The sequence below is a fragment of the Serratia sp. OS31 genome, from assembly GCF_014164835.1.
GTDB lineage: Bacteria > Pseudomonadota > Gammaproteobacteria > Enterobacterales > Enterobacteriaceae > Serratia > Serratia liquefaciens_A.
Genome location: NZ_JACJFQ010000023.1, coordinates 1 through 56,495, shown reverse-complemented (window position 1 = coordinate 56,495; position 56,495 = coordinate 1). Strand labels below are relative to the sequence as shown.

The window sequence follows — 56,495 nt, the reverse complement described above, 5'->3', positions numbered from 1 at the left end:
CAGATCGATATCCGCGGCATGGGCCCGGAAAATACCCTGATCCTGATCGACGGCAAACCGGCCAGCAGCCGCAACTCGGTGCGTCAGGGCTGGCGCGGCGAGCGTGATACCCGTGGCGATACCGCCTGGGTACCGCCGGAAATGATTGAACGTATCGAAGTGCTGCGCGGCCCAGCGGCGGCACGTTACGGTAACGGCGCCGCCGGCGGCGTGGTCAACATCATTACCAAGAAGAACACCAAAGAATTGCACGGCTCGCTGAATACCTATTTCAACGTGCCGGAGCACAAGCAGGAAGGCTCGACCAAGCGTACCGACTTCAGCCTGTCCGGTCCGCTGACCGATCAGTTGAGCTTCCGCCTGTTCGGGGGTTACAGCAAAACTCAGGCCGATGCCTGGGACATTAACGAATCGCATAAGTCCGAGCGTGTAGGGGCCTATGCCAGCAGCATTCCTTCCGGCCGTGAAGGGGTGGTAGATAAAAATATCGACGCCTTGCTGCACTGGGACTTCGCTCACCTGCAGTCGCTGGAGTTTGAATACTCCTATGGCCGTCAGGGCAACCTGTACGCCGGTGACACTCAGAACACCAACACCAATGCGCTGGTCCAGAGCAACTACGGTAAAGAAACCAACCGTATCTATCGCGAGACCTTCGGCCTTAACCACCGTGGTGCCTGGGATAACGGGGTCAGCACCAACAACTACGTTCAGTTCGAGCGCACCCGCAATACGCGCCTGAACGAAGGGTTGGCCGGCGGTACTGAAGGTATCTTCGACGCCAAAAACGAAGGCTTCGGCACCACCAAGCTGGACGATTTCCTGGCGCACAGCGAAGTCAGCGTGCCCTTCGAGCTGGGCGTGACGCAAACTGCCACCCTGGGTACCGAATGGAACCAGCAACGCATGAAGGACGGTTCCTCCACCAGCCAAACGATGATGGGCGGCACCATACCGGGTCAAGGTAGCGGTACTCGTAGCCCTTACGCATCCGCCCATATCTTCTCGCTGTTCGCCGAAGACAACATGGAGCTGACCGACAGCACCATGCTGACGCCGGGCCTGCGTTACGATCTGCACTCCGAAGCCGGCAACAACTGGAGCCCGTCGCTGAACCTGTCACAGGAACTCGGCGACAACTTCACCCTGAAAATGGGTATCGCACGTGCCTACAAAGCGCCTAACCTGTACCAGACTAACCAGAACTATTTGCTGTACAGCAAAGGTCAGGGTTGTTCGTCCAGCGATGTCAAAAATGGCTGCTACCTGTTGGGTAACGACGATCTGAAAGCGGAAACCAGCGTCAACAAAGAAGTCGGACTGGAATTCCATAATGAAGGCTGGCTGGCCGGCGTGACTTATTTCCGCAACGATTACCACAATAAAATCGAAGCGGGCAATAGCCGTATCGGTACCAGCAGCACCGGCACAGCGGTTTACCAGTGGGAAAACGTGCCGAAAGCGGTAGTTCAGGGTCTGGAAGGTACGTTGAACGTGCCGGTCAGCGAGACCGTCTCCTGGAGCAACAACGCCACTTACATGATTGAGAACAAGAACAAGAGCACCGGCGACTACCTGTCGGTGATCCCTAAGTTCACCATCAACTCGACGCTGAGCTGGCAAGCGACCCAGGACCTGTCGATGCAATCGACACTGACCTGGTATGGCCGTCAAAAACCGAAGAAGTACAACTACCAGGGTAAACCGGTCAGCGGTACGGAAACCAAGGAAGTCAGCCCTTACGCCGTGGTAGGTGCCAGCGCGACTTATGATGTGACTAAAAACATCAGCCTGACGGCGGGTATCGACAACCTGTTCGACAAACGTCAGTTCCGCGAAGGTAACTCGCAGAACGTGGGTGACCCAACCACCGGTGCCATTAACATTGCCGGCGCAGGCGCCGCCACCTACAACGAACCGGGCCGTACTTATTACATGAGCGTGAATACCCATTTCTAAACAACCAGCTTAATCAAGACTGCTAACCCCCACCAGGGGGCTAAACCGGTAGGGGTCGAACATGTTCGACCCGATTTAACCCAGTGTTTATGCAACTGGGCGCAGCATGCAGCGCCCCTACCATTAAAAAGCAGAGCCGATTGCCAACCACCTAAGGGGCTGCCATGCAGCCCCTTTTTTATTATTTCTCCAGCGAAACCTGTTTGAAGATGTGTTTGCCGAAGGGATCGATCTCGTAGCCTTTCACCTCTTTGCGCACCGGTTCAAAAATGGTCGAATGGGCAATCATCAACGCCGGCATCTGGTCATGCATCATCACCTGTGCCTGTTCATACATTGCCACCCGCTTGGCATGATCGTTTTCCTCACGCGCTTGCGAAATCAACTTGTCGAACGGCGGATAGCACCACTTGGCCGAGTTCGAACCGCCGTTGGCCGACACGCAGGTAAACAACGGGCCAAAGAAGTTATCCGGATCGCCATTGGCCGTAGTCCAGCCCATCAATGCCGTTTGATGCTCGCCATTTTTTATCCGCTGCAGGTATTCGCCCCACTCGAAGGTGACAATCTTGGCCTTCACGCCAATCTTCGCCCAGTCGGACTGGATCATCTCCGCCATGCGTTTGGCATTCGGGTTGTAGGGCCGCTGTACCGGCATCGCCCACAGATCTATCGCAAAGCCCTGCCCCAGCCCTGCCTCTTGCAGTAACTTTTTGGCTTTCTCCGGGGAATACGGGTAATCCTCAATCTTGTCATTGCTACCCCACTGGGTCGGCGGCAACAGGTTTTTCGCCGGCTGGCCCGCGCCGTGGAACACCGCTTCGAGGATCGCCGGTTTGTTCACCGCCAGCGCCAGCGCCTGCCGCACCTTGACGTTATCCAGCGGCTTTTTCTGGGTATTGAACGCCAGAAAACCGATATTCAGACCGGATTTCTCCATCACCTGGAGATTGGGATCCTGACGCATGCGTGTCAGATCCGCCGGGTTAGGGAACGGCATGACCTGGCACTCATTTTTTTGCAGCTTGGCATAACGCACCGCCGCATCCGGGGTAATTGAGAACACCAGGCGGTCAACCTTGGGTTTGCCTTCCCAATAGTGGTCGAACGCCTTGTAGAGGATCTTCGCATCCTTCTGGTACTGCACCAACTGGAAGGGACCGGTGCCGATCGGGTCGTTATCCACCCGCTGCGGGGTACCGGCCTTTAGCATCGCGTCGGCATATTCGGCGGAGAGAATGGTGGCGAAATACATGCCGAGATCGGCCACAAACGGGGCTTCAGCGCGTGAAAGCTCGAAGCGCACGGTGTTATCGTCCACTTTGACAATGTTGTTGATCAAGGTGCCAAACTCCATCGACTCAAAGTTGGTGTAAGCGCCGTTGGAAACCTTGTGATAAGGGTTATTGGCATCTTTTTGCCGCATGAAGGAGAAGATAACGTCGTCGGCGTTGAAATCACGGGTGGGGGTAAAGTATTTATTGCTCTGGAATTTCACCCCCTTGCGCAGGTGAAAAGTGTAATTTTTTCCGTCTTCGCTAACCTGCCAGCTTTCGGCCAGGCTGGGCTGCAGCTCAACGGTGCCGGTTTTGAAGTCCACCAATCGGTTGTAGATCGTCGCCGAGCTGGCGTCCACCGTCGGTCCAGAGGTAAACAACTGCGGGTTAAACCCTTCCGGTGAGCTTTCGGAACAATAAACCAGCGTACTGGCGCGCGCACCGCCCATCACCGTCAAAGCCAATAATCCCAGCGTCATTGTGAGTGTTTTTGTTTTCATCCTGCCATCCCCGGTATAGAAAATAGACTCGATGGATACCAATAAATCATGAAGTTAGGGATGTAAAGAACAAATTTTAGGCATAAAAAACGGGGAGCGCCGCGTACGGCATTCCCCGTGGTTTTTACGCCTGTTGAAATTAAATCATCTGGCTGAAGTTCATCTGCGCCATCAGCTTGTAGTTGTCGGCATAATCGACCGGAATGGCCACCACGACCGGCCCCTGAATTTCCATCGCCTTGCGCAGCATGGGCCGCAGGTCATCCACCGACTGCACCGCAAATCCGACCGCCCCGCACGCTTCGGCATAGGCTTTAAAATCGATAGGGCCGAATTCCACCCCGGATTTGCGCCGGTATTTGTTCACCTCCTGCATTTCCACCATGTTGTAGGCGTTATCCACCCAAATCACGTGCACGATGTTATTTTTCAGCCGCACGGCGGTTTCCAGTTCCATGCTCGACTGCATAAAACCGCCGTCGCCGGAAATTGACACCACTTTGTCGCCCGGCCGCACCAGCGCCGCGCCGATGGCCCACGGCAGCGCCACCCCCATGGTCTGCTGGCCGTTGGAAATCAGCAGTTGGCGCGCCCGGAAGCTGTAAAGGTAACGCGCAATCCAGATGTGGAAACTGCCCATGTCCACGCACAGCGTCACGTCGTCGCTGACGATATCCTGCAACTCTTTGACGATGCGCAGCGGGTGGATTGGCATACCGCCGCGCCGTGCGGCACGTTCCGCCAGTTCGGTACGCTGACGACCAAGATCGCTGAGGATCGACTCCACTTCGGCCGGCACGCTCACCACGCTGTTAAAGGCTTCGGTCATCATGTCGAGCGTGGCGCTGATATTGCCCACCAGCTCAACGTCCGGGCGATAGCAGGTATCGATGTCCGCCGGCAGCACGTCGATATGCACCAGTTTCAATCGCCCCTGGCTGTTCCACATGCAGGGATCGTACTCGATCGGGCCATAGCCGACGCTGACCACCAAATCGGCCTTCTGTAACAACTGGTCGGCGGGTTGGTTATTGAACAACCCGACGCGGCCGGCAAAGCGCGCAAAATGATTAACGTCGATCACCCCTGCCGCCTGGTAGGTCCCCACCACCGGCATATGGGTACGATGCAGCAGTTGGCGCACCCCCTCGCTGTTTTCCGGGCGGCTGGCCTGCAGCCCCAGCAACAGCACCGGGCATTTCGCCTGTTGGATCAGCTTAACCGCAGCGCGAATATCCTCGGCAGCGGCGGCCCCCATTCGCGGCAGCCGGCACCCCGCCAGCACCGGCGCACTGACCGGCTCATTGACGATATCCATCGGCAAACTGACGAAAGACGCCCCCGGACGGCCGAACTCGGCATGGCGGAAAGCGTTGGCGATCACTTCGGAAATCGCCGAACCGGCATGCACTTCGGCACAATACTTGGTCACCGGTCGAAACATACTCACGGTGTCCATACTCTGGTGAGTTTGTTTGAGGTTGTCGGCACGCTTCACCGCCCCGCCGAACGCCACGACCGCATCCCCTTCCGAGGTGGCGGTCGCCAGCCCGGTGATCAGGTTGGAGCTGCCCGGCCCGGAGGTCACTAACGCCACCCCGGCCTTACCGGTCAAACGCCCCACCGCCGCCGCCATAAACGCCGCGTTGGCCTCGTGGCGCACCACCACCGTTTCTATCGACGGCGCGTCTTCCAGCGAATCGAATACCCGGTCAATCTTGGCGCCCGGAATACCGAATACGTGTTTAACCCCCTGCGCCTCCAGATTTTTCACCACCAAATCTGCGCCACATGCCCAGTTATTGTCTGTTTTTGCCTTGTTCATGGAATACCTCCTGAAAATACACCCAGGACTGTCGCGGAATTAACCCTCGGCAGAACGAATTGCGCTATCCAAATCCTCGGGACAGAGGTTGGCGCGCAGAAAATCCGCATCATGCGGCAGTTGAAGATTGAGGCGGGTGATCACGCCAAATTGCAGGCGACCATGATCAAGTTGGTAATCCAGCACGTGACCGCCACCGCTGCGATCGTCGGTGACAAAGTGCTCGTGATAACCGGCCACGCCAACGCCCTGCATATAATCAGGCGAACGGAAGCCCACCAGGGTGCCCTGACGTCGTTGGAAGGCAAAGGTCGGCTGCTCTTCTATCGCCTCCAGCATCGGACGATAAGGCCGCTCTTGACGTGGCACGGTGCGGGTTTCCACATGGCTGAATTCGCCGTCGACCCGCAGCGCGCAGAACAGGTTAGGCGAAGCCACCTGCTCATCGATGCACTGGTGCAACTGCGCCTTGGTGATCGGACGGTCGAAGTGTTGGGTGACGCTAGGTTGGAAAAAGGTGACAACGGCAAACGGGGTTTTCTGCTGCAAGCTGGCCGGTCGTGCGCTACCGTCGGCGCGCAACTGGTGAATTTCCTGGTCGAAGGCGATCAGCTCGCCGTCGAGGTGATTGAACGTTCCCAGGCCAAAGTTGCCGTGCTTGAGCAATTCGGCAATGGTGACCTCCCCTTCGTAAACGCCGCTGATTAATGCGCTCATCAGCGAGATTTGATAGATCTCGCCCTCCCCAACGCTCAGCGACTGCCTGGCAAACCCTTGCGCCAAATGCTGCGCGCAGGAACACCCTTGGTCTTCGTTCATAACTTCTCCTCCACCAGCGCGGAGTGAAATGCCCCGCGCGTTCAAAAATGCCCACCCGAAGGTGAACAAAGATGTCGCCGGCAACGCGTTCAGGTTGAACGATTCAGCCAACGGCGACAAAAAAACCGGCACGGCAGGCCGGCGATGCCCAATGTCAACAACGGTTTAGATTCACTAATCATTGTTGGGAAACAGGGCATCAATTTGAACGGTTAATCTGGTGTTGAAGTCATCATCAATACCGCAGGCGCACAGCGGTGCCTGAGGGAAATACTGTATTTAAAGTTCTAAAAACCGCGAGTTTTATGCGTTTTTTCTCTGTGCAGCAGGGGGAACGGCACGCCATCGCTTTCCGTAAGCCCGAAAAAAGAGTAGCCGCATTGCGACGGACGGAGAACCTGGTATTCATAAGAAACGCTTTTGCATATAATGCAAAGATGAATGACGCCCGCTATGTTGAACATCTGCCGATATTTCTCGAGGTTGCCCTGTTGGGCAGCTTCTCTGCCGCCGCTCGCAAGCTGGGAATGGTGCCTTCTTCGCTGGTGCGCCACATTGATGCGCTGGAAAACGCCCTGGACACTACGCTGTTTATCCGTTCCACGCGGGGTCTGATGCTGACGGATGCGGGTGAAAGGCTGCAGGCGCGAGCAAGCACGCTGCTGACGGATATCACCGACATCCGCGCCGAACTGGCTTCGTGGAACGATATGCCGCAAGGCACGCTGCGTATCAGCTGCCTGCCTACCTTCGGCAAAACCTATATCCTGCCGCTGTTGCCGACGCTGGCTGAACGCTACCCGCAATTGTTTGTCGACCTGGATTTGACCGAACGCCAAACCGATCCGACCCAGGAACTGTTGGATGCCGCTATCCGCATCGGCGAACAGAAAGACAGCGGGCTGTATGCCAGCCGCATAGCGACCCAGCGCTGGGTGATGTGCGCCAGCCCTGATTATATTGCCCGTTACGGACAGCCGGCCGACCTCAATGCGTTGCCGCAACATCGGCTGATTGCCCGCTACCATAAGCAACAACCGGCCTGTTGGGCGCAAATCCTCAGCGTTCCGCTGATGAGCCGCTGCAGCATGGTGCTGCGCTGTGACGACTTTACGGCTCAGCGCCAGGCGGCGCTGCTGGGGCTGGGGCTCACCTTTTTGCCCAACTGGGTGGTTGGGCCGGATATTCAGGCCGGCCGCTTGCTGCAGGTGTTGGAAGACCCTCGCCAGGAGCAACAGGGCATTTACCTGTTACGGCCGGTGGCGAAGGTGTCCGCGCGGCTGAACCTGTTTATTACTCTGTTAAAACAAAGCATCGGTCAGCCGCCGAGCTGGGAGTAACGCGGGGAAACCCGCCCCTGCAGCGCCGGGTTGTCACTTTCGTCTTTCAGTTCCACCCCGGTCAGTCGACGCTGGAAAGCCTGCTCCAGCAGCCAGGCCAGTTTGAACGCCGCCAGTGGGTGATCGAGGCCTTCCGGACGCACGTTGGAGATACAGTTGCGCTCCGACTCGCGCCGCCGGGTGTTCGGCCCCCAGGTGAGGTAAATACCGAGGCTGTCCGGCGACGATAAGCCCGGCCGCTCGCCGATCAACATCGCCACCGCTCTGGCCTGCAAACACTCGCCGATATCATCCCCCAGCGCGACCCGGGATTGGTGTGCCAATACCACAGGGGCAACCGAAAGCCCCAGCCCATCGAGATAAGGTCGCAGCGCCTGCAACAAAGGTAGCGCCTGACGGTGCACTGCCTTGGAGGACAAGCCGTCCGCCACCACCAGCAGCAGATCGGCCGGTTTTTCCGGCAGGCCCAGCAGCAGGCTGCGGCTGTCGGGAGCCAAACGCCGCCCGAGATCCGGCCGCCGGAGATAGGCGGTGCGATCGGCGGCCTGACTGTGCACCGTCAAGGTTTGCCAACCTTGCTCCTGCAAGGTCCCGGCCAGCGTATCGCTATCAAACGGCTGATGTACCGCATCACGCGCTTGCGCATGGGCCAAGCCGAATTTAAGCAACTCCTCCGTTGGCAGGCTGGAGCCGGTACGCCCCAATGCAATGCGCGCATCGGTAAAGGCGCGCAATGCGTCCCAACGGTTAACGTGCACCGGTTTGCTCATCGATTCTCTCCCTGCAACGCCAGTAACAAGGGGTGATTGGCGGCGGTATCACGCAGTTGGCCTCGTTCGTCGGTAATCTGCATTTTGGTCAGCCAGTCGGCAAACTCCGGCGCGTGTTTCAGCCCCAACAATTCGCGGATATACAACGCGTCGTGGAATGAAGTGCTTTGATAATTGAGCATGATGTCATCCGCGCCTGGCACGCCAATCAGGAAAGTCAGCCCGGCGGTGGCCAACAGCGTCAGCAGCGTGTCCATGTCGTCCTGATCCGCCTCCGCGTGGTTGGTGTAACACACGTCGCACCCCAGCGGCAGGCCGAGTAGCTTGCCACAGAAATGATCCTCCAATCCGGCCCGGATAATCTGTTTACCATCGTACAGATATTCCGGGCCGATAAACCCGACCACGGTGTTGATCAACAGCGGGGAGAAATGACGTGCCACCGCATAGGCCCGCGCTTCGCAGGTTTGCTGATCGACACCGTGGTGCGCATTGGACGACAAACAGCTGCCCTGCCCGGTTTCGAAATACATGACGTTATTGCCTAACGTGCCGCGGTTGAGGCTCAGTGCCGCCTGCTGCGCTTCCGCCAGCAGCGCCAGATTGATGCCGAACCCCTGATTGGCCGCTTCGGTACCCGCGATCGACTGGAACACCAAATCCACCGGCGTACCACGCTCCATCAGCCGCAGCGTATTCGTCACATGGGTCAGCACGCAGGATTGCGTCGGAATAGCAAAGCGCTGGATCACATCGTCCAGCATGTAATTGAGCTTTTCCAACAGCGGCAGGCTGTCGCTGGCCGGATTGATCCCCACCACCGCGTCGCCGCTGCCATACAGCAGGCCGTCAAGCATACTGGCGGCAATGCCCTGCAGGCTGTCGGTAGGATGATTCGGTTGCAACCGCACGCTAAGCCGCCCCGGCAGGCCGAGGGTATTGCGAAAACGCGTGATGACCCGGCACTTCTTCGCCACCAGGATAAGATCCTGATTGCGCATCAATTTACTCACTGCCGCCGCCATTTCCGGTGTAATACCGGCAGCCACCCGTGCCAGCATCGCGCTGTCCGCCTGCTCGCTCAAGAGCCAATCGCGGAAATCCCCCACCGTCAGGTGCGATATCGGCGCAAAGGCCAGCGCATCGTGGCTATCGACAATCAGCCGTGTGACCTCATCTTGTTCATAGGGCACCAGCAGCTGCTGGAGAAAGGTTTTCAGCGGTACATCCGCCAATGCGATGCGCGCCGCCATGCGTTCTTCTGCGCTATCCGCCGCCAGCTCCGCCAGATAATCGCCGGAACGTGCCGGTGACGCCTTGGCCAACAACTGGCGTAAATCTCTGAAACGGTAGCTGCGCCGGCTAAGCGTGGCCTGATACATAGCGCCCCCTGTTCTGCCCTGAATGGTCGGTGGAAGTTGCAAACCCTGTACCAAGTGTAGCCAGTCGGGGCGCGAAATTATTTTTTGTCGAAAATCAGCCGCTTAACGCTCCCGCCGGGCGGTCCGCACCTGAGCAAGGCGCACTAAAATCATGCACGGCATTTCGCCTGCGGGCACTTCGGGTTACAGTAGCCGCAACAAAGGAGAGGTAATGACCCGGCAGCAGAAAATTATCCAATGGTTACAGCAAGATGATGAAAGAATGATGGCTTTGCGCACCGCGCGACGCCTAGGGCTGAATGACTGGTGCCTGGGGGCCGGTTTTGTGCGCAATCTGGTCTGGGACCAACGCCACGGTTACGCTACGTCTACGCCGCTCAACGACATCGACGTGATCCATTTCGACCCACAGCGCCCGGAGGCGGAACGTGACCACATGCTGGAAACGCGGCTGCAAGAGTGGCTGCCACAGCCCTGGTCTGTGAAAAACCAGGCGCGTATGCATTTGCGTAGCGGTCGAGCCCCTTATCGCAATAGCGAAGACGCCATCAGTTTTTGGACCGAGGTGGAAACGGCAGTGGGTGCCCGCCTGAATGCGGACGACAGCATCACGCTGGTAGCGCCGTTAGGTCTCGAGGGGCTTTTTGCCGACACTATTACCTTCAATGCCAAAAACGGCGACCTCGATGCCTATGAACAGCGGGTTGTCGGCAAGGGCTGGTTACAACGCTGGCCGCGCCTGCGGCAAATTCGCGGGTAAAGTTTTTCCCCAGGCTGCCGATACCCTGAGTAGCCATATCAAGACTCAGGGAGAGCATTATGTCGACCAGCATCACCATGATTGTTCCGGTGAAAAATACCGTACCCGGCGTCAGCAACGTTTTTAGCGCTCCCGGTAATACAGGCCAGGTGCTGATGGCCAAGCCGGTGCATCAGCAGCCTGAAGGCGACAAATCCAAAGAAACCCAACAGGCTGGCGCTGGCGATCGGGTTAATATTTCCGACAGCAGCGCTTCAGCACGCATCAAAGTGCTGAACAAACAGATTCAGGCTCTGCAGCAAAAACTGGTGGATCTGAAAGATTCAGACAGCGATCCCAAAGAGATAGAAAAGCAGAAACAGCTGATTCAGGCGCAGATCAAAATGCTGCAGGCCGAGATCGCGCGCATTCAAAAAGAAGAGATGGAAAAACAGCAGGCGGAGCAGATGGCTAAAGCCAACGAGAACATTGCCTCCGCCAAGGGCGACGGCATCAACCGCCCGACGGCCGCCAATGCCGTAGATGTGTATATCTGACTCAGTAGTCCGCTTGCTGTCGGCGCTGTTGCTGCAGTAACGCCGCCTGCTGCGCCACCACCTGCCAGATGGCTTCCGCCGCGGGTGTCAGCGAACGGTTTTTACGCCGCACTAGCATCAGTGCGCGGTTGATTTCCGGCTGCAGCCGACGCACCTTTAATTGCCCCCCTTCCGGCAGCGGTAACGCCAGCGCAGGAAAAATACTGATGCCGATACCTGCCGCCACCATCGGGAACAGCGTCGCCGGGTGGCCAATCTCCTGCACCACCTTCGCCTCCACCCCTTGCTGACGCAGCGCGCTGTCAATCAGCGGCCGACTGCCGGAGGCATAATCCTGCAGCACCAGACGACTGCCGTTCAGCGCCGACCAGTGCACCTCGGTCAGCCCGGCGAAGGGGTGATCGTTACGACACAGCAGCAGGAAGGGTTCATGCAGGATAGGCTCGCAGTCCAGATCCACGACCTGTACCGGATCCACCACGATGCCAAAATCCACCTCGGCGTTGCGAATGCTGTGCAGAACCTGCTGTTGTGCCTGGTCGCGAAGCATAATGCGAATATCCGGGTACTGTTTTTCCCCTGCCGCAATACACTGCGGCATCAGGTGAGCGGAGATGGTTTGGCTGGAGGCCACCCGCACCGTACCGCTCCGCTGCACGCCGAAGCTGCGTGCATCCAGCAATGACGCCTGCAGCTCATCCAGCAAGCGCTCGACGCGGTTGGCCAGACGCTGCCCGGCGTCGGTCAGCACCACTTCTCGGGTGGTGCGATCGAGCAGGCGAACGCCGACCTCCGCCTCCAGCTCTTTCACGCTGTGGCTGACCGCCGACTGAGTCAGGCCAATGGCCTCACCGGCGCGGCTGAAACTGCGATGGCGGGCGATGGCGACAAAAACCCTGAGCTGCTTAATCGAGTAATTCATGTTTTTTATTCATAAATGAATTAAATAAATCAATTTAATTATTATATCCCGCCGCGCGACAATGGGCGCATTGATTTTTCATCCGAGTACGCCGCCATGAGATTCTTGCCCGATCGCTTTACCCTGACGTTGATCGCCACCGTGCTGCTGGCTTCGTTCCTGCCGGCGCGCGGCGAGTTTGTCGGCTGGCTGAACGCGTTGACCATCGCCGCCATCGCCCTGCTGTTCTTTATGCACGGCGCCAAGCTGTCGCGCGAAGCCATTCTGGCCGGCAGCAACAACTGGCGGCTGCACCTGTGGGTGATGTTCAGCACCTTCATTATTTTCCCGGCGCTGGGCGTACTGTTTAAATGGTGGTCGCCGGTCAACGTCAGTCCGGAGCTGTATTCCGGTTTTATTTATCTGTGCATTCTGCCCGCCACCGTGCAATCGGCCATCGCCTTTACTTCATTGGCGGGCGGCAACGTGGCGGCGGCGGTGTGCAGCGCTTCGGCCTCAAGCCTGCTGGGGATTTTCGTTTCGCCCCTACTGGTCGGGCTGCTGATGAACGTTCACGGAGAGACCGGCAGCCTGCAGCAGGTGGGTTCCATCGTCCTGCAGCTGTTAGTGCCCTTTGTGGCCGGTCACCTGTCGCGCCCGCTGATTGGCAAATGGATTGAACGCAACCGCAAGCTGATTGGCAAGACCGATCAGACCTCGATCCTGTTGGTGGTTTACGCGGCCTTCAGCGAAGCCGTTACGCACGGTATCTGGCATCAGGTCGGTCTGGGATCGCTGGTGTTTATCGTGGTGGGCAGCCTGGTGCTGCTGACGATCGTGCTGGTGGTGAACACTTACATGGCGCGCTGGCTGGGCTTTAGTAAAGCCGATGAGATCACCATCGTGTTCTGCGGTTCGAAGAAAAGCCTGGCGAACGGTATCCCAATGGCCAATATCCTGTTCCCGGCCGCTACCGTGGGGATTATGGTGTTGCCGCTGATGGTGTTCCACCAGGTCCAGCTGATGACCTGCGCCGTGCTGGCACGCCGCTATCAAAAGAAACAGCAGGAAAAACAGGCAGTGCCAAACGCCGAAACGGCGCGGGGATAATCAAACGGGCGCGACGATTGCCGCGCCCGGCCACTCAGCTTTTCTTCAGCGGCTTGACCAGGTGGTCGAGCCCTTCGATTTTAATCGCCAGCGTCATTTCCATCAGCATGCCGAGCTTGCCGTTCGGGAACTCCCCCTTGCGGGCAAACCACAGCAGGTACTCCTCGGGCAGGTCAATCAGCACCCGCCCTTGGTATTTGCCGAACGGCATCACGGTGTTGGCGATTTCCAGCAGGTTCTCTTTTTCCATCAGGCACCCAACAGGCGGATCATTTCCGCTTCGTCGATCACCGCAATGCCCAGTTCCTGCGCCTTCACCAGCTTGGAACCGGCCGCTTCCCCGGCAATCACCAGGTCGGTTTTCTTCGAGACGCTGCCGCTGACCTTGGCACCCAACGCCGTCAGGCGATCTTTGGCTTCATCACGTGAAAGCTGGCTCAGCGAGCCCGTCAGCACCACGGTTTTACCGGCAAACGGGCTGTCGATCTCGTCCGCCACTATCACCACCGGTGCCGGCCAGGTGATGCCGATTTCGTCGCTGACCAGTTCATTGATGACCTTCTGGTTAAGCTCTTCGTCAAGGAAATGACGCGTGTGCTTCGCCACGATTTCCCCCACGTCCGGCACTTCTTTCAGCGCTTCGATATCCGCCGCGAACAGCTTCTCCAGCGTGCCGAAGTGCGCCGCCAGATTGGCGGCCGTTGCTTCGCCGACCTCACGAATGCCCAACGCATACAGGAAACGGGCGAAGGTGGTTTGCTTGGACTTCTCCAGCGCGTTGACCAGATTCTGTGCCGATTTCGGCCCCATGCGATCCAACCCGGTCAGAATACCGGCGGACAGGCGGAACAGATCCGCCGGATCCTTGACGTACTCTTTTTCCACCAGTTGTTCGATGATTTTGTCGCCCATGCCGTCAACGTCCAACGCTCTGCGGGAAACGAAATGCTTCAGTGCCTCTTTGCGCTGCGCTGCACAAATCAGCCCGCCGGTGCAGCGAGCCACCGCTTCGCCTTCCACCCGTTCGACGTCGGAACCGCATACCGGACAGTGTTGCGGGAATACGATCTCACGCGCATCCGCAGGGCGACGATCGGCAATTACCCCCACCACCTGTGGGATCACGTCACCGGCGCGGCGCACGATCACCGTATCACCAATGCGCAGGCCCAGACGTTCAATTTCGTCGGCGTTATGCAGCGTGGCGTTGCTGACTATCACCCCGGCAACCAGCACCGGCTCCAGACGCGCCACTGGGGTAATCGCCCCGGTACGGCCCACCTGGAACTCCACCTCGCGCACCTGGGTTATCTGTTCCTGTGCCGGGAATTTGAACGCCGTCGCCCAGCGTGGCGCACGCGCCACAAAGCCAAGCGTTTCTTGCAGGTCAATATCGTCGATCTTCACTACCACACCGTCGATATCAAAACCAAGCTGCGCGCGGTCCTGCTCGACCTGGCGATAAAACGCCAGGACTTCGTCGCTGCCGGTGCAACATTTGGCGCGATCGCTGACCGGCAGGCCCCACTCTTTGAACTGCATCAGACGCTGCCAGTGGCTGCGCGGCAAGTCGCCCCCTTCCAACAGGCCAACGCCATAGCAGAAGAAGGTCAGAGGCCGCTTGGCGGTGATACGCGGATCAAGCTGACGGATCGACCCGGCGGCGGCGTTACGCGGATTGGCAAAGATTTTGCCGTCTTTGCGACGCGCCTCTTCGTTCATCTGCTCGAAACCGGCCTGCGGCATAAAGACTTCGCCACGCACTTCCAGCCGACGCGGGATGTTGTCACCGGTCAACCGCAGCGGAATGGCGCGGATGGTACGCACGTTGGAGGTAATGTTTTCACCGGTGGTACCGTCACCGCGCGTGGCCGCGCGCACCAGCTCGCCCTCTTCGTACAGCAAACTGACCGCCAGGCCGTCCAGTTTCAGTTCACAGCAGAAGGTCAGCGGCTCGCTGCTCTTCAGGCGATCCTGCACCCGCTTGTAGAACGCCAGGAAGCTCTCTTCGTCAAAAACGTTGTCCAGCGACAGCATCGGCACTTCATGGCGTACCTGATCGAACGCCGCCAAAGGGGCCGCGCCCACGCGCTGGGTGGGAGAGTCGGCGGTGATCAACTCAGGATGTGCGCTTTCCAGCTCGCGCAGTTCACGCATCAGGCGATCGTATTCCGCATCCGGCACTTCCGGCGCGTCCAGTACATGATATTGATATTCATGATGGCGCAGTGAGGTTCGTAGTTGATTGATTTGTTGGATTATCGATTCCATGGCTCACCATCAAAGATAAAAAACCCCCGGCAGGCGGGGGCTTTGTTGTTACGGATGTTCAGTGCGCGTAGCAGCCGTTTAGTCGTTGTTATCCAACACTTCACGAATGCGCGCTTTGTAGGTTTCCAGCTTCTGCGGGGTCATCATGCGGCGCTCGTCGTCCAGCACCACACCACCCACGTCGTCGGCGATCCGCTGTGCCGATTGCAGCATCAGCTTGAAGTTCTGATTAGCGTCGCCATACGACGGCACCATCATGAACATCGAGACGCCCGGCGTTGAGAAATCGGACATCATCTCAGGATCAAAGGACCCTGGTTTGACCATATTCGCCAGGCTAAACAGCACAGGACCGCTGCCCGCAGGACTGATATGGCGATGGAAAATGCCCATTTCGCCAAACTGGAAGCCCGCTTGCAGCACGCTCTGCAGCAGAACTTCGCCGCCGATCACGCCACCCTGATGTGCGGTAACGTGCAGCACCAGTACGGTTTCTTTCAGTTTTGCCGGTTTGACGGCAGCAGGTGCAGGCTGAGGCTCGTGCACCACCGCTGGCTTCTCTTCCGGCTGTGGCTGATGAGCAGGTTCGGCGTGGAACGCCGGCTCCGCTGCATGCGCCACTGGCGGCAGATCGTCAACGCGCGGTTCACGGCGCGGCGCAGGCTGCTGCGGCTCGTCGTCTTCATCCTGCGCGTAGTTGTCCAGCAGGATGTCATCATAATCCGGTCGCTGAGAAAGCGGTGGCGGAGACTGATGAGCAGCCGGTTGAACGGCACGCGGTGCTGGCTCAGCCGCCGGAGCGGGCTTGTGCGCAACCACGGGTTCTTCGCGAGCGGCATCAAAATGACCAAAGGACGGCTCATCTTGCGAGTGAGCGGAGCGTAAACGCACCTCTCCCACGCCTTCATCGAGATCGTCGATCGGGGATTGTTCACGTTCCTTTTTGGAACGTTTGGCTGGGCGATCGCGAAAAAGCGATGAGCGTTCCTTACGACTGGTCCAAAGACCGTGCAATAACAACGCTATTATGGCGATCGCGCCAACAACGATTAATATCAGACGCAAATCCTGCATCATTGCTATCTCTGTTGTTCCAATACATTGCCACCGCGGCAAACATTCACTCTTTAACTCTATTTGCCCAAGCACACAAGTGCAAGTCCGTGCTGAACTTTATGCCAATAAAGATGATTATTCTGCCTTTTTTTGCTGTTTTTTCAGCCAATGTCACCCTAGCCAGTAGAAAATCATCCCGATATGATAGCGATGCCTGTTCAGACAAAGAGATAACTTAAGATATGTCCTATTCGCAGTCACCTTCTCACTCCACCAGCGGCTTTCATTATTTCGCCGAAGGCTGGCGCCTGATTTCGCGCCCGGGGATTAAACGCTATGTCGTCTTGCCGTTACTGGTCAACGTGCTGTTGATGGGATCCGCCTTCTGGTGGCTGTTCAGTCAGCTTGGCGACTGGATCCCCAGCATGATGAGCCATGTGCCGACCTGGCTGCAGTGGCTCAGCTATGTCCTGTGGCCGCTGGCGGTGATTTCCGTCCTGTTGGTGTTCAGCTATCTGTTCAGCACCATCACCAACCTGATTGCCGCCCCGTTCTGTGGCTTGCTGGCCGAACAGCTGGAAGGCAGCCTGACCGGCAAACCGCTGCCGGATACCGGCATTTTTGGCATTGTGAAAGATCTGCCGCGCATTATGGCGCGCGAATGGCGCAAGCTGGCCTACTACCTGCCGCGCGCGCTGGTGCTGTTGATACTCTATTTCATCCCGGGCATCGGCCAAACGGTAGCACCGGTGCTGTGGTTCCTGTTCAGCGCCTGGATGCTGGCCATCCAGTATTGCGACTACCCGTTCGATAACCACAAGGTCAGCTTCGCCGATATGCGCCGCGCGCTGCGCCAGCATAAAACCGACAACCTGCAGTTTGGCGCCATGGTCAGCCTGTTCACCATGATCCCCATCCTTAACCTGGTGATCCTGCCGGTCGCGGTTTGCGGTGCCACCGCCATGTGGGTCGATCGTTATCGCCCACAATTCGTCCGTGCCTGAGCCGTTTTATTGGCCGCATTACGATTAATTCTTCGACAGGGCGCGCAATTTGCGCCCTTATCCTTGTGCTTAAAACTTATTTCCTAATAACATATAGATATACCAATTCTTTACTTCCCTGCCGGTACTGTTAGCGTATGCTTTCGACGTTCCCCACATTTTTCATAGAGTTAAAGGACGGGCTATGAGCAAGATATATGAAGACAACTCATTAACAATCGGCCATACGCCGCTGGTTCGTCTGAACCGTATCGGCAACGGACGCATTCTGGCCAAGGTTGAATCACGCAACCCCAGCTTTAGCGTTAAATGCCGCATCGGTGCCAATATGATTTGGGACGCAGAAAAGCGTGGCATTTTGGTCGCCGGTAAAGAATTGGTGGAGCCGACCAGCGGCAACACCGGCATCGCTCTGGCGTTCGTCGCCGCGGCGCGTGGCTACAAGCTGACGCTGACCATGCCGGAAACCATGAGCATCGAACGCCGCAAGCTGCTTAAGGCGCTGGGCGCCAACCTGGTGCTGACCGAAGGCGCAAAAGGCATGAAGGGCGCGATCGCCAAGGCGGAAGAAATCGTCGCCACCGATCCGAACCGTTACATCATCCTGCAGCAGTTCAGCAACCCGGCTAACCCGGCGATCCACGAACAAACTACCGGCCCGGAAATCTGGGACGACACCGATGGCGAAGTTGACGTCTTCATTTCCGGCGTCGGTACCGGCGGCACGCTGACCGGTGTCAGCCGCTACATCAAAAACACCAAAGGCAAGGCGATCACCACCGTGGCGGTGGAGCCTACCGACTCGCCGGTTATCACCCAGGCGCTGGCCGGTGAAGAAATCAAACCGGGCCCGCACAAAATTCAGGGCATCGGCGCAGGCTTTATTCCCGGCAACCTGGATCTCGATCTGGTGGACCGCGTGGAACAAATCACCAACGACGAGGCCATCAGCATGGCGCGCCGTCTGATGGACGAAGAAGGCATTCTGGCGGGCATTTCCTCCGGTGCCGCGGTGGCCGCAGCGGTGAAATTGGCCGAAGAACCGGCGTTCGCCGACAAAACCATCGTGGTGATTTTGCCGTCTTCCGGCGAACGTTATTTGAGCACCGCCCTGTTCGCCGATTTGTTCACCGAGCAAGAACTGCAACAGTAGTGCCAGCCGTGCATAAATCGCTAAAAAAGCACCTTTCGGGGTGCTTTTTTGTGGGCTGGATCAAAGTTTATAGCAGTCAAAGATTGATTTTACCCGTCAGCTTTAGTATTTAACGGTGCATTATTTCGATGCGCAAAATTAATCGCCCTTCATTTCTTGTTTAGGCTGAATCGATTTACTCATTTGTCGCTGATGCGTTAAACACGGCATAATGAAGCGCGGATTGAAACGACGGCGGAAGCCAAATTTTTTGATCTGAAGTGCCAAACTCGTCGTTTTCTGTTGCATCAATGCTCGCCCCTGTACCATAGTCAGGCGCTAACCAGACAAGCTAAAGTCATACCCTTGGGCTAAACTTTAGCTCCACGACACACCAATAAGTTGGGGAAACATCAATGTTCCAGCAAGAAGTTACTATTACCGCTCCGAATGGTCTGCACACTCGCCCTGCCGCTCAGTTCGTTAAAGAAGCCAAAGGCTTCACTTCTGACATCACCGTGACCTCTAACGGGAAAAGCGCCAGCGCCAAAAGCCTGTTCAAACTGCAAACTCTGGGGCTGACTCAAGGGACCGTAGTGACCATCTCCGCTGAAGGTGAAGACGAGCAGAAAGCCGTTGAGCACTTGGTAAAACTGATGGCAGAGCTTGAGTAATCGGCCCGTCTTCTTAGTTAACACCAGTCAAGAGTAAGGTAGGGTTATGATTTCAGGCATTTTAGTATCACCGGGTATCGCTTTTGGTAAGGCTCTCCTACTGAAAGAAGATGAAATTGTCATCAACCGGAAGAAAATCTCTGCAGATGATGTAGAGCAGGAAGTCTCACGTTTCCTTGCCGGCCGCGCCAAAGCGTCCGAGCAGTTGGAAGCGATCAAGACCAAAGCTGGCGAAACCTTCGGCGAAGAGAAAGAAGCTATCTTCGAAGGCCACATCATGCTGTTGGAAGACGAAGAGCTTGAGCAGGAAATCATAGCCCTAATCAAAGATGAGTTGGCTTCTGCAGACGCTGCGGCCTACACCATCATCGAAGGCCAGGCGAAAGCACTGGAAGAACTCGACGATGAATACCTGAAAGAGCGTGCGGCCGACGTACGCGACATCGGTAAACGCCTGCTGCAGAACATTCTGGGCCTGGCTATCGTCGATCTGAGCGCCATCCAGGACGAAGTTATCCTGGTCGCTACCGATTTGACCCCGTCTGAGACCGCACAGTTGAACCTGGACAAAGTGCTGGGCTTCATCACCGATCTCGGCGGCCGGACTTCCCACACCTCCATCATGGCTCGCTCCCTGGAATTGCCGGCAATCGTAGGCACCAGCGACGTGACCAAGCAGGTGAAGAACGACGACTATCTGATTCTGGATGCGGTTAACAATAAAATTTACGTTAACCCGACCGCTGACGTTATCGATCAGCTGAAAGCCGAACAGAACCAGTACGTCACCGAGAAAAACGATCTGGCCAAGCTGAAAGATCTGCCGGCGATTACGCTGGACGGTCATCAGGTTGAAGTCTGTGCCAACATCGGTACCGTGCGCGACGTCGCCGGTGCAGAGCGCAACGGCGCTGAAGGTGTCGGCCTGTATCGTACCGAATTCCTGTTCATGGACCGCGATTCACTGCCGACCGAAGACGAGCAGTTCCAGGCTTATAAAGCCGTTGCGGAAGCCATGGGCTCACAGGCCGTGATCGTCCGCACCATGGACATCGGCGGCGACAAAGACCTGCCGTACATGAACCTGCCGAAAGAAGAGAACCCATTCCTCGGCTGGCGCGCGATTCGTATCGCCATGGACCGCAGAGAAATCCTGCACGCGCAACTGCGCGCCATCCTGCGCGCTTCCGCCTTCGGCAAACTGCGCATCATGTTCCCGATGATCATTTCCGTGGAAGAAGTCCGCGATCTGAAAGGCGAGATCGAGACGCTGAAGGCGCAACTGCGTGAAGAATCCAAGGCCTTTGACGAGACCATTGAAGTGGGCGTAATGGTGGAAACACCGGCCGCGGCAGTGATTGCTCATCACCTGGCGAAAGAAGTCGACTTCTTTAGTATTGGGACAAACGATCTAACCCAGTATACTCTGGCGGTAGATCGCGGCAATGAGCTGATTTCTCATCTCTATAACCCGATGTCCCCATCAGTGCTTGGCCTGATCAAACAGGTTATTGATGCATCTCATGCAGAAGGCAAGTGGACCGGTATGTGCGGTGAACTGGCTGGCGATGAGCGTGCTACACTGTTGTTATTGGGCATGGGGCTGGATGAGTTCAGCATGAGTGCGATTTCAATCCCGCGCATCAAGAAAATTATTCGTAATACTAATTTCGAAGATGTGAAGGCGTTGGCAGCGCAAGCCTTGGCACAGCCAACGGCGCAAGATCTGATGAATTGCGTGAATAAATTCATCGAAGAAAAGACGCTCTGCTAAACTTCCACGACACTGGAACGCCGCCCAATTTAATGCTTAGGAGAAGATCATGGGTTTGTTCGATAAACTGAAATCTCTGGTTTCTGATGACAAGAAAGACACGGGCACTATCGAGATCGTAGCTCCACTTTCTGGCGAAATCGTTAATATCGAAGATGTGCCTGACGTAGTATTTGCTGAAAAAATCGTTGGCGACGGTATTGCCATCAAACCTACCGGCAATAAAATGGTTGCCCCGGTTGACGGTACTATCGGTAAAATTTTCGAAACCAACCATGCTTTCTCTATCGAATCAGACAGCGGCATCGAGCTGTTTGTCCACTTCGGTATCGACACCGTTGAACTGAAAGGCGAAGGCTTCAAACGCATCGCTGAAGAAGGCCAGCGCGTCAAGAAAGGTGACGTCGTTATCGAGTTCAACCTGGCCCTGCTGGAAGAGAAAGCCAAGTCTATCCTGACGCCGGTGGTTATCTCCAACATGGACGAGATCAAAGAGCTGATCAAACTGTCCGGTAACGTGACCGTTGGTGAGACCCCAATCATCCGCATCAAGAAGTAATTGCGAATGAGATAAGAACGGCGCCCCTGGCGCCGTTTTTTTATGTCTGTCGTGCAAGCATGCAGCGCCCCTGGGAGCCGTTACTCAATTCCAACGTGGAATGCGCAGGGTAATCACCAGACCTTCCTGTTCGCCGTTGCGTGCCTCAACCTGCCCGCCGTGTGCCAGCACCACCTTGCGGGTGATCGCCAGTCCCAGCCCGTAACCCTTGCCCGACATCGACGATTTTACCCTGACGAACGGATCAAAGATGCTGGAGAGCTTCGACTCTTCCACCCCAGGCCCCTGATCGCTGACCTCTATTTGGAACAGTTGGTCGATTCGCGTCAACACCACCGTCACCCGCTGACCATGGCTGGAGAAACGTAACGCGTTACGCACGATATTATCCACCGCGCGCCGCATCAGCTCGGCATTGCCCTTGACGGTATACTCCACGTCCGAACTGGCCTGCAGCACGATCTCGACACCAGGGATCTGCGCTTCGTAACGCGCGTCGCTCACCACCGCATCCACCAGCCCGTACAGATCGAAGTACTCTTCATCCGGCAGACTGTTGCTCTCGGCACGTGACAGCGCCAGCAGTTCGCCAATCATTTTGTCCAGCCGCCCCGCTTCATGCTCAATGCGTTGCAGCGAGTTCTCGACGTTGCCTTCATTTTGCCGCGCCAGGCCAATGGCCAACTGCAACCGGGCCAGCGGCGAGCGAAGTTCGTGCGAGACATCGTGCAGCAGCTGCTCGCGGGCGCTGACCAACAGCTCCAGCCGCTCGGCCATGCTGTCAAAATCACGCGCCACTTCAGACAGTTCATCATGCCGCCGGCGCATCGCCGGGAACAAACGTACCGATAAGTCGCCCTGGGCTACGCGGTCAAAACCGTCGCGCAGCTTGCGCATCGGCCGGGTCAGGTTCCAGGCCAGCACCGTGCTGAACAGCAACCCCGCCAGCCCGCCGACCCAAAGCATCGGCATAGGGATATTGAATACGTGCGGACGCCGGTTCGGGCTGTATTCTTCCCGCAGGGCACGCATGTCGTAACTCAGCAGGTAGCCAGCCCCCCCTTCGCCCGCTACCCATGCAGTGACTTCTTTTAGCCTGCGACGGCCTTCAAATACCGGCTCCTCCGGTGCCGGCGGCTGAGCCATTGGCGTGACGGACAGCAAGCGCCGATCGCCATCCGGCCAGTCTTTCAGCATGGCGTTCAATGCCGGCATTCCGCCATTGCGCAACTGCGTGGCGGCCGATGTCAGTTGAAGCGTGACCGCCCGGCGGGCCATCGCATTTTCCGGCGGCTCATAGCGATCGCCATACAAAGAAAAAGCGACCCACAGCGCCTGCGTCATGATGATAAACGTCAGCCAGAAGCCGAGCAGGATTTTCCAGAAGAGTCTTCCGCGCATGGCCATTATCGGATGCGATAGCCGATGCTGCGCACCGTTTCAATACTGAGCGCATTATCCGTCAACGCTCCCAACTTCTGGCGAATGTTGCTGATATGAACGTCAACGCTGCGGTCATAGGCTTCGCGCGGGCGCCCTAACCCTTTTTCCGACAGCTCGTCTTTCGATACCACCCGCTCGGGTGCGCGCAGCAACAGCTCCAGCAAGTTGAATTCGGAAGCGGTCAGATCGAAAGGTTTACCGCGCCATTCGCTGCTGCGGGTCGATGGATTGAGGGTCAGCTCACCGAAGTTAATGGCAATTTCGTCGTCCACTTCTTCCGGGCGCTCGTCGAAACGACGCAGCACCGCACGCAGGCGCGCCACCAGCTCACGGGGGTAGCATGGCTTGGGCATATAGTCATCGGCGCCCATTTCCAACCCGATAACCCGATCGATATTGTCGCCTTTTGCCGTCAGCATAATGATTGGCATGCGGCTCTTTTTACGCACGTCGCGCAGTACGTCGATGCCGCTCATGTCCGGCAGCATGATGTCGAGGATCATCGCGGTGTAGTCACCTGATAACGCACCTTCCACGCCCGCCTTGCCGGTCAGCACCAGCGTGGCGTTGAACCCTTCGCCAGTCAGGTATTCACTCAGCATGGTGCCGAGTTCGAGGTCATCATCGACCAATAAAATTTTCATGCCTTACTCCTTCGCGGATTTTCGCCATTTTCACGCCTATTTGCCTGCTTCGCAGCCGGTTTTACTCAATCCTTACATATTCCTGAAGGCCACTTAACCGCAGCCCGGTCGACGGCGCGCTAAATTAGTGCAACAGAATTTCGTCACGCTTTTATGTCAGGAAAGCTTATCGTCATGCCATCGTTTCAACGCGTTAAACGCTATCGGGTGCCCACTGCTATTGTGGCTGCTATCGCCCTATTTCTCTACTTCCGATCCCACGACGCTACAGAAACGCCGCGGTATATCACTGCGGTAGCGCAAACCCGTGACCTGGAACAAACGGTGCTGGCGGACGGTACGATAGAAGCGCAAAAGCAGGTTAGCGTGGGCGCTCAGGTGTCGGGCCAGATAAAGGCCCTGTACGTGACGCTGGGCGACAAAGTGCATAAAGGCCAGCGAGTGGCTGAGATTGATGACTTAACCCAGCAGAACGCCCTGAGGGATGCAGAAGCGGCCTTAAAAAACGTTCAGGCTCAGCGCGCGTCCAAAATGGCGGCGCTGCGCAACAATCAGCTGGTTTATCAGCGTCAGCAGGCCATAGTGGCGCGCGGCGTCGGTGTGCAAGCTGATTTGGACAGTGCCCAGGCCGCGCTGGTTGCCACCCGCGCCGACATCAACGCGCTGGATGCGCAGATCATTCAGGCGCAAATCGCGGTCAATACCGCGCAGGTTAACCTCGGTTACACCAAAATCACCTCGCCGATCGACGGCACCATCGTCGCGTTGCCGGTAGAAGAAGGCCAAACGGTGAACGCAGTACAGAGTGCGCCGACCATCGTTAAAGTCGCCCAGTTGGCTACCATGACTGTCGAAGCGCAAATATCCGAAGCCGACGTGGTCAAGGTGAAAGCCGGCATGCCGGTCTATTTCACCATCCTCGGCGAACCGGGCAAGCGATACAGCACCCAACTGCGGGCCATAGAGCCGGCACCTGACTCGATCAACGACGAAACCACCTCGACCAGCACCAGCAGTTCCAGCAGCACTTCCAGTTCCAGCACCGCGATTTACTACAACGGCCTGTTCGATGTGGCAAACCCAGATGGGGCACTCCGCATCTCAATGACCGCGCAGGTGTATATCGTGCTGGCCAAGGCGGAAAATGCCGTGGTGATCCCCGCTACCGCCTTGCAGGGAGACTGGGTGCAAGTGGTCGATAGTCAGGGCAATATCGCCCGCCGTCCGGTCAAGGTCGGCATCAATAATAACGTCGACGCACAGATCATCAGCGGCGTGTTGGCCGGCGAGAAAGTGATTGTCAGCCAGGTCAATGCCGCGACCCAAAGCACCCCACGGCGCATGGGTCCACCGCCGATGGGGATGTGATGATGAACCTACCGCCTCTGCTGCAGCTGCGCGGCATCAGCCGCCGTTTTCAGGCCGGTGAACAAAACGTCACCGTGCTGAACAATATCCATCTCACCATTGCCCAAGGTGAAATGGTGGCGATCGTGGGCGCCTCCGGCTCCGGCAAATCAACCTTGATGAACCTTCTCGGCTGTCTCGATCGCCCAAGCGAGGGGGATTATCAGGTGGCCGGCCGCAGTACCTCTCAGCTGGATCGCGACAGCCTGGCCGAACTGCGCCGCGAACATTTCGGTTTTATCTTTCAGCGCTATCATCTGCTGGGAGATCTTAGCGCCCAAGGCAACGTGGAGGTCCCGGCGGTGTATGCCGGCCATGCGCGCGGCGCACGTCGACAACGTGCCGCCGATCTGCTGCAAAGGCTCGGCCTGGCGCAACGGTTGAATTATCTTCCCAGTCAGCTCTCCGGTGGCCAGCAGCAACGCGTCAGTATCGCTCGCGCCTTGATGAACGGCGGCGAGGTGATTCTGGCGGACGAACCCACCGGCGCACTGGACAGCCACAGCGGGCAAGAAGTGATGAGCATCCTGAAAGACCTGCACGCTCGCGGCCATACGGTGGTGATTGTCACTCACGATATGCAGATCGCCGAACATGCTCAGCGCATCATTGAACTTAGCGACGGCGAGATTATCGCCGACCGGCAGAAAACCACCCAAACCGTCGCACGCCTGCCGAAAACGCCGGATAGCGCCGTCAACCGCTGGCGATCCCAACGAGATCGCCTGTACGAAGCATTCAAAATGGCACTGCTGGCGATGGCCTCCCAACGCTTGCGCACCCTGCTGACCATGCTCGGCATCATCATCGGCATCGCCTCGGTGGTGTCAGTGGTGGCGCTGGGCAAGGGTTCTCAACAGCAGGTGCTGGCCAACATCAACGCCATGGGCACCAGCACGCTGGAGGTCTATCCGGGCAAAGATTTCGGCGATATGCGTTCTGCTGCAGTACAGACGCTGCGGGCCACCGACGCCGATGCGCTGGCGCAGCAGGGCTACGTGCACAGCGTCACGCCGACCGTTTCAAGCAGCACCACCTTCCGCTATGGCAATCAGTCGGTCAGCGGCACGGTCAATGGCGTCGGTGAGCAGTATTTCCTGGTGCGCGGTTACAGCATCGACAGCGGCATGGCGTTTAACCGCCATAGCGTCGACCAGTTGATGCAGGAGGCGGTGATTGACGAAAACACCCGCAACAAACTGTTTCCTCAGGGGGCCAACCCGCTTGGCGAAGTGATCCTGCTCGGCTCGCTGCCGTGCCGCATTATCGGCGTCGCCGCCAAAAAACAGAGCGGCTTCGGCAGCGACGAAACCCTTAACGTCTGGATCCCCTACACCACCGCCATGAAACGCATGCTGGGCCAGAGCTACCTGAAAAGCATCACCGTGCGGGTTAACGACGATATCGATCTCACCAGCGCCGAAGACGGCGTGACCCGTCTGCTGAGCCAGCGCCATGGTGGCAAGGACTTCTTTGTGATGAATACCGACAGCATTCGCCAGACCATTGAGAAAACCACCGCCACCCTGACGCTGCTGGTGTCGATGATCGCATTGATTTCTCTGGTGGTTGGCGGGATTGGGGTGATGAATATCATGTTGGTGTCGGTCACCGAACGCACCCGCGAAATCGGCGTGCGTATGGCGGTCGGTGCCCGCGCCAGCGACATCATGCAACAATTTTTGATTGAGGCAGTGCTGGTGTGCCTGCTGGGCGGCACTTTGGGGGTTCTGCTGTCGCTGGGGATCGGCGTGGTGTTCGGCCAATTCAGCGACAATTTCACGATGGTGTATTCCACCGAGTCCATCGTCGCCGCGTTTATCTGTTCGACGCTGATCGGGGTTATTTTTGGCTTCTTCCCGGCAAGACGAGCTGCCGGGATGGATCCGATACATGCGTTGGAAAGGGAGTAACCCTCAGCCGAAAACGCCGGTGGAGAGGTAACGATCGCCGCGATCGCAGATGATCGCCACAATAACGCTGCCCGGATTCGACGCCGCGATCCGCAGCGCACCGGCCACGGCACCGCCGGAGCTGACGCCGCAGAAAATGCCTTCGCGCTGCGCCAGCTGACGCATGGTCTGCTCGGCGTCGGTTTGCTCGATGTCCAGCACCTGATCCACCAGCTCCGGGCGGAAGATACCCGGCAGATAGGCCGGTGCCCAGCGACGAATACCGGGAATATTGCTGCCTTCCGCCGGTTGCAGGCCAATGATCTGCACCTGCGGATTTTGGCTCTTCAGGTAACCACCCACGCCGGTAATGGTGCCGGTGGTGCCCATGCTGGAGACAAAATGGGTGACCCGCTGCTGGCTCTGCTGCCAGATTTCCGGGCCGGTGGTGGTGAAGTGGGCGTAAGGATTGTCCAGATTGTTAAACTGATCCAGCACCTTGCCTTGCCCCTGATTCTGCATGTCCAACGCCAGGTCACGCGCGCCTTCCATACCCACTTCCCGGCTGACCAGGATCAGCTCGGCCCCGTAGGCGCGCATCGCCGCCTGACGTTCCAGGCTCATGTTTTCCGGCATCAGCAGCGTCAAAGCATAGCCTTTCAACGCCGCGATCATCGCCAATGCAATGCCGGTGTTACCGCTGGTGGCCTCAATCAGCCGGTCACCGGGTTTTATCTCGCCGCGCAATTCCGCCTGCTGGATCATCGCCAGCGCGGCTCGATCCTTCACCGAGCCCGCCGGATTATTGCCTTCCAGTTTGACCCAAACCTCGCCGCCCAGCCCTGTGGCCAGACGTTGTAATTTTACCAGCGGGGTATTGCCGATGCATTGTTCGAGCGTTGTCACGTTCTTTGCCTGTGTGTTGAAGTGCGTAATGTAAAAAGGCAACCCCGGGGTTGCCTTTAAAATGATGTTGGGAGGTAAAAACTATCAGGCGCTTTTAGCTAACGCAACAGGTTGTAGCAACCGATCGCCGGCGTACAGGCGCGCATTCAGGCTGCCGACGTAATAACGGCCACCGCGAACCGGCGGCTCGTTGCCGTCGGGCAACACTACGCTGATAGGTTCCTGGTGCCAACCGATCGGCTGAACGGTCATCTGCCAGAAGTGGCCACGCGGGCTGATCTCCAGCACCTGCACCGGCAACGGGCAGCGTTCGCTGCTCTCGGTGCCCACTTCCATTTCCCAAGGCCGCAGGAACAGATCCACCTTGCCCTGATGCATCGGCTGGAACGACAGCGGCCACTGGTGCGCGCCGACGAACAGCTGCGAGCCACGGATTTCTCCGCTCAGGCGGTTCACTTCGCCCATGAATTCCAGCACAAAGCGGCTGGCCGGTTCGCGGACAATTTCTTCCGGCGACCCTACCTGTTCAATATTGCCCTGACTCATCACCACGATACGGTCGGCCACTTCCATCGCCTCTTCCTGATCGTGGGTGACGAACACGCTGGTAAACTTCAGTTCTTCATGCAGCTGTCGCAGCCAACGGCGCAGTTCTTTACGCACCTGCGCATCCAACGCGCCGAAAGGTTCGTCCAGCAGCAAAATCTGCGGCTCTACCGCCAGTGCACGAGCCAAAGCCACGCGTTGCTTCTGGCCACCGGAAAGCTGTGACGGATAGCGGTTAGCCAAATGGCCAAGCTGCACCATCTCCAGCAGCTGGGTCACTTTTTGTTTGATTGCCGCGGCATTCGGGCGTTCACGACGCGGCAGCACGCTCAGGCCAAAGGCAATGTTGTCGAACACGGTCATATGGCGGAACAGCGCATAATGCTGGAACACGAAACCCACCCGGCGATCGCGGGCATGCACATGGCTGACGTCGGTACCGTGGAAGCCCAGCTTGCCGCCGCTCTGGCTTTCCAGCCCGGCGATAATACGCAGCAGCGTGGTTTTGCCGGAGCCCGACGGCCCCAGCAACGCCACCATCTCACCGGAGGCAATATCGAGCGAGATATCGTTCAATACCTTGGTACGACCGAAAAACTTGTTGATACCGTTAATCTCAATGCTCATGATTTTCCTCCCGCTCGAGACGTGCATTCTGACGTTCCAGACGCCATTGCAGGCCACTCTTCAAAAATAGGGTCACTATCGCCATCAGGGTCAGTAACCCGGCGGCGGTAAAGGAGCCAACAGTGTTGTAATCCTGTTGCAATAACTCGACCTGCAGCGGCAGGCTAAAGGTCTCGCCGCGAATAGAACCGGACACCACCGAGACCGCGCCGAATTCGCCAATGGCGCGCGCATTGGTCAGCACCACGCCGTACAGCAGCGCCCAGCGAATGTTCGGCAACGTCACCCGGCGGAACATCTGCCAACCGGAAGCGCCCAGTAAAATGGCGGCCTCGTCTTCCTGGCTGCCCTGGCTGAGCATCATCGGCACCAGCTCACGCACCACGAACGGACAAGTCACGAAAATGGTCACCAACACCATGCCCGGCCAGGAGAACATGATCTGGATATTGTGCGCATCCAGCCAACCGCCCAGCAGGCCATTGCTGCCGTAAAACAGCAGGTAAATCAGCCCCGCCACCACCGGTGACACGGCAAACGGAATGTCGATCAGCGTCAGCAGCAGCTGGCGGCCGGGGAAAGTGAACCGCGTCACCAACCAGGCCAGTAAGGTGCCGAACACCAGGTTGAACGGCACGGTAATCAGGGCAATCAGCACCGTCAGCCAGATAGCGTGCAACATGTCGCGATCGACCAGATTGCTCCACATCGCGCCGGCGCCCTTGGAAAAGGCTTCAGCGAAAATCGAAATGATCGGCACCACCAACAGCAAGACCGAAAACAACACGCCGATACCGATCAGCGTCCACTTGCCCCAATTGACGCGCGGGCGTTCGACGCCGTTGAACTCAGAGATATCCGCCATCAGTGCCCCCCGATGCGTCGGCCAAAGCGGCTTTGCAGAACGTTAATGCTGAACAGCAACAGCAGCGAAGCCGCCAGGATCACCGAGGCAATCGCACTGGCCGCCGGATAATCGAACTCCTGCAGGCGAACGAAAATCATCAGCGAGGTCACTTCCGTCTTCCAGGCGATGTTGCCGGCGATGAAAATCACCGCGCCAAATTCGCCCAGGCTGCGGGTAAAGGAAATGGCCGTGCCGGCCAGCAGCGCCGGGGCCAGCTCCGGCATCACCACGCGGCGAAAGCTCTGCCAGCGGGTCGCGCCCAGGGTCTCTGCGGCCTCTTCGTATTCGGGCCCCAGCTCTTCCAGCACCGGCTGAACGGTACGCACCACGAAGGGCAAACTGGTGAATGCCATCGCCACCGCGATGCCGAGCCAGGTGAACGTCACCTTGATGTCAAAATGCGCCAACCATTGGCCATACCACCCGGTGGTGGAAAACAGCCCCGCCAGCGTCAAACCGGCCACCGCCGTCGGCAGAGCAAACGGCAGGTCGATCAGGCCATCCAGCAGCGTACGCCCCGGAAAACGATAGCGAGTCAGGATCCAGGCCATCAGCATGCCGAACACCGAGTTAAACAGGCTGGCGACGCCCGCCGCCAGCAGCGTAACCTTATAGGCCGCAACCACCTGCGGGTTGGAAACCACTTCCCAATATTGCGCCAGGCTCATCTGCGCCAGTTGCATCACCAGTGCGCTGAGCGGCAGCAGCAGGATCAGGCAAGTGTAAAACAGGCTGCTTCCCAGACTGAGACCAAACCCAGGCAGAACCCGTTTGCTGGACAACAACATTACTTATGCCCTGCCGCTAACAGTTGATCCAACTCGCCACCGGTAGAGAAATGCGTCTTCATCACCTGCGGCCAACCACCAAACTGATCTTCTACACGGAACAGTTTGGTCTGTGGGAATTGGCCCTTCGCGGCCGCCATCGCCTGCTTGTCATACACGCGATAGTAGAAGCTGGTGATCACCTGCTGCGCAGCCGGGCTGTAGAGGTAATTCAAATAATCTTTGGCGGCCTGTTCAGTGCCGTTTCTTTCCACGTTTTTGTCGACCCAGGCGACCGGGAACTCCGCCAGAATATCGACCGGCGGTACGATCACCTGATACTTGTCCTCGCCATACTGCTTGCGAATATTGTTCACTTCCGACTCAAAACTGATCAGCACGTCACCCAGCCCGCGTTCCACAAAGGTGGTGGTCGCCCCGCGACCGCCGGTGTCGAACACCAGCACGTTTTTCAGGAATCGGGTCATAAACGCACGGGTTTTGGCCTGATCGTTGCCGTCAGCCTGGTTGGCGGCTCCCCAGGCAGCCAGATAGGTATAACGGCCGTTGCCGGAGGTTTTCGGGTTCGGGAACACCAGCTTCACATCGTCGCGCACCAAATCGTTCCAGCTATGGATGCCTTTTGGGTTGTCCTTGCGCACCAGGAAAGCCATGGTGGAATAGAAAGGTGAGCTGTTGTTCGGTAAACGAGCCTGCCAGTCCGCCGGGATCAGTTGGCCGCGATCGTGCAGGATCTGCACGTCGGTCACCTGGTTGTAGGTCACTACGTCGGCACGTAACCCCTGCAATATCGCCAGCGCCTGCTTGGAAGAGCCGGCGTGAGATTGTTTGATGGTCAGCTTGTCGCCCGGATGCTGCTGGTTCCACTGCTGTTCAAAACCCGGGTTCAGCGCGGTAAACAATTCACGGGAAACGTCATAGGAGCTGTTCAGCAGTTCAGCGGCCGAAACGGTACCGCTGGCTAACAGCGCCGCCGCCAACCATCCTTTCAGCATGAAATTTTTAACCCGTGTTTGTTTCATTGTGCACCTTATAGCTGAATCAATCTGCCGGGCTTTCGCCCTGATGTTGACCAGTGTATTTATAACTAGGTGCGGAGCTGTAACGCTTTTATATACCGTTTAGTGATTTTCAAGCATCAAACGCTATAAGGCAGGGGCGGAGCGGCATGGCAGAGGAGGAAGTTAATCCGGAGCCGGCATGGCCGACCCCGGTGGCGAGGTTAAAGCGACAGCAGGCGCGTCAGCGAAGGCGCAAAGTAATAGCTGCCGGTCACCGCACGGCTGAAACGCAGCATCGCATCACGTTTGCCGTCCAGATCGCCAAACATGCTCAGCAGCTGTTTTTCGATGTTGTGCAGGCGGGCGCAATAAGCGATGAAGTACAGCCCGTGTTTACCGCTGGCGGTACCGTAAGGCAGGCTCTGACGAAGGATCTTCAGGCCTTTGCCGTCTTCTTTCAGATCGACACGGCTGACATGTGAGGTTTCCGGACGCTGCTCCGGCGGCAACTCTTCGCTGTCGTGCTTGGTACGGCCGATAATCTGCTCCTGCTGCTCGGTGGTGAAACGCTGCCACTGGCGCAGGTTGTGTTCGTAACGCTGCACCAGCACATAGCTGCCGCCTGCGTCTTCTTCACCTTCGGCGATGACCGCCACTTCAGGACGTTTGTCGCCCTGCGGATTTTCAGTGCCGTCGATAAAGCCGCTCAGATCGCGCTCTTCCACCCAGCGGAAGCCGTGGGTCTCTTCTTCAATTTTGATGGCGTTGCCGAACGCTGCCAGCGCCGCCTGAGCCAGCGTAAAGTTAACGTCATGACGCAGGGATTGGATGTGGATCAGCAGATCGCGCTGGGTGGCCGGGGCCAGCCCTTTGCCCAGCGGGGTGAATGGCTTCAGCTCTTTAGCGCCCTGTCCGCTGGACAGGTCGTGCCAGACGTCATAGCCAAAGGCGATCACCGCGCCCAAATGCGCATCGGGAAACTGCTGTTGCAGCTCGGTCAACGTCTGGCAAAACTGCTTGCAGCCCTGACGTAAATCGGCGAATTCGCCCTGCACGGTGGCTTCCATAAAAATGGCGAAGCGGCAGTGTTCCAGTAAAATACCGCTCTGAACCTGGGTCATTATCGTTATCCTCAAATCGAAATCGAGTAACAGGCAGCTGTTTGTCCATGGGTTTCCTGTTACGAATGCGCAGTATCATACCCGATGAAAACGGGATTGCCTTGCATCAGCGCAAAGAAAATAGGGTTACCCGTAACCGGGCAATCTCGCCCAAAGGTAGCAGTGATTTAACGTTCGGCGGGGATGGAAACCAGAGAAATCAGGGGCGCCGCGGAATCAACGGACGCCCCGAGGGGAAGTTTTATTGCGGCTTGGCGTGCCAGATGATCTTGCTGACAGTCCAGCTTTTCAGCGTGTCGTCCGGTGGGATGATGTCTTGTGGGCCGGCCCACTTGCCGTCGAAGATATAGGTGACGTACTTGCTCTGCTGCGCGACGCACTCGACCTTGCCGGCATCGTCGCCGTCGGCCGGTTTACAGGCACCGAACGCCTTGCTGTACAGATCACTGAACGGCGTGCCGAGCTTACTGCCCCACTCGGTCGCGACTTTGCTGTCCATCACGTCCACGCGCTGCACGTGGCCTTTAGGTTCCCCGGTGATCACTAGCTTCACGTCGTTGCCGTCCATCGCCTGATAGTAGGAAACTATCTTGCCCTGGCTGGTGGCCATGCCACCGCGCAGGCGGTAATCGCCGTTCAGCCCGTCGTTAATGGCGCTTTCCGACATCGGGGTACCGGCGTTGAGATCGCCAACGCCCTTGGCGCTGACTTCGAGGCTGCTGCCAAACCAGTTAAGTGGCGACAGGCTGGACCAAGAGAAATTGGACATCGTCGAACAGCCGGTCAGTAACAGCGGAAGCCCTAACAACAGTGGGCGAACATTCATTTTTAGCTCCTTAACATCAATGACGGGGCACAGCCTGCTCTGCCCTGCCGCACTTGGCGTTTTGTTGCGTGCCAGCCTCTCACAACTGTCCACGCATCGCCATCGGTTGCGAGCTTGGAGTGCGGAAAATGAGAAAAGTGCCGCACTGCGCGGCAATTAACCCGCCTCATCCTGTACAACGAAACAGGCCTTAAGACGCGCACTCAACGACAGGTAAGCCAGCGCCAACGCATCGAGCAACGCCAGCACGATGTCCAACGCCGAAGGATTGTCGTCTTGCTGCCACAAACTAAACAGCGAGCCGCCCAACGCCGCCAGCAGTGAAGCCATCAATACCCAGCGCCAGGCACGCCATAGCCTTGGCCACTGGTGACGACGCGGAGCAATCAAAAATGCCAACGCCGCCGGCAACCCCAGCACGATGCCATACCAGAACCATTGGGTATCCGGGTAAAACAGCGACAGCAGGCCTTCCCCCTGCTGGCGCGAAACCCCGGCCATCACAAACAGGATCCAGGTACGGGCCTGTAAAATCAGTACGCCCCAAAACCACAGCGGCAAACGCAACGCACCGTGCTGATCGTAATCGTCGGGGGAAAAACGGGATGGAAGTGGCTTCAACATCGATTCCTTGCCAATATCATGATGACTTTTCAAATGGGTGCCGTGTTTATTGTTTTCAATGCGCGCGCTTAAGAACCCCTTAAGATTTTCATGCTTTACTTAACCCCATCAAACCAGCAGTCCTGATTGGCAGGGCTTTAATTTTAGATTGAGATAAGGAAGCTTAAGATGAAAAAATATACCCTGGCGGCATTAATTGCTCTGTGCAGCGCACCGGTTCTGGCTCAGCAAGGCGGGTTCCTCGATCCTGCGGCACCGCAAACGCACACCCAAAACGCTCAGCAAGGTGGATTCTCCGGCCCTAGCGCCGCGTTGACCACCGTAGACAAGGTCAAATCAATGAGTGATGACACCTGGGTGATGCTGCAAGGCAACATTGAACAACGCGTCGGTGACGACACCTATACTTTCCGCGACGCCAGCGGCACCCTGACGGTGGAGATCGACAGAAAACGCTGGAACGGTCAGACCATCACCCCGAAAGATAAAGTGCAACTGGAAGGGAAAGTGGATAAGGACTGGAGCAGTGTGGAAGTCGATGTGAAAACCATTAAAAAACTGCCTTAACGCACAGTTTGGGCGGTGAAGTCTCACCGCCCAAAACAACATTCAATATTCCTGATCTTCGATCAGTCGCTTGCCCAGGCTGGTAATGCTCTGGATCTCGTAACCGAGTTTCTCGTACATCTCGATCACCGTGTCATTATCTTCCCGCACCATCAGTTGGATCTTCGGGCAACCGCGTGCGATCAATTTTTTCTCTAACCGGCTGATCAACGCATTGGCGATACCGCGTCCGCGATAATCCGGATGTACGCCGAGATAATACGCCGAGCCACGGTGGCCGTCGTATCCCCCCATCACCGACCCCACGACTTCCCCGCCCACTTCCGCGACCAGAAAAAGATCCGGATCGTGATTCAGTTTGCGCTCAATATCCATCTCAGGATCGTTCCACGGCCGCAGCAGATCGCAGCGCTCCCACAGGGTAATGACTTCTTCAAAGTCGTCTTGTCGAAATACGCGAATTTCCATCGATGTTCGCCGCTGTTAATTAAGATGTTTATCTGATTATCGCGGGATTATTCACTTACGCAATATCAAACTGCGATTTCCCCGGCCAATAATGCAGAAATCCCCGGTAACCCGCGTAATAAATGGACATAGTTATCCGGTCGATTAATGATTATCAATACGATATAACGTCGCAAAATAGAATTTGTCGATGGAGCGTAGCGTTATGAAAAAGCAGGTTAATCCCTTCCTCAATTTTAAACCGCTCTCCGTTTCCCCCACGCGGCGCCAATTACTGCTTTCCGGCCTGGCGCTGGTGCTGCTCGGCAGCAAAAGCCAAACGGCCAAGGCCGAAACCGGCGGCATGCTGCGCAAGCAACACGCTAAAACCGCCCCCAAACCCAGCGGCAGCAAAAGGTTGGTGATGATCGATCCCGGTCACGGCGGTATCGATTCGGGCGCCGTCGGCAGAGAAGGTTCTCAGGAAAAACACGTGGTGCTGGAGATTGCCAACCACGTGCGTCGCATTCTGCACGAGCAGGAACACGTTGAAGTGCGCCTGACGCGGGAAGAAGACGAATTTATCCCCCTGTTTCAGCGGGTGGAGATTGCCCACCAGCATCAGGCCGACCTGTTTATCTCTATCCATGCCGACGGTTTTACCAGCCCGGAAGCCTCCGGTGCCTCAGTGTTTGCCCTGTCCAATCGCGGTGCCAGCAGCGCCATGGCGCGTTATCTGTCCAATCGCGAAAATGCCGCCGATGACGTGGCCGGCGGCAAATACAAAAACCAGGACAACTATCTGCAGCAGGTGCTGTTCGACCTGGTGCAAACCGACACCATCAACAACAGCCTGACGCTCGGCCGCCACGTGCTCGGCCAGATCCGTCCGGTGCATCACCTGCACAGCAACAGCACCGAACAAGCGGCATTCGCGGTGCTGAAATCCCCCTCGATTCCGTCGGTACTGGTCGAAACCTCGTTCATCACCAATCCGGCGGAAGAACGCCTGCTTGGCACCACCGCATTCCGCGAGAAAATCGCCCGCGCCATCGCCGACGGCGTGATCAGTTTCTTCAGCTATTACGATTCACACCAACGAAAACCCGGCTGATACTGCCAGCCACGGTGAATAAAGGTATACTCTGCGGCTTGTTCAGTCAGACGCTGTGAATTAATCCGTATGAGTTTATCGACCATCGCAGAAGTAAAATCCTTCCTGCTGGCATTGCAGGACCGCATCTGCACGCAGCTGGCTCAGGCCGACGGCGGCGCCGTTTTCAACGAGGACCGCTGGACGCGGGAAGAAGGCGGCGGTGGCCGCAGCCGGGTATTGATCGACGGCGCGGTGTTCGAACAAGCGGGCGTCAACTTCTCACACGTCTCCGGTGCCACCCTGCCCGCCTCCGCTACCGCGCACCGTCCCGAGTTGGCCGGCCGCAGCTTCCAGGCGATGGGCGTGTCGCTGGTGATCCATCCGCGCAGCCCTTATATCCCGACCAGCCACGCCAACGTGCGTTTTTTCATTGCGGAAAAGCCGGGCGAAGAGCCGGTGTGGTGGTTTGGCGGCGGCTTTGATCTGACCCCCTTCTACGGCTTTAAAGAAGATGCCATTCACTGGCACCGCACCGCCGAGCAGCTGTGCGCCCCCTTCGGCGAGCAGGTGTATCCCAAATACAAAAAGTGGTGCGATGACTATTTCTTTATCAAGCACCGCAATGAAGCGCGTGGCATCGGCGGTCTGTTCTTTGACGATCTTAACACCCCCGACTTCGCCACCTGCTTCGCATTTACCCAGGCGGTGGGCGAAGGCTTCCTCGAGGCTTATTTGCCAATCGTGGAAAAACGCAAGGCGCTGAGTTGGGGCGATAACGAACGTCAGTTCCAGCTGTATCGCCGTGGTCGCTACGTCGAGTTTAATTTAGTCTGGGACCGCGGCACGCTGTTCGGTCTGCAAACCGGCGGGCGTACCGAATCCATCCTGATGTCGATGCCGCCGCTGGTACGCTGGGAATACAACTATCAACCGGCGGAAGACAGCCCGGAAGCGGCGTTGTACCGTGACTTCCTGCCGGTGCGCGATTGGTTGAAGGAGCCGGAATAATGCAGATTTGGGTCGATGCGGACGCCTGTCCCAACGTGATCAAAGAAGTGCTGTTTCGCGCGGCGGAACGTACCGCCATGTCGGTAACGCTGGTTGCCAACCAACCGCTGAGAACGCCGCCCTCCAGGCATATCCACACCCTGCAGGTGGCGGCCGGTTTTGACGTGGCGGATAACGAAATCGTACGCCGCTGCGAGAAAGGCGATCTGGTGATCACCGCCGATATCCCGCTGGCTGCCGAGGTGATCGAAAAAGGCGCGGTGGCGCTGAATCCGCGCGGGGAACGCTATACGCCGGACACCATTCGTGAGCGCCTGAACATGCGCGACTTTATGGACACCCTGCGCTCCAGCGGTATCCAGACCGGCGGCCCGAATACGCTGAACCAGCGCGATCGTCAGCAGTTCGCCAACGAGCTGGACAAGTGGCTGCAGCAGGCAAAACGGGCGCAGTGATTGCGCCCGTTTTGCCTGCTGATAAAGTCCTTTGCGGTCAAACGTTCTGCTTTCAGTGCTAATAAAAACAAAGAATTACGTCTTCAGGTTTTCCCCAAACATCCGAAAACCCCGTTTTTCGGGTGTTTGCCATCAATCTAAACGGGCGCAGTGATTGCGCCCGTACTCCGCTTAGAATCGCACCTCCCCGCCGAAGATATAGGTTCGGCCGCGGGCGGTGTTGGTCGGTGAGAAGTCCTGTCCCTGGGACGGCATCGAGTTCATCTTGTTCAACGCATCGGAATAGTCTCTGTCCATCAGGTTCTGCACGCTGAATTTCAACAGCAGGTTACGGTTGAACTGATAGGTGCTGTACAGATCGATAATCGTCGGGATATGCGGCGCAGGCTCTTTCAGCAATTGCTCATTTTCGTCCCGATCCGAATTTGGCGACAGGCGCACCGCTTTACCCGTGTATTTGACCAATCCGCCCAGCGTCAGTTTCTCGTCCAGCAAACGAACCCCAGAATCTAAAGTGAAATAAAACTCCGGCAGTTCGCTGATGTCACCGGCACCGAACTCGTTGCTGGCCTGATTGGTCGGTTGGCTGGTGTGCTCTTTGCTCAGGGAAAGTTTGGTGTAGGCGAAACCGGCGTCATACATTGCCTCTACTTCCACCCCACGCATTCTGACCGGCTCATAAGCATTGCTGTACATGGTCATCACGACATTCACATCGGCGTTATCCCACTCTTCCTGCGTCGCCTGGGAGCGGTTGCACTTCTCGCGATTGCTGCACACCATGTAGTTTTGGCTGGAAATGTAATTTTTGATCTTCGATTCAAAATACACCGCTTTCAGCTGGAAGCTGTCCTGCTCGAACAGCAGGTCATGAGCGTTGGCGTTGAAGCCGGCCTGGTAGGTTTCGGCGGTTTCGCCCTTCAGGAACGGGTTCATCGACTGCCCGCCGCTGTTGGCGAAGAACACCTCCTGAATATTCGGCCCGCGCATCGACTTGCTGTAGCTGACAAACGGCTGCAACCATGGCGTCACCTGCGCCGACAACAGCACCGACGGATTAAAACCGTGCTCTTTCAAATTGATATTGCTGGCCCCCTGCGGGAAGCAGGCCACGCGATCATCACAGGCCGGTTTATAGCCGGAAATGTCATAGGAGCTGTAGTTCAGATCAAAATTGCTCTGCCAGATGCCATAGTTAAGCTGCAGGCCACTGTAAAGGCTGGCGATATTTTGTTTACCCGCAATCCCCACCGACGAACTTTCCGCCTGGTTATCGTCGGTTACCAGCCCGGATGCGTGCTTCTTGTATTCGTTACGGATCAGCTTGCCACCATAGCTGAAGGCAAAGTCGACCTCCTGCAGGCTGAAACGGCTGGTGTTATTGACATCCAGCGCGTCCGAGATATTTTTCGCCTTGCTGTCGCTAAACCCTGCCATATTGTCAGACATGAATTTCTGCTCACCGCGGCTGGTACTGGCTGTCAGGTTAAAATCAATCAGCTCGGAGAAAGGCGCATAGTGATATTTAATATAGAAGTCATTACTGTCGATATGACGGCGGGTTATTTTATTCTGGTAGGTCCTGGCCGACAGTTCGATACTATTAAAAGCGTCTGGCTTAATATCGACTTTGAATAACTGGGATTTAGGGTTCTGTCGGTAGGTTTTATCAACGTTGAATTCTTCGCTGTCAAAACCCGAACCGTTCTTGTAATTAGACGTGATGGAACTGCCGCTGATGGCCGCCATTGCCCCCAGGCTGCCGCCTTCGCCAAAGGCGCTGGTTTTCCCGCCCACGGCAATCATGCCGCTGCGGCCGATGCCGTTATTGCCGACGGAAAATTTGGTGCGCACGCCAAAGGGATTATCCGAAAACACCACGTCATCCACACCCAGGGTGCGGAAGTTGGCGCTGCCTGCCAACGCATTCACGCCGGCGGAGCCTGTTGCATTCCCACGCGCTACATCAACGCCGACGATAAAATTGGGATCGATCAGCGCACCGAACTGGCTGGTGGGTAAACCGCCATGTGCTGCATCGCTCGGCGAATTGCCGTAGTAGTTCTGGGTAATGCCATCCACCATGGTATTAACCCGGCCAAAACCGCTCATGCCGCGAATATTGACGCTAACCGATCCCTGGCCCGGATCGATTTGGGTATAAGTGCCCGGCATGCTGCGCAAAATGCTGTCTACCGATTCGAGGTTCTTATTTTCCCCTCGTGAGCTGAAGGCACCCGGTTTTTCCAACGCCTCCTTTTCGCTACGGTCGCTTTCCGTCGCGGCCGAAACGTTCAACGGGCTAAACACCACTTTGCCGTTGCCATTGTCCGTCCCATCCTGCGCAGCCGTCGCCGTCCCGCTCAGCGCTATTCCCGCACCGATCAGGCTTACCAGTAATTTAATTTTCATAGGTCCCCAGAAATAACCAAAAAGATTTTATGGCCGACAATGCCCAACATAAAGCCCGCCAAAATCGACGGTAAATATACCCGTCATCTTTCAAGTTGCAGCGTTGTTACCTGCACTCGCTCACCCCAGTTACTTACTAAAGTAAGCGCCTGGGGATGAGCGAGCTGGCCGCCTAGCTGCAATTTAAAAGCTATAGGGTGTTTATTTTTTTATCGTTTTAATAAGCCGCCGGGTTTATTGCCCGGCGGCCAGAAGGGTTATTTGCGTGCTTTCTGATCCACCGCCAAAATAAAGCTGTATTCCAGGACGCTATTTTCCAGCCGCGTCAGACGGCCCGATTTACCGCCGTGCCCGGCCGTCATATCAGTGGCCAGCAGCAGCAGTGAATCCCCCTGTTTAAAGCGACGCAGTTTGGCCACCCATTTTGCCGGTTCCCAATATTGCACCTGCGAATCATACAGGCCGCTGGTCACCAACAGGTTCGGGTACGCCTGCTTGCGCACGTTGTCATAGGGGCTGTAAGACTTCATCAGCGCATAGGCTTCTGGTTGATTAGGGTTGCCCCACTCTTCATATTCCCCGACGGTCAGTGGAATGCTGTCGTCAAGCATGGTGGTCAAAACATCCACAAAAGGCACCTGCGCCACCACCGCGTTATACAGCTGCGGTGCCTGATTGATAACCGCGCCCATCAACAACCCCCCGGCGCTGCCGCCCATGGCGTAGATACGCCCCGGTTGGCCGTACCCCTGTTTTATCAGTGCCTGGGTGGCATCGATAAAGTCGCTGAAGGTGTTGGGTTTATGGGTCAGTTTGCCCTGTTGATACCAGTTCTGCCCCAGCTCACCGCCGCCACGCACGTGGATCAGCGCATAAACAAAACCGCGATCCAGTAAACTGATGCGGTTGGCGCTGAAGGCCGGATCCATACTCATGCCGTAAGCGCCATAGCCGTACACCAGCAGCGGACTGTGTCCCGGTTTGAACATCGCACGGTTGTAGACCAGCGAGACTGGCACCTTCACACCGTCACGCGCGCTGATCCATACCCGTTCACTGTGGTACTGGCTGGGATCAACCCCTTTAACTTCCTGCTGTTTCAACAGGGTACGAGTGCCTTTATCAAGATCCCATTCGTAGGTGCTGGTCGGCGTGGTCATCGCCGAATAGCCGTAGCGCAGGTGTTGATTGTCAGGATCGGGGTTATAGCCCAGCCAGGCCATGTAGCTGGCGTCATCGAACGGAATGCTGCGCTGGGTTTTGCCGTCCCAACTGATTTGCCGTAGCTGCACCAGGCCGTCGCCGCGCTCTTTGACCACCAGCCAGTCGCGGAACAGGGTGAAGCCTTCGACCTCGCGTTTTTCCTGCGGCGCAATCAGCGTCTGCCACGGTTTATCGAGCGCTGCGGTGTGATACAGACCAAAATGCGGGCTTTGGTGATTGGAGCGCAAATAGAACTCGCCGCGATAATGGTCGAGGTAATATTCATGGCCGTTCTTGCGAGCGGCAAACAGCACCGGCGCTTTCAGCGGTTGGTTGGCATCGATCAGCCGCGCCTCAGAGGTAGTGTTGCCGCTGACGGTAATAATGACGTAGTCGCGGGAGGAGGAATGGGCCAGGCTCAGATAAAACGCCGCGTCATTTTCCTGATACACCAGTTTATCGTCCGCGACCGGCGTGCCGAACTGATGGCGATAAACCTGATACGGCAACAGGGTTTGCGGATGGTTGCGAATATAAAACAGCGTCTTGCCATCGTTGGCCCACACCATGTCGCCAGAGGTATTCTCAATCACTTCCGGTGCCCATTTCTCGCTGTCGACATTACGCAACGAAATACGGTACTGCCTGCGCCCCTGGTAATCTTCGGCGATCGCCATACGCTGATTGTCCTGGCTGATCTCCAGGCCGCCGACGCGGTAGTAAGCCTGCCCTGCCGCGCGCTGGTTGGCATCCAGCAAGGTTTGCCATGGCGCATCGGCGGTAAGAGCCTGACGCTGGTACAGAGCAAAATCCTTGCCCACCGCATAGCTTTCCTGATAGCGATAGCCGTTCAGTTGATAAGGCACCGAGCGATCTTCCGGGCTCATGCGGCCCAGCATTTCCTGGTACAGCGTATCGCGCAGTTTTTTGTACGGCTGCATCATCTGTTCGGTGTAATGGTTTTCCGCCGTCAAATAATCCAGCATCTTTTTATTCTGGCGGCTGTCGTCGCGTAGCCAATAGTAATCGTCCACCCGGGTTTCACCCTGGGCGGTCAATTTTTTCGGGATGATTTCCGCACTGGGAGCCTGCGGTGCCGCCTGAACGGCCTGGCCCATTAAGCTTAATGAAATCACGACAGAGGTTGCCGCACGCCAACAACGCTCCGGCAAAAGTGGATATTTCATAGTCCCTCACGATGGTTTTACATCGGCAACGCCTTCTTTTGTTTCAGCAAACAAAAGGCCGCTGCCGTCGGCATAAACTATTGGACGGTGTTGAACGCCGCCAGATTAAAATCAATCGGCATCGTCACCCGAACCTTGTCCTGCTGAAGCATCTCAACCGGTGGCTGCGGCAAGGGCTGCGCCCGAGTCACCACCGACAGCGCCTCCCGATCCAGCGAGGCGGTGCCTGACGACGCCTGCAATCTCAAATCAGACACCCGCCCCAGCGCATCCACCGTGAAGGTCACCTGCGGCATGCCGCTACGGCGACGGCGCTGCGCATCTGGCGGATAACGCTTGATGCGATTCAACTGCCCCTTTACCTGGCTTTCCCACGACAGCTTGGCCTGCAGCTGACTGGCAGAATCGCTGCTCAGCGGCGCCGCCGCCTGCTGGGCAATATTCAACGCTTTCGGTGCGGCGGCGCTGGAAGCGGCAGCACGTTTAGTCTCTTTCGCCTGCTCCTCCGGCTTTGGCTGGACTTTCTGCGGCGGTCGCCGTTCAGTTCGCTTTTTTTCAGCCACGGCAATCTTGGTGTTTTCAGCCCGCGCCAACTTCGGCAAATCGGGTTGTTCCTGCTGTTCGGCCGGCTGTGCCGCGGAGGATTGCGCCTGCTGTATGCCTAAGGGTAAGGGTTTGGGGCTTTCCGGCGCTTCAATCTGCGCGGCCCAGCTCATCATCACCGCCGGAGGCGGCAATGACATAGGCGGCAGCGACCGTGGCAGCCAGTAAAACAACAGCACCAGCGCCACATGTGCCGCGATAGCGCACAAAAAACCGCGCGCCCAGCTTGGTTGCGGCATCGCAGGGGCCGAAAAAGAGAAAGACTGACTTAGCATAGGGACATTAGATTACTTAATTGCGAATGATTGCAGATCACATTTGCTAATGATAATCATTTGTAATTATTATTAACAGCCCTTTTCACTGCCTTAACACATTCATTTTACTGCCGGGGTGATCCACAGGTAATCGGCCACCTGTTTATCGACCTGCACACCGGGTTCCGCCAGCATCAGTACCGTTGGCAACGCAGCCGGTTGCAAATCCTGCACGTGCAGTGGCACTCCTACGGATTTTGCTGCATGGTAGCCACCGGCAATCAACAGCGCGGGAGTGGGCGCGGCCAGCAAGCGTTCAGCCATGCGTCGGTCGCGCTGCTGTTGGATCGCCAGCATCGCATGCAATTGCTGAGGTTCAATCTTGCCGCCGTGCGAAGTGCGGATGGTTTCTTCCAGCGCTTTCTGCACCACCGGACGCACCGACAGTTGGCCCAGCGGGAAACTTGGCTGCTGATAAAAAGCCATGATTTCATCGCGATCCAGGTTAGCCGACCACAGCGGATAGGGTGCACGCATCGCCGCCATGACCACATCGCCGTACAGTGACCATTTCCACCCCGACTGCCAGCCGATCAACTCCGCTACGCGTCCGTCACGAACGCTGGGCTCCCCCTGCAGCCACTGTTTCACCTGGTTAACTTTGTCTTGCTGATTCGGGTTAATCATTTCCATCAGCACGCTGCCCTGGGGACGCTGCTGCGGCAGGTTTTGCACCAGCCACAGCTCAATCTGATGGTGATAAGGGTTATCGTGTTTTTCGCCGACGATGACCCGGGGTTGAGCGGCCAAACGGGCCAGAAGCTGGTCAGGTGACAGGCTTTCTCCACTGCGTAAATCCGTAATTCTGCCCAAACTATCAAGGGTATTTTTTGGCGAGGAAACCGGGGTTTGGCTACAGGCGCCGAGCGCCAGCGCGGCCAATAAAATCAAAAGTCTCATGATGCTGCCCTGTCATAAAAAGTGGCGACATTATAGATAATAATTATCATTTGCATATAGAGAACCCCATTTCCTGCGACATCGATAACTATTTTTTTACTTTAGGATCCCTGAACACGCATTGATTTCATGAGGTATTGCGGGTATAACCAATAGCCATTTAGCAGCTTAGACGTCTATACGGGTAAAATACCATGCACTCACCTGTCCCCGCCGAAGGGCAATTCAAACGCACCATGAAGGCCCGGCACCTGGTGATGCTGTCGCTGGGTGGCGTGATCGGCACCGGGCTGTTTTTCAACACCGGCTATATCATTTCCACTACCGGCGCCCTGGGTACCCTGCTGGCCTATCTGATTGGCGCACTGGTGGTCTATCTGGTCATGCTGTGCCTGGGCGAGCTTTCGGTGGCGATGCCGGAAACCGGCGCCTTCCACGTTTACGCCTCCCGCTACCTTGGTCCGGCGACCGGTTATACCGTGGCCTGGCTCTATTGGCTCACCTGGACAGTCGCACTCGGTTCAAGCCTGACCGCCGCCGGTTTCTGCATGCAGTATTGGTTCCCGCAGTCGCCGGTTTGGCTGTGGTGTTTGATCTTCTGCGCGGCCATTTTCCTGCTCAACGTAGTCACCACTCGCTTCTTCGCGGAGAGCGAATTCTGGTTCTCGTTGATCAAGGTAATCACTATTCTGGCGTTTATCATCCTCGGCGGAGCAGCCATGTTTGGCCTGCTGCCGATGAAAGACGGCACCCCGGCCCCCTTCCTGCATAACCTGACCGCCTCAGGCTGGCTGCCCAACGGCACCTTGCCGATCCTGATGACGATGGTGGCGGTCAACTTCGCTTTCTCGGGCACGGAGCTTATCGGCATTGCCGCAGGCGAAACCGAAAATCCGGAAAAGGTGGTGCCCTGGGCGATACGCACTACGGTGATCCGCCTGATGCTGTTCTTTGTCGGCACGGTGTTTATTCTGGCTGCGCTGATCCCGATGGATCAGGCCGGGATTGTCAAAAGCCCGTTTGTGTTGGTGTTTGAACGCATCGGCGTGCCCTATGCCGCCGATATCTTTAATTTCGTCATCCTGACCGCCATCCTGTCGGCCGCCAACTCAGGCCTGTACGCTTCGGGCCGCATGCTGTGGTCGCTGGCCAACCAGCGCACCCTGCCGACCTATTTTTCTCGCGTCAATAAACGCGGCATTCCGATCAATGCGCTGACCTTCAGCATGCTTGGCGGCGTACTGGCGCTGTTAACCAGCGTGATTGCGCCGGACACGGTGTTTGTCGCCCTGTCGGCCATTTCCGGCTTTGCGGTGGTGGCGGTTTGGTTGAGCATCTGCGCCTCACACTACGCTTTCCGCCGCCACTATCTGCGCAGCGGCCAGCCGATCTCCGGCCTGAAATACCGCGCGCCGGGTTATCCGTTAACGCCGATCGTCGGCTTTTCCCTGTGCCTGCTGGCCTGTATCGGACTGGCGTTCGATCCGGAGCAGCGCATCGCGCTTTACTGCGGGCTGCCGTTCGTCGCACTGTGCTACGCCGCCTATTATCTGACCCGCCGCAGCGGGCAAAAAACATCTTTGGGAGAAAATCATGTCGGTTAACAACCCCGTCGCCACGCTGTTGGCCACCCACGGCACGCTGATTCTTGACGGCGCGCTGGCGACCGAACTGGAGGCTCGCGGCTGTGACCTCAGCGATCCCCTGTGGTCGGCCAAGGTGCTGATCGAAAACCCCGAGCTGATTTATCAGGTTCATCTCGACTATTTCAACGCAGGGGCGCAGTGCGCCATCACCGCCAGCTATCAGGCCACGCCGCAGGGCTTTTTGCGCCGGGGGTTGGATCAAGCTCAATCACTGGCGCTGATCGCCAAAAGCGTGCACCTGGCGCAGCAGGCGCGCCGCGACTATCTGGCTCAGCACCCACAGGCAACGCCCTTGCTGGTCGCCGGCTCGATCGGCCCCTATGGCGCTTATCTCGCCGACGGGTCTGAATATCGCGGCGATTACGCATTGCCGCAGGAAGAAATGATCGCCTTCCACCGCCCACGCATACGTGCGTTGGCCGAGGCCGGCGTAGATCTGTTGGCCTGTGAAACCCTGCCCTCGTTCAGCGAGCTGCAGGCGTTGCTCACGCTGTTGCAAGAATTCCCGACGCTCGGTGCCTGGTTCGCCTTCACCCTGCGCGACAGCCAACACCTCAGCGACGGCACGCCGCTGACGCAGGTGCTGGCAGCGCTGCACGGCAATCCGCAGGCGTTGGCGATTGGCATCAACTGCATTGCGCTGGAAAATGTGGCCCCGGCGCTGCGCCAGTTTGCCGCGCTGACCGACAAACCGCTGTTGGTCTACCCAAATTCAGGCGAGCATTACGACGCGGTGAGCAAAACCTGGCACGCCTGCGGCGGTGAGCACGGCAGCCTGATTGATCAGGTAGGAGAATGGCAACGCATCGGCGCACGGCTGATTGGCGGCTGCTGCCGGACTACGCCAAAGGATATTCGCCAGATCGCGGCACTCTGCAAGGCATAAAAAAGCCCCCTGCGCCAAGGCGTCAGGGGGCGGTTTAATGCCGAAGGCTTATAACGGTTCGGTCTGTGCTTCCACAACCGCCAGCGCCACCATGTTGACGATGCGGCGCACCGAGGCGATTGGCGTCAGGATGTGTACCGGTTTCGCTACTCCCATCAGCACCGGCCCTACGGTAACCCCTTCGGAAGAGGACACGCGCAGCAGGTTGTAGCTGATACGCGCCGCTTCCATGTTCGGCATGATCAGCACGTTGGCCGAGCCTTTCAGCGGGCTGTCCGGCATCAGGTCATTACGAATACTTTCAACCAACGCGGCATCACCGTGCATCTCGCCGTCGATTTCCAGCTCCGGTGCCATCCGGTTTACCAGCTCAAGCGTTTTACGCATCTTGCAGGCCGCCGGGTTATCGGAAGAACCAAAGCTGGAATGGGACAACAGTGCCACCTTCGGCTCAATGCCGAAGCGACGCACGGTTTCCGCCGCCATCAGGGTGATTTCCGCCAGTTGCTCCGGCGTCGGATCGTCATTGACATAGGTATCGGCGATAAAGGTGTTGCCGCTTGGCAGCAGCAGCGCGTTCATCGCCCCGGCGACATGGGCGCCCTCACGGAAGCCAAACACTTTTTCGACCACGTCGTAGTGCTCGTGATAGCTGCCGATGGTGCCGCAGATCATCGCATCCGCCTCGCCACGATGCAGCATGATGGCGGCAATCAGCGTCGGGTTGCCGATCACCGCTCGGCGCGCCTGCTCCTGCGAAACGCCTCGGCGTTTCATGATCTGGTAGTACTCGCCCCAGTATTCATTGAAACGCGGGTCGGACTCGTTGTTCACCACTTCAAAATCTTTACCCGGCGTCAGCTGCAGACCGAGTTTTTTCAGGCGCATTTCGATCACGCTCGGGCGCCCTACCAGAATCGGATAGGCCAAGCCTTGCGACACCAGTTCCTGAGTGGCGTGCAGTACCCTTTCCTCTTCGCCTTCCGCCATCACCACCCGCTTCATTTCCTTCTTCGCCTGGGCAAAGATCGGCTTCATGAACAGGTTGGTTTTGTAGACGAATTCAGACAGTTTCTCGATATAGGCATCGAAGTCTTCGATCGGACGCGTCGCCACGCCAGACTCCATCGCGGCCTTGGCCACTGCCGGAGCAATTTTAACAATCAGGCGCGGGTCGAAAGGTTTGGGAATGATGTATTCAGGGCCAAATGACAGATCCTGATCCCCATAGGCCGATGCCACCACGTCGCTTTGCTCGGCCAGCGCCAGATCGGCAATCGCATGCACGCAGGCCAGCTTCATCTCTTCGTTAATGGTGGTAGCCCCTACATCCAGCGCACCGCGGAAGATGAACGGGAAGCACAGCACGTTGTTTACCTGGTTCGGGTAGTCGGAACGGCCGGTACAGATAATGGCGTCCGGGCGCACGGCTTTCGCCAGCGGCGGCAGGATTTCCGGTTCCGGGTTGGCCAGCGCCATGATCAACGGATCCCTGGCCATGGTTTTCACCATATCCTGAGTCAAGACACCCGGGCCGGAACAACCGAGGAAGATATCGGCGTTAGGGATAGCGTCACCCAGCGTGCGCTGGCCGTTATCTTCAATCGCATAAGCCGCCTTGGTCTGCTCCATATTGGCGTCACGGCCTTTGTAGATCACCCCTTTGGAGTCGCAGACGGTAATGTTCTGCTGGCGTAGCCCCAGGGCCACCAGCAGGTTCAGACAGGCGATCGACGCAGCACCGGCACCGGAAACCACCAGCCGCACGTCGGAAATATTCTTTTTCACTACCCGCAGGCCATTCAACACTGCGGCAGTGGTGATGATCGCGGTACCGTGCTGATCGTCGTGGAAGACAGGGATCTTCATCCGCTCGCGCAGTTTCTGCTCGATGTAGAAACACTCCGGCGCCTTGATGTCTTCCAGGTTAATCCCGCCAAAGGTCGGCTCCAGCGCAGCGATGATGTCGATCAGCTTGTCAGGGTTTAGCTCATCGACTTCGATATCAAACACGTCGATACCGGAAAACTTCTTGAACAGGACGCCTTTCCCTTCCATCACCGGCTTACCGGCCAGCGCACCGATATTGCCCAGGCCCAGCACGGCCGTACCGTTGGAAATCACCGCCACCAGGTTACCGCGCGCGGTATATTTGTAGGCCGCCAGCGGATCGGCAGCAATTTCCAGACAAGGTGCCGCGACGCCCGGCGAATAGGCCAGCGCCAGATCGCGTTGCGTTGCCAGTGGTTTGGTGGGGGATACCTGGATCTTCCCTGGGACCGGATATTGGTGGAAATCAAGCGCACTCTGTTTGAGCTGTTCGTCCATTGTAGGTTCCTATGTTTTTTGCTTTTATGTTGAGGTAAGGCTTGTAAAGCTATGGGGCTATGAGGCTGCGTCCTGTCATTGTCCGTGGCGCCGTCGCAGACCCAAAAGCCCGTAATCAAGGCGGAGGGAGCAGAGCATAGCGGGCCTATGTTCAAACCCGACAACGCGGAGTACGGGCTTTTGGGGCGCGACCCGAAGGGCTGGGGCCATTTGAACGCGCATCTGTGTTACGAGTCGCTTATTTGGCCCACCAAACCTCACGACTCGCGCCTTGCTGCGCGTTCAAATGACCGCCAGCGGCGCTCACGTACAATGGCAGGGCACAGCCTTTAAGTATAGTGAGAGAAACGTCACAAACTTTGAAGCGGGCCATAACCTTGATCGAAATAGTTTTATAAAAGTAAAAAAAGAAGTACCACAGGACGAAGAAGAAAAACACTGCCGTCAGTGCGGCGGCAGTTTGGCGCGCCAGGCATTCAGCGTGGCCACCCGGCCTGCGCAAATTTGTAACGAGGTTTGTAGCGCCAGGGTATAACTCAGCGCATCCCCCCAGGTATTGCCCGGCAGCTGCGGTTGTTCACAAGGGATAAACACCGTTTCAGGGGGTAACAGCACCACCGGTACTGCCGGCTGCGGCGGTTGGGCGCAGGAGCTCAATAACAGCGCCAGGCATAGGCTGCCCAGCGCAGGCGTCATTTTTAATCGCTTCACGGTATTTCCTCTGATAAACATCGCTTTGCTGCCGCAGCTGCTGCTCCTGCTGCTGTTGGGCCGCCATCAGCGCGCGATTCTGTGCATCCTGGGTTTGCAGCGTGGCAATCAACCCCGCTTGCTGTGCCAGGGTCTTTTGCTGCTCTCCCGCCTGCTGCCGCGCCAGCTCCAGCCGGTGCGACAACAGTGAGCTATAGCCGCCAAGGCAGATGGCTACCAACAACAGCAGCAGCAATCCGCCCTGCGCCAATCTGTTCAGCCAGCCGCTCATGCGGGGTAATCCCTGAAGGAAAGCTGGAAGTGCGGCCCGTCCTTCAGCGTCTTCCATTCCCCGCCCCACTCAACGGCAACCGCACACTCTCGCGCTGCGCGACGGACCGCCACCGCGATTTGCGCGTAGTAGTCCCACTCCCAGGACACCACGCCCGCAGGCATGGCCACCACGTCCACCGCGTGGCCGGTCAAATGGCGGCTTTTCAGCGTCTGGCTTTGCCCACCGCGCACCAGGTCACGCTGACGCGCCATGCTGCGCCGCCCTTCGGTGATGGAAAAAGGCACCAGCGAATAATGCAGCGCCAGCCGCATCACGCGCACCAGATCCGGGTGGACGCCCAGTAAATTCGTCTCGCTGCGTGCGGTAAAACGAATGTCTTCAATTTCATTTATCATTTTTAAGCCCCGTTTTTTTGCCAATGAATCTTTTAATTAATGCGCTGATATAATCAGCCCCAAGGAAACCAATCAGTACGCTGGCAAGGTTCGCCCATTTTAATTCCAGCCCGGTCAGCGCCAGCGCATCGCGCACCGTCCAGGCCAATAAGGCGCACATAGCTGCATTTAATAACCGCCGCCGCATACCGACATTGCGATACGCTCCGTGTAATAACGCCATGAGGCCTGCCAAAATGGCATTCATCACCGGCTGAAGATATTCACATGCTCGCTGGATAATTAAGCCAACAGCGTCTGGCTCTAAGCTGGACATAGCTATACTCCTATTTTATTTTAATTAAACGCCAATCACGGCCGGTGAAATATCGGTACCTTCAGAATCTAGTGAAGGATGCTATAACAAAGCAAATGAATAAATACAGCCTCTAAAGTCAAATTCATTCACGCTCAACCCTGACACAACAGCCGCCAATCAAATAACGGCATGGGTCGATAAAAAATTCATCTTTACTGTGATTTTTTTCGACTTCTCTTTCCTCGGGAAATAAACATTAATAGCGGCGGGAGATTCACTCTCAATGACAAAAACCTTAACCCTGGAGAAATACCATGTCAGAACGTAAAGCCGTTATTGGTTATTATTTCATTCCTACCAACCAAATTAATCACTATACCGAGTCCGATACTTCAATCGTACCTTTCCCGGTGTCCAATATTACACCGGCCAAGGCCAGGCAACTGACCCACATTAATTTCTCGTTCCTCGACATCAACAGCAATCTGGAGTGCGCCTGGGATCCGGAAACCAACGATGCCAAGGCGCGCGATGTGGTTAGCCGGTTGACTGCGCTGAAGGCGCATAATCCGAATCTGCGCATCATGTTCTCCATCGGCGGCTGGTATTACTCCAACGATCTGGGGGTGTCCCACGCCAACTATGTCAACGCGGTCAAAACCCCGGCGGCACGAACCAAATTTGCCCAATCCTGCGTCCGCATCATGAAAGACTATGGCTTTGACGGCGTAGACATTGACTGGGAATACCCGCAGAGCAGCGAGGTCGACGGTTTTGTCGCCGCGCTGCAGGAAATCCGCACCCTGCTTAATCAGCAGACCCAGACCGACGGCCGCCAGGCGCTGCCTTATCAACTGACCATTGCCGGTGCCGGCGGCGCGTTCTTCCTGTCGCGTTACTACAGCAAGCTGCCGCAGATCGTCGCCTCACTCGATTACATTAACCTGATGACTTACGATCTGGCCGGTCCATGGGAGAAAATCACCAACCATCAGGCGGGGTTGTTTGGCGACAGCGCAGGGCCAACCTTCTATAACGCGCTGCGTGAAGCCAATCTCGGCTGGAGTTGGGAAGAATTGACCCGCGCCTTCCCCAGCCCGTTCAGCCTGACGGTAGACGCCGCCGTACAGCAACATCTGATGCTGGAAGGCGTGCCGAGCAGCAAAATCGTCATGGGCGTGCCGTTCTACGGCCGGGCGTTCAAAGGCGTCAGCGCCACTAACGGCGGCCAGTACAGCAGCCACAGCACGCCGGGGGAAGATCCCTTCCCTGGTACCGATTACTGGCTGGTCGGCTGCGAAGAGTGCGTCCGCGACAAGGATCCGCGCATCGCCTCTTATCGGCAGCTGGAGCAAATGCTGTTGGGCAACTATGGCTATCAGCGCCTGTGGAACGATAAAACCAAAACGCCATACCTGTACCACGCGGCCAAGGGCCTGTTCGTCACCTATGACGACGCCGAAAGTTTCAAGTACAAGGCGAAGTACATCAAACAACAGCAGTTGGGCGGCGTGATGTTCTGGCACCTGGGTCAGGACAACCGCAATGGCGATCTGTTGGCCTCACTGGATCGTTACTTCAACGCACCGGACTATGACGACAGCCAGTTGGATATGGGCACCGGCTTGCGCTATACCGGCGTCGGCCCAGGTAATCTGCCCGTCATGAGCGCCCCGGCCTACGTTGCCGGTACCACCTATAATCAGGGGGCATTGGTGTCCTATCTGGGCTATGTCTGGCAGGCCAAGTGGGGCTATATCACTTCCGTGCCGGGCTCCGATACCGCCTGGTTGAAAGTGGGTCGCGTGGCGTAACGGTAAGCGACGACATAAAAAACCCCGTGGCTGATGGCGACGGGGTTTTTACTGTTTTAATCGTTTAATTTTCGCATCCCTTCGTGGTCACTCCCTCAGTTGTTACACCAAGGATAACCCCCATCACGTATCACTTCCCGTCCCATCAGGCTGAAGACATCGCTTTTGCGCGTCAGCCGCTCATGCCACCAGCTAAAACCGGCCCCTTTGCTGGCCGGATGCCAGGCCAGCCAAATCATTTCGTCGCCTTTTTGCATATCGACGGGCACCGTCACCAACTCGCCGCTGGCCAACTCTTTTTCTATCAGCGCCGGCGGCAAAAAGCCGTGCCCGATACCCCGCTTCAACAGCGCCAATTTGCTCTCGACGTCGCATACCATCAGTTGGCGCTGCAACGGCATTGCGCCGTGGTTACGCTTGGGCAGTTCGTGGCTGCTGTCGGCAATGCCCACCACGATATCGTTCAAGCGCTGGTTTTTATCCACCGGCTTTTTCTGTGCCGCAAAGGGATGAGAAGGGGAAACGCACAGGACAAAATTCAGCTTGCCGAGCATCAGCGTCTTGGCCTGCACGCTGTCCGGGATCTGACCGATGGCGATAATCAAATCTGCCCGGTTGTTCTTCAACGCATCCCAGGTGCCATTGAGCGCTTCACGCTGCACGGAAATGTTGGCGTTCGGGCTGTGCTGGATATAGTCGCGGATATCCTGGGTGAGCGTTTCCAGCGGAAAGAAATTATCAACCACGATGCGGATATTATTATCGAACTTTGGGATGTTTCTTACCCTACTCTCCAGATCCTGTACCGCATTTAAAATCCAGCTCCCTTCCTGCAGCAGGAATTCCCCTTCATCCGTCAGGGTAATCATCGGGCCATTACGATGAAAAAGTTTCACGCAGAGTTTACTTTCAATATTGGAAACCCGGTAAGATATCGCCGAAGGGGTTTTATGCAACGCCTCCGCCGCCATTGAGAATGAACCGGTACTTTTGATGGTGCTGATTATTTTAATCGCATCCAGGGATAATCTAGTCATACAAATTCCTCTTTGACATAAAATAAGAAAAAAATGACACTAAATTCCCAAGTGGTTGGCGCGTAAAAGTCGTTCAAGTCACACAAGAGTAAGCAAAACCACAAGCAATATACTCTATATTGCAGCGCATCATCTGAAAGACTATTCATCAATACTTTAAATAAAATTCATCATGACGCCGTTTTTTTAGACAGTAGCGTTTAAATAAATTCAATCAAGAAATAAAAGACAATCATCATAATAATTTTAGTTAATAGCCTATAAAACATTCTACCCTGACAGCCGAGACTAAGGGTAAAAATAAAACAAGCCGCCGAGAATGATGTTTTAAAAATTTTTAATAACCTCTCGTTTCGTCGGTGAAAATAATCTCAACTTACAATACAACTTCAGTCAGGAGTGACTTATGAACAATACTTCCCGTACCCTTATGTCTCTTGGCCTGCTGAGCGCCGCGCTGTTTGGCGTATCGCAACAGGCAGCCGCCCACGGCTACGTCGAAACACCGGCCAGCCGCGCTTATCAGTGCAAACTGCAGCTCAATACCCAATGCGGCAGCGTGCAATATGAACCGCAGAGCGTTGAAGGGCTGAAAGGCTTCCCGCAGGCGGGCCCGGCTGATGGGCATATCGCCAGCGCCGACAAATCCACCTTCTTCGAACTGGATCAGCAAACGCCAACCCGTTGGAACAAGATCAATCTGCACACCGGCGCCAACTCCTTCACCTGGAGACTGACCGCCCGCCACAGCACCACCAGCTGGCGTTATTTCATTACCAAACCAAACTGGGACGCGTCGCAGCCGCTGACCCGTGCGTCCTTTGACCTGACGCCGTTCTGTCAACAGAACGACGGCGGCGCCATTCCCGCCGCGCAGGTCACCCACCAGTGCAACATACCGGCAGACCGTAGCGGTTCGCACGTGATCCTCGCCGTGTGGGATGTAGCAGACACGACCAATGCCTTCTATCAGGCGATTGACGTTAACTTGACCAAATAATAAGGAAGGGAAATACCACAGGGTTCAGCCAGGTGCTGAACCCTTTTTTATTGCGAGTGCGCTATGCCACATCTTTTTCCCCTCGCTCAGCCCATACTGACAGCGCCTTCCCAGGTGCGGTAAGCGGCTGCAAAACCGCGCCCTGCCTGGCTCGTTTCGGGATCCATAGTTCTTATCCATCGCAACAATCAGAAAAAGCGCATTTTAATCATCGGACATCTGATGCAGTGTGTTCAGCCTACGATGAAAAACGTTCTCATTTCCCTACATTGACGTTTGGTCAAGGAGCTTATTAATGAACCAATTAGACGCACTCAAGCAGCTAACCACGGTGGTAGCCGACAGCGGCGATATCGAATCCATCCGCCAGTTCGAACCGCAAGACGCCACCACCAACCCTTCCCTGATCCTGAAAGCTGCTGCGCTGCCTCAATATAAGCCACTGATCCTCGAAGCCCTGAACTATGCCCGCCAGCAAGGCGGCAATAAAGAAACCCAGCTGATCAACGCCAGCGACAAACTGGCGGTCAACATCGGCGTCGAAATCCTCAAAAGCGTGCCGGGGCGCATTTCCACCGAAGTGGACGCCCGCCTGTCCTTCGACCGTGGCATGTGCGTAGCCAAGGCGCGCAAGCTGATCGGCTTGTATCAGGAACAAGGTATTGATAAGTCGCGTATTCTGATCAAGCTGGCCTCCACCTGGGAAGGCATCAAAGCCGCCGAAGAACTGGAAAAAGAAGGCATCAACACCAACCTGACGCTGCTGTTCTCCTTCGCCCAGGCCCGCGCCTGTGCCGAAGCCGGCGTGTTCCTGATTTCCCCGTTCGTCGGCCGCATCTATGACTGGTATCAGGCCAAACAGCCTGCAACAGACTATGACGCAGAGCAGGATCCGGGCGTGAAATCGGTGCGCAACATTTATGAATACTACAAGCAGCACCGTTATCAGACCGTGATCATGGGTGCCAGCTTCCGTAAGGTAGAGCAGATCCTGGCACTGGCCGGTTGCGATCGTCTGACAATCGCGCCGAACCTGCTGGAGCAGCTCAAGCAAAGCGAGCAACCGGTAGAACGCAAACTGACGCCATCCACCGAAGCCTTCCATCAGCCTGCCCCGCTGGCCGAAGCCGAATTCCGTTGGCTGCATAATCAGGACGCCATGGCCGTTGAAAAACTGGCCGAAGGTATCCGCCTGTTCGCCGTTGACCAGCAAAAGCTGGAAGACATGCTGGTCGCTGAACTGTAATCACTCTGGAGTAAAACATGTCCTCTCGTAAAGAGCTTGCCAACACCATCCGCGCACTCAGCATGGACGCCGTTCAAAAAGCAAATTCCGGCCACCCGGGTGCACCTATGGGCATGGCGGACATCGCCGAAGTCCTGTGGCGTGACTACCTGAACCACAACCCGACCAACCCGCACTGGGCTGACCGTGACCGCTTCGTCCTCTCCAACGGCCATGGCTCCATGCTGATTTACAGCCTGTTGCACCTCACCGGCTACGACCTGCCGATGAGCGAGCTGGAAAAC

At 56.8% G+C, this 56,495-nt stretch carries 52 protein-coding genes and 1 pseudogene (1 of these 53 running past the window's edge); 22 read left to right on the top strand and 31 right to left on the bottom strand.

What is annotated here, in order from left to right; genetic code table 11:
- A protein-coding gene (locus tag H5P17_RS18330; protein ID WP_182824465.1) for a TonB-dependent siderophore receptor crosses the window boundary here: on the top strand, positions 1–1,959 show its 3' portion. Its footprint begins 321 nt before the window's first position; only the last 1,959 of its 2,280 coding nucleotides appear in the window; its start codon lies off the left edge, out of view; the stop codon is at positions 1,957–1,959.
- A gap of 181 nt (positions 1,960–2,140) precedes the next feature.
- Here the strand turns inward: H5P17_RS18330 and H5P17_RS18325 are convergent, their stop codons facing one another.
- The 3 genes from H5P17_RS18325 to budA all read right to left on the bottom strand — a co-directional run bounded on the left by H5P17_RS18325 (position 2,141) and on the right by budA (position 6,380).
- Positions 2,141–3,736 (bottom strand): ABC transporter substrate-binding protein, encoded by a 1,596-nt coding sequence (locus H5P17_RS18325; RefSeq protein WP_182824463.1) that lies wholly within the window; start codon positions 3,734–3,736, stop codon positions 2,141–2,143.
- A gap of 139 nt (positions 3,737–3,875) precedes the next feature.
- Positions 3,876–5,561, bottom strand: a complete 1,686-nt coding sequence (alsS, locus tag H5P17_RS18320; RefSeq protein WP_182824461.1) for an acetolactate synthase AlsS — start codon at positions 5,559–5,561, stop codon at positions 3,876–3,878.
- 39 nt (positions 5,562–5,600) lie between these two features.
- Positions 5,601–6,380, bottom strand: a complete 780-nt coding sequence (gene budA, locus H5P17_RS18315; protein WP_044552760.1) for an acetolactate decarboxylase — start codon at positions 6,378–6,380, stop codon at positions 5,601–5,603.
- Between the two features lie 437 nt (positions 6,381–6,817).
- On the opposite strand from budA, the gene H5P17_RS18310 reads away from it, so the two are divergent.
- Complete coding sequence (locus H5P17_RS18310; RefSeq protein ID WP_182824459.1) at positions 6,818–7,720, top strand: LysR family transcriptional regulator; 903 nt, start codon at positions 6,818–6,820, stop codon at positions 7,718–7,720.
- On the opposite strand, the gene eutC is transcribed toward H5P17_RS18310, so the two are convergent.
- Both eutC and H5P17_RS18300 read right to left on the bottom strand, forming a co-directional pair.
- Positions 7,699–8,490: an ethanolamine ammonia-lyase subunit EutC gene (gene eutC, locus H5P17_RS18305; RefSeq protein WP_182824457.1), complete on the bottom strand. Its 792-nt coding sequence runs from the start codon at positions 8,488–8,490 to the stop codon at positions 7,699–7,701. The two genes, H5P17_RS18310 and eutC, sit on opposite strands and share 22 nt — an antisense overlap.
- Positions 8,487–9,872, bottom strand: coding sequence for an ethanolamine ammonia-lyase subunit EutB (locus tag H5P17_RS18300; protein WP_182824455.1), 1,386 nt, complete (start codon positions 9,870–9,872; stop codon positions 8,487–8,489). The genes eutC and H5P17_RS18300 overlap by 4 nt, the downstream gene beginning before the upstream one ends.
- A 211-nt stretch (positions 9,873–10,083) precedes the next feature.
- Between H5P17_RS18300 and H5P17_RS18295 the strand changes: the two genes are divergently transcribed.
- On the top strand, positions 10,084–10,632 hold the full coding sequence (locus H5P17_RS18295; RefSeq protein ID WP_182824453.1) for a nucleotidyltransferase family protein: 549 nt from the start codon (positions 10,084–10,086) through the stop codon (positions 10,630–10,632).
- 59 nt (positions 10,633–10,691) lie between these two features.
- Positions 10,692–11,168 carry a FlxA-like family protein gene (locus tag H5P17_RS18290; protein ID WP_182824451.1) on the top strand — a complete coding sequence of 159 codons (477 nt, stop codon included), beginning with the start codon at positions 10,692–10,694 and terminating at the stop codon, positions 11,166–11,168.
- A gap of 1 nt (position 11,169) precedes the next feature.
- On the opposite strand, the gene H5P17_RS18285 is transcribed toward H5P17_RS18290, so the two are convergent.
- Positions 11,170–12,090 carry a LysR family transcriptional regulator gene (locus H5P17_RS18285; protein WP_182824449.1) on the bottom strand — a complete coding sequence of 307 codons (921 nt, stop codon included), beginning with the start codon at positions 12,088–12,090 and terminating at the stop codon, positions 11,170–11,172.
- A gap of 96 nt (positions 12,091–12,186) precedes the next feature.
- Between H5P17_RS18285 and H5P17_RS18280 the strand changes: the two genes are divergently transcribed.
- A complete protein-coding gene (locus H5P17_RS18280; RefSeq protein WP_044552767.1) occupies positions 12,187–13,179 on the top strand; it encodes a bile acid:sodium symporter family protein in 993 nt (330 codons plus the stop codon).
- A gap of 34 nt (positions 13,180–13,213) precedes the next feature.
- Here the strand turns inward: H5P17_RS18280 and H5P17_RS18275 are convergent, their stop codons facing one another.
- The 3 genes from H5P17_RS18275 to zipA form a co-directional block, all read right to left on the bottom strand.
- Positions 13,214–13,429 carry a DUF3820 family protein gene (locus tag H5P17_RS18275; RefSeq protein ID WP_020827985.1) on the bottom strand — a complete coding sequence of 72 codons (216 nt, stop codon included), beginning with the start codon at positions 13,427–13,429 and terminating at the stop codon, positions 13,214–13,216.
- The gene (ligA, locus tag H5P17_RS18270) at positions 13,429–15,450 is read right to left on the bottom strand and encodes an NAD-dependent DNA ligase LigA (protein ID WP_182824447.1); all 2,022 of its coding nucleotides are present in this window, start codon (positions 15,448–15,450) and stop codon (positions 13,429–13,431) included. Before ligA ends, H5P17_RS18275 begins: the two co-directional genes overlap by 1 nt.
- 78 nt (positions 15,451–15,528) lie before the next feature.
- Positions 15,529–16,527 (bottom strand): cell division protein ZipA, encoded by a 999-nt coding sequence (gene zipA / locus H5P17_RS18265; protein WP_182824445.1) that lies wholly within the window; start codon positions 16,525–16,527, stop codon positions 15,529–15,531.
- 221 nt (positions 16,528–16,748) lie between these two features.
- Between zipA and cysZ the strand changes: the two genes are divergently transcribed.
- Together cysZ and cysK are read left to right on the top strand one after the other, a co-directional pair.
- Positions 16,749–17,510 carry a sulfate transporter CysZ gene (gene cysZ, locus H5P17_RS18260; protein WP_182824443.1) on the top strand — a complete coding sequence of 254 codons (762 nt, stop codon included), beginning with the start codon at positions 16,749–16,751 and terminating at the stop codon, positions 17,508–17,510.
- 184 nt (positions 17,511–17,694) lie between these two features.
- On the top strand, positions 17,695–18,663 hold the full coding sequence (gene cysK, locus H5P17_RS18255; RefSeq protein ID WP_044552772.1) for a cysteine synthase A: 969 nt from the start codon (positions 17,695–17,697) through the stop codon (positions 18,661–18,663).
- A gap of 138 nt (positions 18,664–18,801) precedes the next feature.
- Here the strand turns inward: cysK and H5P17_RS18250 are convergent, their stop codons facing one another.
- Positions 18,802–18,951 (bottom strand): hypothetical protein, encoded by a 150-nt coding sequence (locus H5P17_RS18250; protein WP_020827990.1) that lies wholly within the window; start codon positions 18,949–18,951, stop codon positions 18,802–18,804.
- 107 nt (positions 18,952–19,058) lie between these two features.
- On the opposite strand from H5P17_RS18250, the gene ptsH reads away from it, so the two are divergent.
- The 3 genes from ptsH to crr are packed head-to-tail and all read left to right on the top strand — an operon-like array spanning position 19,059 to position 21,649.
- The gene (gene ptsH / locus H5P17_RS18245) at positions 19,059–19,316 is read left to right on the top strand and encodes a phosphocarrier protein Hpr (RefSeq protein ID WP_004936458.1); all 258 of its coding nucleotides are present in this window, start codon (positions 19,059–19,061) and stop codon (positions 19,314–19,316) included.
- A 46-nt stretch (positions 19,317–19,362) separates the two neighbouring features.
- Entirely contained in the window at positions 19,363–21,090 is a 1,728-nt protein-coding gene (gene ptsI / locus H5P17_RS18240; RefSeq protein ID WP_020827991.1) for a phosphoenolpyruvate-protein phosphotransferase PtsI, read from the top strand.
- A gap of 49 nt (positions 21,091–21,139) precedes the next feature.
- Positions 21,140–21,649, top strand: coding sequence for a PTS glucose transporter subunit IIA (gene crr / locus H5P17_RS18235; protein WP_037424016.1), 510 nt, complete (start codon positions 21,140–21,142; stop codon positions 21,647–21,649).
- Positions 21,650–21,733: 84 nt separating this feature from the next.
- On the opposite strand, the gene H5P17_RS18230 is transcribed toward crr, so the two are convergent.
- The gene (locus H5P17_RS18230; protein ID WP_182824442.1) at positions 21,734–23,050 is read right to left on the bottom strand and encodes an ATP-binding protein; all 1,317 of its coding nucleotides are present in this window, start codon (positions 23,048–23,050) and stop codon (positions 21,734–21,736) included.
- Positions 23,051–23,055: 5 nt separating this feature from the next.
- Complete coding sequence (locus tag H5P17_RS18225) at positions 23,056–23,736, bottom strand: response regulator transcription factor (protein WP_020827993.1); 681 nt, start codon at positions 23,734–23,736, stop codon at positions 23,056–23,058.
- A gap of 174 nt (positions 23,737–23,910) precedes the next feature.
- Between H5P17_RS18225 and H5P17_RS18220 the strand changes: the two genes are divergently transcribed.
- Positions 23,911–25,104: an efflux RND transporter periplasmic adaptor subunit gene (locus H5P17_RS18220; protein WP_182824440.1), complete on the top strand. Its 1,194-nt coding sequence runs from the start codon at positions 23,911–23,913 to the stop codon at positions 25,102–25,104.
- Positions 25,105–25,106: 2 nt separating this feature from the next.
- Complete coding sequence (locus H5P17_RS18215; protein WP_182824491.1) at positions 25,107–27,056, top strand: MacB family efflux pump subunit; 1,950 nt, start codon at positions 25,107–25,109, stop codon at positions 27,054–27,056.
- 3 nt (positions 27,057–27,059) lie between these two features.
- Here H5P17_RS18215 and cysM read toward each other — a convergent pair whose 3' ends face one another.
- The 8 genes from cysM to H5P17_RS18175 all read right to left on the bottom strand — a co-directional run bounded on the left by cysM (position 27,060) and on the right by H5P17_RS18175 (position 34,378).
- Positions 27,060–27,941 carry a cysteine synthase CysM gene (cysM, locus tag H5P17_RS18210; protein WP_182824438.1) on the bottom strand — a complete coding sequence of 294 codons (882 nt, stop codon included), beginning with the start codon at positions 27,939–27,941 and terminating at the stop codon, positions 27,060–27,062.
- An 84-nt stretch (positions 27,942–28,025) separates the two neighbouring features.
- Complete coding sequence (gene cysA / locus H5P17_RS18205; RefSeq protein WP_044552777.1) at positions 28,026–29,114, bottom strand: sulfate/thiosulfate ABC transporter ATP-binding protein CysA; 1,089 nt, start codon at positions 29,112–29,114, stop codon at positions 28,026–28,028.
- Positions 29,104–29,979 (bottom strand): sulfate/thiosulfate ABC transporter permease CysW, encoded by an 876-nt coding sequence (cysW, locus tag H5P17_RS18200; RefSeq protein WP_044552778.1) that lies wholly within the window; start codon positions 29,977–29,979, stop codon positions 29,104–29,106. The genes cysA and cysW overlap by 11 nt, the downstream gene beginning before the upstream one ends.
- The gene (gene cysT, locus H5P17_RS18195) at positions 29,979–30,809 is read right to left on the bottom strand and encodes a sulfate/thiosulfate ABC transporter permease CysT (RefSeq protein WP_182824436.1); all 831 of its coding nucleotides are present in this window, start codon (positions 30,807–30,809) and stop codon (positions 29,979–29,981) included. The genes cysW and cysT overlap by 1 nt, the downstream gene beginning before the upstream one ends.
- Positions 30,809–31,831: a sulfate ABC transporter substrate-binding protein gene (locus H5P17_RS18190; RefSeq protein WP_044552780.1), complete on the bottom strand. Its 1,023-nt coding sequence runs from the start codon at positions 31,829–31,831 to the stop codon at positions 30,809–30,811. Before H5P17_RS18190 ends, cysT begins: the two co-directional genes overlap by 1 nt.
- Before the next feature lie 200 nt (positions 31,832–32,031).
- On the bottom strand, positions 32,032–32,931 hold the full coding sequence (locus H5P17_RS18185) for a Dyp-type peroxidase (RefSeq protein WP_044552782.1): 900 nt from the start codon (positions 32,929–32,931) through the stop codon (positions 32,032–32,034).
- A 241-nt stretch (positions 32,932–33,172) separates the two neighbouring features.
- Positions 33,173–33,757: an RpoE-regulated lipoprotein gene (locus H5P17_RS18180; protein ID WP_044552783.1), complete on the bottom strand. Its 585-nt coding sequence runs from the start codon at positions 33,755–33,757 to the stop codon at positions 33,173–33,175.
- Between the two features lie 156 nt (positions 33,758–33,913).
- Complete coding sequence (locus H5P17_RS18175; protein WP_044553037.1) at positions 33,914–34,378, bottom strand: DUF2919 domain-containing protein; 465 nt, start codon at positions 34,376–34,378, stop codon at positions 33,914–33,916.
- A gap of 171 nt (positions 34,379–34,549) precedes the next feature.
- On the opposite strand from H5P17_RS18175, the gene H5P17_RS18170 reads away from it, so the two are divergent.
- Positions 34,550–34,948: a YgiW/YdeI family stress tolerance OB fold protein gene (locus H5P17_RS18170; RefSeq protein ID WP_044552785.1), complete on the top strand. Its 399-nt coding sequence runs from the start codon at positions 34,550–34,552 to the stop codon at positions 34,946–34,948.
- 42 nt (positions 34,949–34,990) lie between these two features.
- Here H5P17_RS18170 and H5P17_RS18165 read toward each other — a convergent pair whose 3' ends face one another.
- Positions 34,991–35,416 carry a GNAT family acetyltransferase gene (locus tag H5P17_RS18165; protein ID WP_020828005.1) on the bottom strand — a complete coding sequence of 142 codons (426 nt, stop codon included), beginning with the start codon at positions 35,414–35,416 and terminating at the stop codon, positions 34,991–34,993.
- Between the two features lie 205 nt (positions 35,417–35,621).
- Between H5P17_RS18165 and amiA the strand changes: the two genes are divergently transcribed.
- From amiA to H5P17_RS18150, 3 genes are all read left to right on the top strand, one after another.
- Positions 35,622–36,509, top strand: a complete 888-nt coding sequence (gene amiA / locus H5P17_RS18160; RefSeq protein WP_182824434.1) for an N-acetylmuramoyl-L-alanine amidase AmiA — start codon at positions 35,622–35,624, stop codon at positions 36,507–36,509.
- A gap of 69 nt (positions 36,510–36,578) precedes the next feature.
- Positions 36,579–37,499: an oxygen-dependent coproporphyrinogen oxidase gene (gene hemF, locus H5P17_RS18155; RefSeq protein WP_182824432.1), complete on the top strand. Its 921-nt coding sequence runs from the start codon at positions 36,579–36,581 to the stop codon at positions 37,497–37,499.
- The gene (locus H5P17_RS18150; RefSeq protein ID WP_182824430.1) at positions 37,499–37,954 is read left to right on the top strand and encodes a YaiI/YqxD family protein; all 456 of its coding nucleotides are present in this window, start codon (positions 37,499–37,501) and stop codon (positions 37,952–37,954) included. Before hemF ends, H5P17_RS18150 begins: the two co-directional genes overlap by 1 nt.
- 171 nt (positions 37,955–38,125) lie before the next feature.
- Here H5P17_RS18150 and H5P17_RS18145 read toward each other — a convergent pair whose 3' ends face one another.
- From H5P17_RS18145 to H5P17_RS18130, 4 genes are all read right to left on the bottom strand, one after another.
- Positions 38,126–40,366, bottom strand: a complete 2,241-nt coding sequence (locus H5P17_RS18145) for a TonB-dependent receptor domain-containing protein (protein WP_182824428.1) — start codon at positions 40,364–40,366, stop codon at positions 38,126–38,128.
- Between the two features lie 257 nt (positions 40,367–40,623).
- Positions 40,624–42,756 (bottom strand): S9 family peptidase, encoded by a 2,133-nt coding sequence (locus H5P17_RS18140; RefSeq protein WP_182824426.1) that lies wholly within the window; start codon positions 42,754–42,756, stop codon positions 40,624–40,626.
- A gap of 77 nt (positions 42,757–42,833) precedes the next feature.
- The gene (locus H5P17_RS18135) at positions 42,834–43,598 is read right to left on the bottom strand and encodes an energy transducer TonB (protein WP_255477953.1); all 765 of its coding nucleotides are present in this window, start codon (positions 43,596–43,598) and stop codon (positions 42,834–42,836) included.
- Between the two features lie 138 nt (positions 43,599–43,736).
- Complete coding sequence (locus H5P17_RS18130) at positions 43,737–44,576, bottom strand: ChaN family lipoprotein (RefSeq protein ID WP_182824422.1); 840 nt, start codon at positions 44,574–44,576, stop codon at positions 43,737–43,739.
- A gap of 194 nt (positions 44,577–44,770) precedes the next feature.
- On the opposite strand from H5P17_RS18130, the gene mmuP reads away from it, so the two are divergent.
- Together mmuP and mmuM are read left to right on the top strand one after the other, a co-directional pair.
- Positions 44,771–46,180 carry an S-methylmethionine permease gene (gene mmuP / locus H5P17_RS18125; protein WP_182824420.1) on the top strand — a complete coding sequence of 470 codons (1,410 nt, stop codon included), beginning with the start codon at positions 44,771–44,773 and terminating at the stop codon, positions 46,178–46,180.
- Complete coding sequence (mmuM, locus tag H5P17_RS18120; RefSeq protein ID WP_044552793.1) at positions 46,170–47,108, top strand: homocysteine S-methyltransferase; 939 nt, start codon at positions 46,170–46,172, stop codon at positions 47,106–47,108. Before mmuP ends, mmuM begins: the two co-directional genes overlap by 11 nt.
- Positions 47,109–47,156: 48 nt before the next feature.
- Here the strand turns inward: mmuM and maeB are convergent, their stop codons facing one another.
- The 5 genes from maeB to H5P17_RS18095 all read right to left on the bottom strand — a co-directional run bounded on the left by maeB (position 47,157) and on the right by H5P17_RS18095 (position 51,132).
- Positions 47,157–49,436: an NADP-dependent oxaloacetate-decarboxylating malate dehydrogenase gene (gene maeB, locus H5P17_RS18115; protein WP_182824418.1), complete on the bottom strand. Its 2,280-nt coding sequence runs from the start codon at positions 49,434–49,436 to the stop codon at positions 47,157–47,159.
- A 444-nt stretch (positions 49,437–49,880) separates the two neighbouring features.
- The gene (locus tag H5P17_RS18110) at positions 49,881–50,051 is read right to left on the bottom strand and encodes a hypothetical protein (RefSeq protein ID WP_182824496.1); all 171 of its coding nucleotides are present in this window, start codon (positions 50,049–50,051) and stop codon (positions 49,881–49,883) included.
- Complete coding sequence (locus H5P17_RS18105) at positions 50,035–50,418, bottom strand: DUF2570 family protein (RefSeq protein ID WP_044552803.1); 384 nt, start codon at positions 50,416–50,418, stop codon at positions 50,035–50,037. The genes H5P17_RS18110 and H5P17_RS18105 overlap by 17 nt, the downstream gene beginning before the upstream one ends.
- Entirely contained in the window at positions 50,415–50,816 is a 402-nt protein-coding gene (locus H5P17_RS18100) for a M15 family metallopeptidase (RefSeq protein WP_044552804.1), read from the bottom strand. The genes H5P17_RS18105 and H5P17_RS18100 overlap by 4 nt, the downstream gene beginning before the upstream one ends.
- Positions 50,806–51,132: a phage holin, lambda family gene (locus H5P17_RS18095; protein ID WP_044552806.1), complete on the bottom strand. Its 327-nt coding sequence runs from the start codon at positions 51,130–51,132 to the stop codon at positions 50,806–50,808. The genes H5P17_RS18100 and H5P17_RS18095 overlap by 11 nt, the downstream gene beginning before the upstream one ends.
- A gap of 296 nt (positions 51,133–51,428) precedes the next feature.
- Between H5P17_RS18095 and H5P17_RS18090 the strand changes: the two genes are divergently transcribed.
- Positions 51,429–52,928, top strand: coding sequence for a glycosyl hydrolase family 18 protein (locus tag H5P17_RS18090; protein ID WP_182824416.1), 1,500 nt, complete (start codon positions 51,429–51,431; stop codon positions 52,926–52,928).
- Between the two features lie 95 nt (positions 52,929–53,023).
- Here H5P17_RS18090 and H5P17_RS18085 read toward each other — a convergent pair whose 3' ends face one another.
- Positions 53,024–53,965: a LysR family transcriptional regulator gene (locus H5P17_RS18085; RefSeq protein ID WP_182824414.1), complete on the bottom strand. Its 942-nt coding sequence runs from the start codon at positions 53,963–53,965 to the stop codon at positions 53,024–53,026.
- Between the two features lie 406 nt (positions 53,966–54,371).
- Here H5P17_RS18085 and H5P17_RS18080 point away from each other — a divergent pair, with 406 nt between their 5' ends.
- From H5P17_RS18080 to H5P17_RS18070, 3 genes and pseudogenes are all read left to right on the top strand, one after another.
- Complete coding sequence (locus tag H5P17_RS18080) at positions 54,372–54,965, top strand: lytic polysaccharide monooxygenase (RefSeq protein WP_044552811.1); 594 nt, start codon at positions 54,372–54,374, stop codon at positions 54,963–54,965.
- 295 nt (positions 54,966–55,260) lie between these two features.
- Positions 55,261–56,211, top strand: a complete 951-nt coding sequence (gene tal / locus H5P17_RS18075; protein ID WP_182824412.1) for a transaldolase — start codon at positions 55,261–55,263, stop codon at positions 56,209–56,211.
- Positions 56,212–56,228: 17 nt separating this feature from the next.
- A pseudogene (locus H5P17_RS18070) lies at positions 56,229–56,495 on the top strand (transketolase); the annotation flags it as partial.

What these genes read in the sequence shown, in the direction of transcription:
- H5P17_RS18325 (WP_182824463.1), bottom strand. Translation starts at nt 3,736, where the DNA reads ATGAAAACAAAAACACTCACAATGACGCTGGGATTATTGGCTTTGACG.
- alsS (WP_182824461.1), bottom strand. Translation starts at nt 5,561, where the DNA reads ATGAACAAGGCAAAAACAGACAATAACTGGGCATGTGGCGCAGATTTG.
- budA (WP_044552760.1), bottom strand. Translation starts at nt 6,380, where the DNA reads ATGAACGAAGACCAAGGGTGTTCCTGCGCGCAGCATTTGGCGCAAGGG.
- H5P17_RS18310 (WP_182824459.1), top strand. Translation starts at nt 6,818, where the DNA reads ATGAATGACGCCCGCTATGTTGAACATCTGCCGATATTTCTCGAGGTT.
- eutC (WP_182824457.1), bottom strand. Translation starts at nt 8,490, where the DNA reads ATGAGCAAACCGGTGCACGTTAACCGTTGGGACGCATTGCGCGCCTTT.
- H5P17_RS18300 (WP_182824455.1), bottom strand. Translation starts at nt 9,872, where the DNA reads ATGTATCAGGCCACGCTTAGCCGGCGCAGCTACCGTTTCAGAGATTTA.
- H5P17_RS18295 (WP_182824453.1), top strand. Translation starts at nt 10,084, where the DNA reads ATGACCCGGCAGCAGAAAATTATCCAATGGTTACAGCAAGATGATGAA.
- H5P17_RS18290 (WP_182824451.1), top strand. Translation starts at nt 10,692, where the DNA reads ATGTCGACCAGCATCACCATGATTGTTCCGGTGAAAAATACCGTACCC.
- H5P17_RS18285 (WP_182824449.1), bottom strand. Translation starts at nt 12,090, where the DNA reads ATGAATTACTCGATTAAGCAGCTCAGGGTTTTTGTCGCCATCGCCCGC.
- H5P17_RS18280 (WP_044552767.1), top strand. Translation starts at nt 12,187, where the DNA reads ATGAGATTCTTGCCCGATCGCTTTACCCTGACGTTGATCGCCACCGTG.
- H5P17_RS18275 (WP_020827985.1), bottom strand. Translation starts at nt 13,429, where the DNA reads ATGGAAAAAGAGAACCTGCTGGAAATCGCCAACACCGTGATGCCGTTC.
- ligA (WP_182824447.1), bottom strand. Translation starts at nt 15,450, where the DNA reads ATGGAATCGATAATCCAACAAATCAATCAACTACGAACCTCACTGCGC.
- zipA (WP_182824445.1), bottom strand. Translation starts at nt 16,527, where the DNA reads ATGATGCAGGATTTGCGTCTGATATTAATCGTTGTTGGCGCGATCGCC.
- cysZ (WP_182824443.1), top strand. Translation starts at nt 16,749, where the DNA reads ATGTCCTATTCGCAGTCACCTTCTCACTCCACCAGCGGCTTTCATTAT.
- cysK (WP_044552772.1), top strand. Translation starts at nt 17,695, where the DNA reads ATGAGCAAGATATATGAAGACAACTCATTAACAATCGGCCATACGCCG.
- H5P17_RS18250 (WP_020827990.1), bottom strand. Translation starts at nt 18,951, where the DNA reads ATGCAACAGAAAACGACGAGTTTGGCACTTCAGATCAAAAAATTTGGC.
- ptsH (WP_004936458.1), top strand. Translation starts at nt 19,059, where the DNA reads ATGTTCCAGCAAGAAGTTACTATTACCGCTCCGAATGGTCTGCACACT.
- ptsI (WP_020827991.1), top strand. Translation starts at nt 19,363, where the DNA reads ATGATTTCAGGCATTTTAGTATCACCGGGTATCGCTTTTGGTAAGGCT.
- crr (WP_037424016.1), top strand. Translation starts at nt 21,140, where the DNA reads ATGGGTTTGTTCGATAAACTGAAATCTCTGGTTTCTGATGACAAGAAA.
- H5P17_RS18230 (WP_182824442.1), bottom strand. Translation starts at nt 23,050, where the DNA reads ATGCGCGGAAGACTCTTCTGGAAAATCCTGCTCGGCTTCTGGCTGACG.
- H5P17_RS18225 (WP_020827993.1), bottom strand. Translation starts at nt 23,736, where the DNA reads ATGAAAATTTTATTGGTCGATGATGACCTCGAACTCGGCACCATGCTG.
- H5P17_RS18220 (WP_182824440.1), top strand. Translation starts at nt 23,911, where the DNA reads ATGCCATCGTTTCAACGCGTTAAACGCTATCGGGTGCCCACTGCTATT.
- H5P17_RS18215 (WP_182824491.1), top strand. Translation starts at nt 25,107, where the DNA reads ATGAACCTACCGCCTCTGCTGCAGCTGCGCGGCATCAGCCGCCGTTTT.
- cysA (WP_044552777.1), bottom strand. Translation starts at nt 29,114, where the DNA reads ATGAGCATTGAGATTAACGGTATCAACAAGTTTTTCGGTCGTACCAAG.
- cysW (WP_044552778.1), bottom strand. Translation starts at nt 29,979, where the DNA reads ATGGCGGATATCTCTGAGTTCAACGGCGTCGAACGCCCGCGCGTCAAT.
- cysT (WP_182824436.1), bottom strand. Translation starts at nt 30,809, where the DNA reads ATGTTGTTGTCCAGCAAACGGGTTCTGCCTGGGTTTGGTCTCAGTCTG.
- H5P17_RS18190 (WP_044552780.1), bottom strand. Translation starts at nt 31,831, where the DNA reads ATGAAACAAACACGGGTTAAAAATTTCATGCTGAAAGGATGGTTGGCG.
- H5P17_RS18185 (WP_044552782.1), bottom strand. Translation starts at nt 32,931, where the DNA reads ATGACCCAGGTTCAGAGCGGTATTTTACTGGAACACTGCCGCTTCGCC.
- H5P17_RS18180 (WP_044552783.1), bottom strand. Translation starts at nt 33,757, where the DNA reads ATGAATGTTCGCCCACTGTTGTTAGGGCTTCCGCTGTTACTGACCGGC.
- H5P17_RS18170 (WP_044552785.1), top strand. Translation starts at nt 34,550, where the DNA reads ATGAAAAAATATACCCTGGCGGCATTAATTGCTCTGTGCAGCGCACCG.
- H5P17_RS18165 (WP_020828005.1), bottom strand. Translation starts at nt 35,416, where the DNA reads ATGGAAATTCGCGTATTTCGACAAGACGACTTTGAAGAAGTCATTACC.
- amiA (WP_182824434.1), top strand. Translation starts at nt 35,622, where the DNA reads ATGAAAAAGCAGGTTAATCCCTTCCTCAATTTTAAACCGCTCTCCGTT.
- hemF (WP_182824432.1), top strand. Translation starts at nt 36,579, where the DNA reads ATGAGTTTATCGACCATCGCAGAAGTAAAATCCTTCCTGCTGGCATTG.
- H5P17_RS18150 (WP_182824430.1), top strand. Translation starts at nt 37,499, where the DNA reads ATGCAGATTTGGGTCGATGCGGACGCCTGTCCCAACGTGATCAAAGAA.
- H5P17_RS18145 (WP_182824428.1), bottom strand. Translation starts at nt 40,366, where the DNA reads ATGAAAATTAAATTACTGGTAAGCCTGATCGGTGCGGGAATAGCGCTG.
- H5P17_RS18140 (WP_182824426.1), bottom strand. Translation starts at nt 42,756, where the DNA reads ATGAAATATCCACTTTTGCCGGAGCGTTGTTGGCGTGCGGCAACCTCT.
- H5P17_RS18135 (WP_255477953.1), bottom strand. Translation starts at nt 43,598, where the DNA reads ATGCCGCAACCAAGCTGGGCGCGCGGTTTTTTGTGCGCTATCGCGGCA.
- H5P17_RS18130 (WP_182824422.1), bottom strand. Translation starts at nt 44,576, where the DNA reads ATGAGACTTTTGATTTTATTGGCCGCGCTGGCGCTCGGCGCCTGTAGC.
- mmuP (WP_182824420.1), top strand. Translation starts at nt 44,771, where the DNA reads ATGCACTCACCTGTCCCCGCCGAAGGGCAATTCAAACGCACCATGAAG.
- mmuM (WP_044552793.1), top strand. Translation starts at nt 46,170, where the DNA reads ATGTCGGTTAACAACCCCGTCGCCACGCTGTTGGCCACCCACGGCACG.
- maeB (WP_182824418.1), bottom strand. Translation starts at nt 49,436, where the DNA reads ATGGACGAACAGCTCAAACAGAGTGCGCTTGATTTCCACCAATATCCG.
- H5P17_RS18105 (WP_044552803.1), bottom strand. Translation starts at nt 50,418, where the DNA reads ATGAGCGGCTGGCTGAACAGATTGGCGCAGGGCGGATTGCTGCTGCTG.
- H5P17_RS18100 (WP_044552804.1), bottom strand. Translation starts at nt 50,816, where the DNA reads ATGATAAATGAAATTGAAGACATTCGTTTTACCGCACGCAGCGAGACG.
- H5P17_RS18095 (WP_044552806.1), bottom strand. Translation starts at nt 51,132, where the DNA reads ATGTCCAGCTTAGAGCCAGACGCTGTTGGCTTAATTATCCAGCGAGCA.
- H5P17_RS18090 (WP_182824416.1), top strand. Translation starts at nt 51,429, where the DNA reads ATGTCAGAACGTAAAGCCGTTATTGGTTATTATTTCATTCCTACCAAC.
- H5P17_RS18085 (WP_182824414.1), bottom strand. Translation starts at nt 53,965, where the DNA reads ATGACTAGATTATCCCTGGATGCGATTAAAATAATCAGCACCATCAAA.
- H5P17_RS18080 (WP_044552811.1), top strand. Translation starts at nt 54,372, where the DNA reads ATGAACAATACTTCCCGTACCCTTATGTCTCTTGGCCTGCTGAGCGCC.
- tal (WP_182824412.1), top strand. Translation starts at nt 55,261, where the DNA reads ATGAACCAATTAGACGCACTCAAGCAGCTAACCACGGTGGTAGCCGAC.